At 71.7% G+C, this 57,671-nt stretch carries 2 protein-coding genes (both cut by a window edge); both read left to right on the top strand.

Annotation, left to right across the window (positions count from 1 at the left end):
• Nucleotides 1-41,112 carry the 3' portion of a type I polyketide synthase gene (locus Amac_RS56245; RefSeq protein ID WP_281356312.1) on the top strand. Its footprint begins 8,070 nt before the window's first position, so only the last 41,112 of its 49,182 coding nucleotides appear in the window; the start codon falls outside the window, past its left edge; its stop codon occupies nt 41,110-41,112.
• A gap of 40 nt (nt 41,113-41,152) precedes the next feature.
• Nucleotides 41,153-57,671: the 5' portion of a type I polyketide synthase gene (locus Amac_RS57355; RefSeq protein WP_218041159.1), read on the top strand. 6,500 nt of this gene lie beyond the right edge of the window; only the first 16,519 of its 23,019 coding nucleotides appear in the window; its start codon is at nt 41,153-41,155; its stop codon lies beyond the right edge, outside the window.

Raw genomic sequence — 57,671 nt, 5'->3', positions numbered from 1 at the left:
ATCTTCCCGGGTACCGGGTTGCTGGAGTTGGCGATCCGGGCCGGTGACCAGGTCGGCTGTGACCTGGTCGAGGAGCTGACCCTGACCGCTCCGCTGGTGCTGGGTGTGGACGACGCGGTAGCGGTGCAGGTGTGGGTGGGCGCCGCGCAGGAGACGGGCCACCGGAGCGTGAACGTGTACGCCCGGTCGGCGGAGGCCGCCGCCGATGTGCCGTGGGTACGGCATGCCACCGGCACTCTGACCGCCGGCACTCCCACCATGGCTGCCGCGTCCCCCGCTGCGCCGTTCGACGCGGCGGTGTGGCCCCCGCAGGGGGCGACCGCGATCGACCTCGACGGCCTCTACGAAGGGCTCTCCACCAGCGGGTTCGAATACGGCCCGGTGTTCCAGGGGCTGCGAGCGGCCTGGCGCGGCGCCGGCGGTGAGGTGTTCGCCGAGGTCGCACTGCCCGAGCAGACGCAGTCAAGCGCCGGCGGGTTCGGGTTGCACCCGGCGTTGCTGGATGCGGCGTTGCACGCGGTGGCTTTCGCCGGGCTGGACGATTCCGAGGGCGGCAGGCTGCCGTTCTCCTGGGGTGGGGTGAGCCTGCAGGCCGCAGGCGCGGCGATGCTGCGCGTGCGGCTGGTCCGGACCGCTGCCGACTCGGTCACGCTGACGGCGGTGGACGCCGCCGGGGAGCCGGTGCTGTCGGCGCGGTCGCTGGTGTTGCGGCCGTTCTCGCCGGATCAGCTCGCCGCCGCGGGTGGCGGCCAGGCGACGCTGGGGGAGGGGCTGTTCCGGCTGGAATGGACCGCGCTTTCCGACGCTCCGGTGGCCGACCCGGTGCCGGTGGTGGTGGTCGGTCTGGACACGCTGGGTCTTGCCAGGGATCAGGTCGAGGTTTATCCGGATCTGTCGGCGTTGGCCGAGGCGGGGCCGGTGCCGGGTGTGGTGCTGGCCGGGATCGTGACCGATCCGGCCGTGGACGCGGTGACCTGCGCGCATGAAGTGACCGCTGCGGTGCTGGGCCTGCTGCAGGGGTGGCTTGCCGACGAGCGGCTGGAGAGCTCGCGGCTGGTGTTCGTGACGCGGGGCGCGGTGGCGGCCGGTGCGGGTGAGGAGATCACCGATCTGGCTGCGGCGGCGGTGTGGGGTCTGGTGCGGTCGGCGCAGTCGGAGAATCCGGGGCGTTTCGTCCTGGTCGACGTGGACGGCCAGGAGTCCTCCCTGCCGGCGGTATTGGCCGCGCTCATGGCCTCGGGCGAGCCGCAGGCGGCGGTCCGGCACGGTGAGGTGCGAGTGCCGCGACTGGCGCCGCTGGCGTCGGGGGCGGGGCTGGTGCCTCCGGGTGGTGGGGTGCCGTGGCGGCTGGGCAGCCGGGCCAAGGGCAGCCTGGACGCGCTGGAGCTGCTCCCATTTCCGCAGGCGGCCGGGCCGTTGGAGGCCGGTCAGGTGCGCCTGGCGGTGCACGCGGCGGGGATGAACTTCCGTGACCTGCTGGACGGGTTGAACGCGCTGGGCTGGTTCCAGGACAAGGTCGGCCTGATGGGCGGCGAGGCCGCCGGCGTGGTGCTGGAGGTCGGTCCCGAGGTCGACGACCTGCGCCCGGGTGACCGGGTGGTCGGCATAACCGAGGGCGGCTTCGGCCCAGTGGTGGTCACCGGTGCCGGCGGGGTGACCAAGATCCCCGATGGAGTCTCCTTCGAGCAGGCGGCGACGATCCCGGTGTCGTTCCTGACGTCCTATTACGGGCTGATGGATCTGGCCGGGTTGCGGCCGGGCGAGTCGCTGCTGGTGCACGCGGGCACCGGGGGGACCGGTATGGCCGCGATCCAGCTGGCCCAGCGCCTGGGGGTGGAGGTGTTCGCCACGGCCAGCCCGGCCAAGTGGGACGTCCTCCGCTCGCTGGGCATCCCGGATGATCACATCGCTTCCTCCCGCACCCTGGAGTTCGAGGAGCGGTTCAGCGGGCGGGGGATCGATGTGGTCCTGAACTCGCTGACCGGCGACTTCATCGACGCTTCCGCGCGGTTGCTGCGCCCGGGCGGCCGGTTCATCGAGATGGGCAAACTGGACATCCGCGACCAGGACCAGTTCCCTGGGCTGACGTACCACTGGTTCGACATCCTGGACGCCGGACCCGAGCGGCTGCGCCAGATCCTGGCCGAGCTCATGGAACTGTTCGCGGCCGGTGAAGTGCGGCCGCTACCGGTCACGGCCTGGGATGTGCGGCGGGGCCGTGAGGCGTTCCGGTTCATGAGCCAGGCCCGGCACACCGGCAAGATCGTCCTGACGATGCCCCGGCGGTGGAACCCCGAGGGCACGGTGTTGATCACCGGTGGTACGGGCGGTCTGGGCGCGGTGTTCGCGCGGCATCTGGTGGCCGAGCACGACGTACGACACCTGCTGCTGGTCAGCCGAAGAGGCCCGGACGCGGCCGGCGCACGTGAGCTGGCGCGGGAACTGACCGCGCGAGGCGCGCACGTGACCATCGCCGCCTGCGACATGGCCGATCGGGACGCGGTGGCCGGCTTGCTGGCCGGGATCGGCGCCGAGCACCCGCTGACCGCGGTGATCCACGCGGCCGGAATCCTCGATGACGGAACCATCGCCTCGCTGACGCCGGAGCGGCTGGAGTCGGTGCTGCGGCCGAAGGTGGACGCCGCCTGGCACCTGCACGAGCTGACCCAGGACCTGGATCTGGCCGCGTTCGTGGTGTTCTCCTCGCTGGCCGGGCTGCTGGGCGGCGCCGGTCAGGGCAACTACGCGGCGGCCAACGCCTGGGTGGACGCGCTGATGGCCCAACGCCAGGCGCAAGGGTTGCCGGGCTTGTCACTTCCCTGGGGATTGTGGGCCCAGGCCACCGGAATGACCGGGGGCATGTCGCAGGCCGACGTCCAGCGGATGACCGCCGCCGGTCTGCCGCCCATCACCACCGAGCACGGACTGGCGCTGTTCGACACGGCCATCGGCTCGGATTCCCCGCTCGTGGTCCCCGTACGGCTGAACATGCCGGCGATGCCCGCTCAGCTGGTGCCGCCGCTGCTGCGCGGGCTGGTGAAGAGCACCCGCCGTACGGCGGCGTCGGCGCCCGCCGCCGGAGAAGGGGTGCTGCTGCGGCAGCTGGCCGGTCTGGCGCAGGCCGACCGCGCCCGGTTCGTCGTCGATCTGGTCCGGGCGCAGGCCGCCGCCGTCCTCGGGCATCCTTCGCTGGAGGCGGTGCAGGGGCGCCGTGAGTTCCGCGAGCTGGGCTTCGACTCGCTGACCGCGATCGAGTTGCGCAACCGGCTCAACGCCGCCACCGGGCTGCGCCTGTCCTCCACCGTCGTCTTCGACTACCCCACCCCCACCGTGCTCGGCGAGTACCTGTTGAGCGAGGTGCTCGGCGCGCACGGCGACGCCATCCTGCCGGTGGTCACGGCCTCGACGTCGGACGACCCCATCGTCGTCGTCTCGATGGCCTGCCGCTTCCCGGGCGGGGTGAACTCTCCGGAGGACCTGTGGCGGCTGGTCATCGAGGGCCAGGACGCCATCACCCCGCTCCCGACCGACCGTGGCTGGCAGAGCCACGGCGACCTGAAGGGCGGGTTCATCTTCGACGCGCCCGAGTTCGACGCGGAGTTCTTCCGGATCTCGCCGCGTGAGGCGCTGGCGATGGACCCGCAGCAGCGCCTGCTGCTGGAGACGACCTGGGAGGTCCTCGAGCGCGCGGGCGTCGACGCGGACTCGTTGCGGGGCAGCGACACCGGCGTCTTCATCGGTTCCGTCGGCTCGGGTTACCTGCCAGGGGAGGAGTCCCGCGGCCACATCATGACCGGCATGCTGGCCAGTGTGGCCTCCGGCCGGATCTCCTACACCTTCGGTCTTGAGGGCCCGGCGGTCACGGTGGACACCGCGTGCTCGTCGTCGCTGGTGACCATCCACATGGCGGCGCAGGCCCTGCGCAACGGGGAATGCTCGCTCGCGGTGGCGGGCGGCGTCACCGTCATCTCGACTCTCGCGGGGTACGGGGAGCTCGGGGAGCAGGGCGGGCTGGCGCCGGATGCCCGGTGCAAGGCGTTCTCCGACTCGGCGGACGGCATCGGGTGGTCCGAGGGTGTCGGCCTGGTGATGCTGGAGCGGCTGTCGGATGCTCAGCGCCACGGGCATCAGGTGCTGGCGATCGTGCGCGGGTCGGCGATCAACCAGGACGGCGCGTCCAACGGCCTGACGGCACCGAACGGCCCCTCGCAACGGCGGGTGATCCGGAAGGCTCTCGCCGTCGCGGGTCTGTCGCCGTCCGAGGTGGACGCGGTCGAGGCCCACGGTACGGGTACGGTGCTGGGTGACCCGATCGAGGCGCAGGCCCTGCTGGCCACCTATGGTCAGGATCGCGATCAGCCGCTGCTACTGGGGTCGGTCAAGTCGAACATCGGGCACACCCAGGCCGCCGCAGGCGTCGCAGGTGTGATCAAGATGGTCATGGCCATGCGGCATGGCGTGCTGCCCGAGACGCTGCACGTGGGCGCGCTGTCCTCGCACGTGGACTGGGACTCCGGCGCGGTCGAAGTGCTGACCGAGCAGCGGGAGTGGCCGCGGACCGATCACCCGCGCAGGGCCGCCGTGTCGTCGTTCGGCATCAGCGGCACCAACGCGCACATGATCCTGGAGCAGGGGCCGGAGGAGGTCGCCGAACCGGCGGTCGCCGAGCCTGCGGGGGTAGTGCCCTGGGTGATCTCGGGCCGTACGGGTAAGGCGTTGTCGGCGCAGGCGCGTCGGCTGAGCGCCCACCTCGACGCACACAGCGATCTCGATACGGCGTTCTCGCTGGTGGCGTCGCGGGCGTTGTTCGAGCACCGCGCGGTGGTGGTCGGACGCGACCGTCAGGAACTGCTGGCGGGCCTGTCCGCGGTCGAGGCCGGTGAGCCGACGGCTCGCGTGGTCGCGGGTGTGGCCGATGTCGACGGGAAGTCGGCGTGGGTGTTCCCAGGCCAAGGAGCCCAATGGGTCGGCATGGGCAGGCGTCTCCTTGAGGAGTCGCCGGTCTTCGCGGGGCGGATGGCGGAGTGCGCGGCGGCGTTGGAGCCGTTCGTGGACTGGTCGCTGCTGGACGTGGTTCGCCAGGCCGACGGGCTGGATCGGGTGGATGTGGTCCAGCCGGTGTCGTTCGCGGTGATGGTCTCTTTGGCGGCGGTGTGGGAGTCGCTGGGCGTCCGCCCCGACGCCGTGGTTGGCCACTCTCAAGGCGAGATCGCCGCCGCGGTGGTCGCAGGTGGCCTGTCTCTCCAGGACGGCGCCCGGGTGGTGGCCTTGCGCAGCCGCCTGATCGCCGATCGGCTGGCCGGGCGCGGGGTGATGCTGTCGGTGATGGCTCCGGCGGAGCAGGTTCGCGAGACATTGGCCGCCGCTGATCTGCTGGACCGGATCTCGATCGCGGCGGTCAACGGGCCCCGGGTGGTGACCGTGGCCGGTGACCCGGAGGCCATGCGGGTGCTGGAGCGCCGCTTGTCGGCCGACGGGGTGATGCGCTGGCAGCTGGCCGGAGCCGACTTCGCCGCGCACTCGCCGCAGGTCGACGCCCTCCGGGACGAACTGCTGGCGGAGCTGGCGGACGTGTCGCCCCGTACCGCGCGGATCCCGATGCTGTCGACGGCGACCGGCCAATGGCTGGACGGCACCGAACTGGACACCGGCTACTGGTACGAGAACGTGCGGCGCACCGTGGAGTTCGCGCCGGCGATCGAGCGGCTGCTGGAGGAGCGGTACCGGGCGTTCGTCGAGGTCGGCCCGCATCCGCTGCTGACGCTGGGGATCGAACAGGCGGTGGACCAGGCGGGCGTGACCGCGGTGGTCGCCGGGACCTTGCGCCGTGACGAGGACGGGCTGGACCGGGTCCTGCTCTCGGCGGCCGAGCTGTTCGTCCGCGGCGTGGCGGTGGACTGGCAGGCGGTACTACCCGGCGGACGCCGGATCGACCTGCCCACCTACGCCTTCCAGCACCACAGGTTCTGGCCGAGCGGGATGCGGATCGCCGACGCCCGCGGGCTCGGCCTCGCCGCGGCGGGGCATCCGCTGCTGGGCGCCGCCGTCGGGCTCGCCGACTCCGACGGCGCGCTGCTCACCGGCCTGATGTCGGTACGCACACACCCGTGGCTGGCCGATCACGCGGTGGCCGGCACGGCCCTGTTCGCCGGCACCGGGTTCCTCGAGCTGGCGATCCGGGCCGGTGACCAGGTCGGCTGCGACCGGGTGGAAGAGCTCACCCTGGCCGCCCCGCTGGTGCTCGGCACGGACGACGCCGTCGCCGTCCAGGTGGTGGTGAGCGCGTCCGACGAAACAGGCCGCAGGAACCTGGCCATCTACGCCCGACCGGCCGACACGCCGGACCAGCCCTGGGTGCGGCACGCGGCCGGCGTGCTGGCCGTCGGCGCGCGTACGGCACGGTTCGACACGACCGTGTGGCCGCCCGCGGGCGCGACGCCGATCGCGCTGGACGGGCTGTACGACGAGCTGGCCGAGGGCGGCGTGCGCTACGGGCCGACCTTCAAGGGACTGCGGGCGGCCTGGCAGCGGGACGGGGAGATCTTCGCCGAGGTCGCGGTGCCCGAGGAGGTCGGCGACGCCGGCTCGTTCGGCCTGCATCCCGCCCTCCTCGACGCGGCGTTGCAGCCGGCCTCGTTCCTGGACCTCGTGGAGCCGGGCCAGGGGCGGCTGCTGTTCTCCTGGGCCGGCGTGTGCCTGCACGCGGGCGGCGCATCGGCGTTGCGGGTACGGCTGGCCAGGACCGGGAGCGGTTCGGTGTCGCTGGCGGCGGTGGACGCCGAGGGCGCGCCGGTGCTGACGGCGGACTCGCTGGTGTTCCGCCCGGTGTCCGCCGACCAGATGCTCGTCTCCGGCGCTCAAGGGCTGGAGCGGGACGCGCTGTTCGCGCTGGAGTGGGCGGTCGCGCCGACGGTCGTCTCCCCGACGGACGCGATGGCCGGGCTGGACTGCGTCGAGCTGGACTGGTCCGAACTGAACCGGTCCGGACTGGACGAGCTGCGCTGGGCCGCGTCCGGCCTCTCCTCGCCGGACCGGGTGCCGGACGTCGTGGCCGTCGAGATCACCTCGCCCGTGATGGCGGTCGGCGCGGCGGCGGCACAAGAGGTCACCGGCCGGGTCCTGGAACTCCTGCGGCAGTGGCTGGCGGATGAGCGGTTCACCGAATCCAGGCTGGTGCTGGTCACCAGGGGCGCGGTCGCCGGCACGGAAGACGAGGCGGTCACGGATCCGGCGGCGGCGGCCGTCTGGGGTCTGGTCCGCGCCGCGCAGGCCGAGAACCCCGACCGCTTCCTGCTGGTCGATGTGGACGAGCGGGAGACCGCGCTGACGGCGCTGCCTGAGGCGCTGGCCTGCGGCGAGCCCCAGGTGGCGATTCGCGGCCACGTGGCCCGCGTGCCCCGGCTGGTCCGCCTGACGCCAGGGGGAGACGCCACACCGCGGCTGGATCTCGGCGGCACCGTGCTGATCACGGGTGGCACCGGCGGCCTGGGCAGCAGCCTGGCCCGGCATCTGGTGGCCGAGCACGGGGTCCGGCATCTGCTGCTGGCCGGCCGCAGGGGCATGGACGCCCCGGGCGCGGTGGAACTGGCGGCCGAACTGATCGCCCACGGCGCCGAGGTCACCATCGCCGCCTGCGACCTGGCCGATCGGGATCAGGTGGCGGAGCTGCTCGCCGGCGTGCCCGCGGAGCACCCGCTCACCGCGGTCGTCCACACCGCGGGCGTACGCGACGACGGCATGATCCCGTCGCTGGACGAGCGCCGGCTGGCCACCGTGTTCGGGCCCAAGGCCGATGGCGCCTGGCACCTCCACGAGCTGACGCGGGACCTCGACCTGGCCGCCTTCGTCCTGTACTCCTCAATGGCCGGGCTGGTCGGCGGCCCGGGGCTGGGCGGCTACGCGGCGGCCAACGCCTACCTGGACGCGCTGGCTCAGCACCGCCGCGCCCAGGGCATGCCGGGCCTGTCCCTGGTGTGGGGTCCGTGGGCGGCGGACGCCGGCATGGCCGGCGAGCTCAGCGAGACCGACCTCCGCCGGCTGGCGGCCGCGGGGTTCCACCTGTTCTCCTTCGCCGAGGGCCTGGCACTCTTCGACGCGGTCCTGGGCTGCGGCACGCCGGTGGTCGCGCCGGTCCGGCTCAACCTGCCGGCGTTGCAGGCGCTCGGTGAGGTCCCGCCGCTGCTCCGCTCGCTGGTGCGGAGCACCCGCCGTACGGCGGCGGCCCCGGTATCGGGCGCCGACCAGGTGCTGCTGCGGCAACTGGCTGGGCTGGCCCCCGCCGACCGGAGCCGCCTGGTGATCGACCTGGTCCGGGCCCAGGCGGCCACGGTGCTCGGGCACACCTCGCCGCAGATGCTGGAGGTGCGCCGGGAGTTCCGCGAACTGGGCTTCGACTCGCTCACCGCGGTGGAACTGCGCAACCGGCTGAACGCCGCGACCGGGCTGCGGCTGCCCGCCACCCTGGTGTTCGACTACCCGACCCCCGTGGTGCTGGCGGAGTTCCTGCTGGCCGAGCTGCTGGGCGAGCACGGCGATGTCATCGCCGCGACGCCGATCGCGTCGGTAGCCGACGATCCGATCGTGATCGTGGGCATGGCGTGCCGCTACCCCGGCGGAGTGCACTCTCCGGAGGATCTGTGGCAGCTCGTCACGGAGGGGCGCGACGCCGTCTCCCCGCTGCCGCTCGACCGGGGCTGGCAGGTGAACGGCGAGCTGGACTTCCAGGGCGGGTTCATGCCCGACGTCGCGGAGTTCGACGCCGGGTTCTTCGGGATCTCGCCGCGTGAGGCGCTCGCCATGGACCCGCAGCAGCGGGTGCTGCTGGAGACCACCTGGGAGGCGGTCGAGCGCGCCGGGATCGACCCGCTGTCGCTGCGCGGCAGCTCCACCGGGGTGTACGTCGGCGCCAGCGCGTCCGGCTACATCCCGTCAGATGAGGCCCGCGGCTTCATGGTGACGGGCCAGTCGGGGAGCGTGCTCTCGGGCCGGCTGTCCTACACCTTGGGGCTTGAGGGCCCGGCGGTGACGGTGGACACCGCGTGTTCGTCGTCGCTGGTGGCGATGCACCTGGCGGCGCAGGCGCTGCGCTCGGGTGAGTGCGCGCTGGCGCTGGCGGGCGGGGTGACCGTGGTCGCCTCGCCGATGGGGATCATGGAGTTCAGCGCCCAGGGCGGGCTGGCCGCCGATGGGCGGTGCAAGTCCTATTCGGATGCCGCCGACGGCACCAGTTGGTCCGAAGGTGTGGGCTTGGTGGTGCTGGAGCGGCTGTCGGACGCGCGGCGCAACGGTCACCAGGTGCTGGCCGTCATGCGCGGGTCGGCGGTCAACCAGGACGGCGCGTCGAACGGGCTGACCGCGCCGAACGGTCCTTCGCAGCAGCGGGTGATCCGCCAGGCGCTGGCCGGCGCGGGGCTGGCTCCCGCTGACGTCGACGTGGTGGAGGGCCACGGCACGGGCACGGCGCTGGGTGACCCGATCGAGGCGCAGGCGCTGTTGGCGACCTACGGGCAGGGCAGGCCGGAGGACCGTCCGCTGCTGCTGGGGTCGATCAAATCGAACATCGGGCACACCCAGGCCGCGGCGGGTGTGGCCGGTGTGATCAAGATGGTCATGGCCATGCGGCACGGGATGCTGCCCAGGACGCTGCACGTGGACGAGCCGTCCTCGCACGTGGACTGGGCCTCCGGTGCGGTGGAGCTGCTGACCGAGCCGGCCGAGTGGCCGAAGAACGGTCACCCTCGCCGTGCGGCGGTGTCGTCGTTCGGGATCAGCGGCACCAACGCACACCTGATCATCGAGCGGGTCGAAGCACCGGACGCCGAGCCCGGCGACCAGGAATCCGAGGACGGTCCGTCCGCGTCGGCCGGAGCCGTGCCTGTCCTGGTTTCCGGCCGGTCGGCGGAGGCGTTGCGCGCGCAGGCCGGGCGGCTGGCGTCGTACCTGGACGGTGAGCCTGACCTGCGGCTCGGCGATGTGGCGTGCTCGCAGGCCAGCACGCGCTCGGCGTTCGAGTATCGGGCGGCCGTGGTGGCCGCCGACCTCGCGGGCGCGGTCGCCGGCCTGCGGGCACTGGCCGAAGACCGCCCGAGCGCGGGTGTGCTGCACGGGCTGGCTGCGGCCGAGCCGAAGCCGGCGGTGTTGTTCACTGGTCAGGGGAGCCAGCGGGCGGGGATGGGCCGGGAGCTGTACGACCGCTTCCCGGTCTTCGCGCAGGCGCTGGACGAGGCGATCGCCGAGCTGGACCCGCTGCTCGATGGGTCGCTGCGGGAGGTGCTGTTCGCCGAGCCGGGTACGGAGGCGCTGGACCAGACCGGATGGGCGCAGCCGGCGCTGTTCGCGGTGGAGACCGCCCTGTTCCGGCTGGTGGAGTCGTGGGGTGTGCGACCGGACGTGCTGGCCGGGCACTCGATCGGGGAGATCACCGCGGCGCATGTGGCCGGGGTGCTGTCGCTTCGGGACGCGTGCGCGCTGGTCGCGGCCAGGGCACGGCTGATGCAGGCCCTTCCCGCCGATGGTGCGATGGTGGCGGTGCAGACCTCCGAGGAGGAGGTCGCCGAGCTCCTGGCCGGTCGTGAGAACGAGGTGTCGATCGCCGCCGTCAACGGTCCGGCCGCGGTGGTGATCTCCGGGGCTGAGCAGGCCGTACTCGAAGTCGCGGGCACGCTGGCGGAGCGGGGGCGCAAGACCCGGCGGCTGCGGGTATCGCACGCGTTCCATTCGCCGTTGATGGACCCGATGCTGGCGGACTTCCGCACGGTGGCCGGCAGGCTCACCTACAACCCGCCGCGTATCCCGATCGTGTCCACCCTGACCGGGGAGCAGGCCACGGCCGAGCAGCTGTGCTCGCCGGACTACTGGGTGGAGCAGGTGCGGGGCGCGGTGCGCTTCGCCGACGCCGTGCGGGTGCTGCACCGGCAGGGAGTGACCGCCTACCTGGAGCTCGGGCCGGACGGCGTACTGACCGCGATGGCCAAGGACATCCTGGCCCACAGCTCCGACGCCGATCCGGTGCTGGTGCCGGTCCTGCGCAAGGATCGGGACGAGCAGACCGCGATCATGGCGGCGCTTGCCCAGCTGCACGTGCGCGGCGTGCCGGTGGACTGGCAGGCGGTGCTCCAGGGCGGGCGCCGGATCGACATGCCGACGTACGCGTTCCAGCGGCAGCGTTTCTGGTCCGACGGCAGCGCTACCCAGGCGGGGAACGTGGCGGCCGCGGGGCTGGCCGCCGCAAGGCACCCACTGCTGGGTGTCGCGGTCGGGCTGGCCGACTCGGCGGGGGTGCTGCTGACCGGGCGGTTGTCGCTGCGGTCGCATCCGTGGCTGGCCGACCACGCGGTCGGCGGCACGGTCATCTTCCCGGGCACCGGGTTCCTCGAACTGGCGATCAGGGCGGGTGACCAGGTCGGCTGTGACCTGGTCGAGGAGCTGACCCTGACCACGCCCCTGGTGCTCGGCGAGCGGGACGCCGTCGCGGTGCAGGTGTGGGTGGCCTCGGCGGCCGAGTCCGGCCGCCGCAACCTGAGCATCTACGCCCGTCCGGCCGAAGCCGCCGACGAGGAACCATGGGTACGGCATGCCACCGGTGTGCTGGCCGCGGCCGGGCCCGGCGCCGCCGGCTTCGACACGGCGGTGTGGCCGCCGCAGGACGCCACACCCATCCAGATGGACGACTTGTACGACCGGTTCGCCGCGGGCGGCTTCCACTACGGGCCGGTGTTCCAGGGACTGCGGGCCGCCTGGCGAGGTGCTGACGGCGAGGTGTTCGCCGACGTCGTCCTGCCCGAGCAGGCGCAGTCGAGCGCGGCTTCGTTCGGAATGCATCCGGCGCTGCTGGACGCGGCGCTGCACGCCGTGACCTTCGCCGGTCTTGACGATGCCGACGGCCGGTTGCCGTTCTCCTGGGGTGAGGTGTGCCTGCACGCCGGTGGCGCGTCGGTGCTGCGGGTCCGGCTGGACAGGACCGGAGGCGACACGGTCTCGGTGATCGCGGTGGACGCCGCAGGGGAACCGGTGCTCTCCGCGCGGTCGCTGGTGCTGCGTCCGGTCACGGCCGACCAGGCTGCCTGGGGCAGTGGTCGCGACCCGCTCCGGGACTCGCTGTTCCAGCTGGCCTGGACGGCGTTGCCCGACGGGCCGGCGGCCGCCGCCGATCTCGATTCGGTCGAGCTGACCTTGACTCCGGCATCGGACCTGGCGGCGCTGGAGACGGTGCCGGAGGTGGTGACCGTTACGGTCGGCTCCGCGGCGCACGGCGACGTTGTCGCATCGGTTCACGAGTTGACCGCCGCGGCGCTGAACCTGCTGCGTGCCTGGCTGGCCGATGATCGCTGTCTCCGCTCCCGGCTGGTGTTCGTGACCACGGGTGCCGTCGCGGCGAGCGAGAGCGAAACCGTGACGGACCTGGCGGCCGCCGCTGTGTGGGGACTGGTGCGGTCCGCGCAGTGGGAGGAACCAGGCCGGTTCGTCCTGGTCGACGTGGCCGGGCAGTCGCTGCCGGCCCTGCCGGGAGTGCTGGCCGCCGCGTCGGCGTCGGGCGAGCCGCAGGTAGCGGTACGTGAGGATGGCGTACGGGTGCCGCGGCTGGCGCGGGTGACACGCGCCTCTGATCCTGGCGAGGGCGGTGCGCGCTCGTGGGATCCGGAGGGGACGGTGCTGATCACCGGCGGCACCGGTGGTCTTGGGGCGTTGTTCGCGCGGCATGTGGTGGCCGAGCGTGGGGTGCGGCGTCTGCTGCTGGCCAGTCGCCGTGGTTCGGACGCCGCGGGTGCGGTGGAGCTGCGGGCCGAGCTGATCGCGCACGGCGTCGACGTCGAGATCGCGGCGTGCGATGTGGCGGATCGGGATCAGGTGGTGGCGCTGCTGGCCGGTATCGATGCCGAGCATCCGCTGACCGCGGTCGTTCACACGGCGGGTGTGCTGGATGACGGGACGATTCCCGCGCTGACGGCGGAGCGGCTGGAGTCGGTGCTGCGGCCGAAGGTGGACGCCGCCTGGCACCTGCACGAGCTGACCCAGGGCCTGGACCTCGCGGCGTTCGTGCTGTTCTCCTCGCTGGCCGGGGTGATGGGCAACGCCGGGCAGGGCAACTACGCGGCGGCCAACGTCTTCCTGGACGCGCTGGCCCAGCAGCGGCGGGCGGCGGGACTGCCCGCGCTCTCGCTGGCCTGGGGCGCGTGGAGCCAGGACGCCGGGATGACCGGCACACTCGACGACGCCGAAATGCGCAGAATGGCACGGGCGGGCATGCCGCCGCTGTCGCCAGAACAGGGTCTGGCGTTGTTCGAGGCCGCCACCACGCTGGAGCACGCGCTGCTCATCCCGGTCCGGCTTGAGCCGTCGGCATTGCGGACGCAGGGCGAGATCCCGGCGCTGCTGCGCGGGCTGGTGCGGGGAGGGAGGCGGTCGGCGGCGTCCGGTTCTGTGGTGGCCGCGACGTTGCTGCAGCGGCTGGCTCCGCTGGGAGCGGCCGAGCGCGCCGAGGTCCTGCTGGATCTGGTGCGCACCGAGGTGGCCGTCGTGCTCGGGCACGTCTCCCCCGGCACGGTGGAGGTGCGGCGGGAGTTCCGCGAGCTGGGCTTCGACTCGCTCACGGCCGTGGAGCTGCGTAACCGGCTGAACGGCGCGACCGGCCTGCGGTTGCCTGCGACGCTGGTGTTCGACTACCCGACGCCGACGCTGCTCGCGGAGTTCCTGCTGGCCGAGCTGCTCGGTGAGGACGCCGACGCGGTCATCCCCACGGTCATCCTGCCGGTGGCGGACGACCCGATCGTGATCGTGGGCATGGCGTGCCGCTATCCGGGCGGGGTCAACTCTCCCGAGGACCTGTGGCGGCTGGTCACCGAGGGCGCGGACGCCATCTCCCCCTTCCCGACGACACGCGGCTGGCACCGTGACGCGCTCTCTCAAGCCGAGGGCCAAGCCGTCAAGTACGTCCAGGCGGGTGGCTTCCTGCACGAGGCCGGCGAGTTCGACCCTGGGTTCTTCGGGATCTCGCCGCGTGAGGCGCTGGCGATGGACCCGCAGCAGCGGCTGCTGCTTGAGGTGACCTGGGAGGCGATCGAGCGGACCGGGATCGACCCGGTCTCGCTGCGGGGCAGCCACACGGGCGTGTTCGCCGGTGTCATGTACCACGACTACGCGAACAGCACGGCCTTCCCCGCCGACGTGATGGGCTTCATGGGCACCGGCACCGCCGGCAGCGTCGCCACCGGCCGGCTCTCCTACACCCTGGGTCTGGAGGGCCCGGCGGTGACGGTGGACACCGCGTGCTCGTCGTCACTGGTGGCGATGCACCTCGCGGCGCAGGCGCTGCGCGGCGGTGACTGCTCGCTCGCGCTGGCCGGTGGTGTGACGGTGATGGCCACTCCTGGGCCGTTCATCGACTTCACGGGGCAGGGCGGCCTGGCCCCTGACGGCAGGTGCAAGTCCTACTCCGACGCGGCCGACGGCGCGGGCTGGTCCGAGGGCGTCGGCATGCTGGTGCTGGAGCGTCTGTCGGACGCGCGCCGCAACGGTCACCAGGTCCTGGCGATCGTCCGGGGTTCCGCGGTCAACCAGGACGGCGCGTCCAACGGTCTGACCGCTCCGAACGGTCCTTCGCAGCGGCGGGTGATCCGCAAGGCCCTGGCCGGGGCGGGGCTCGCGCCCGCTGATGTGGACGCGGTTGAAGGGCACGGCACCGGTACGACGCTGGGTGACCCGATCGAAGCGCAGGCGCTGCTGGCGACCTATGGCCGGGATCGGGACGAGGATCGTCCGTTGCTGCTGGGTTCGATCAAGTCGAACATCGGTCACACGCAGGCCGCCGCGGGCGTCGCCGGTGTGATCAAGATGGTGCTGGCCATGCGGCATGGGGTGCTGCCCAAGACGTTGCACGTCGATGCGCCGTCCTCGCATGTGGACTGGGCCTCTGGTGCGGTGGAGCTGCTGACCGAGCCGGTGGAGTGGCAGAAGAACGGTCACCCGCGCCGGGCCGGTGTCTCCTCCTTCGGGATCAGCGGCACCAACGCGCACGTGATCTTGGAGCAGGGGCCGGAGGCTTCAGTATCGGAGTCGGTGGAACAGGCGCCGGGTGCGGTGCCGTGGGTGGTCTCGGCGAAGACTCCGGAGGCGTTGCGTGGTCAGGCGCGTCGTCTGGCGGCGCAGGTGGAGGCCGGCGATCTGGACCCGGTGGACGTGGGGTCCTCGCTGGTGGTGTCGCGGTCGGTGTTCGAGCACCGTGCGGTGGTGGTCGGGCGTGATCGTGGCGGCCTGCTGTCGGGCCTGTCGGCGGTCGGTGCCGGTGAATTGGCGACGGGCGTGGTCTCGGGTGTGGCCGACATCGCCGGTAAGTCGGTGTGGGTGTTCCCTGGTCAGGGGGCGCAGTGGGTCGGTATGGGCGGGCGACTGCTGGAGGAGTCGCCGGTCTTCGCGGGCCGGATGGCGGAGTGCGCGGCGGCGCTTGAACCGTTCGTGGACTGGTCGCTGCTGGACGTGATCCGCCAGACCGAAGACGCCCCGTCGCTGGATCGGGTGGATGTGGTCCAGCCCGTGTCGTTCGCGATGATGGTTTCCCTGGCTGCGGTCTGGGAATCCCTGGGCGTCCGCCCCGACGCCGTGGTCGGTCACTCGCAGGGTGAGATCGCGGCTGCGGTGGTGGCGGGTGGTCTGTCGTTGCAGGACGGCGCGCGGGTGGTGGCGTTGCGTAGCCGCTTGATCGCCGACCGGCTGGCCGGGCTCGGGGCGATGGCGTCGGTGCCGTTGCCGGTCGAGCAGGTGCGTGAGCGACTGGCCGTCTGGGACGAGCGGATCTCGGTCGCGGCCATCAACGGCCCTCGCTCGGTGGTGGTGGCCGGTGAGGTCGCGGCCATTGAGGAAGTGGTCGAGCGACTGACCGCTGAGGAGGTGCGGGTCCGGCGTATCGCGGTGGACTACGCCTCGCACTCGGCCCAGGTCGATCTGATCGGTGCGGAGCTGGCCCAGGTCCTGGCGGAGGTGACTCCGCGTTCGGTACGGATGCCAATGCTGTCAACCGTGACCGGCCAGTGGCTGGAGGGACCGGAACTCGACGCGGCCTACTGGTGTGACAACCTGCGCAACACGGTGGCCTTCGCCCCGGCGATCAGGGAACTGCTGGAGCAGCGCCACCGCGTGTTCGTCGAGGTGAGCCCGCACCCGGTGCTGACGATCGGCATCGGGGAATGCGTGGACGAGGCCGCGGTGGACGCGGTCATCGCCGGGACGCTGCGCCGGGACGAGGGCGGGCTGGACCGTGTCCTGGTCTCGGCCGCCGAGCTGTTCGTGCGCGGTGTGACGGTGGACTGGCGGGCACTGCTGCCGGGTGGGCGCCGGGTCGATCTGCCGACCTATGCCTTCCAGCACCAGTGGTTCTGGCCTGACGGCAGTGCGAGCGCCGGTGCGGGGAACGTGACGGCGGCGGGCCTGGCGGCGACGAAGCATCCTCTCCTGGGCGCGGCGGTGGGCCTGGCCGACTCCGACGGAGTGGTGCTGACCGGCAGGTTGTCGCTCGCCACGCATCCCTGGCTGGCCGACCACACCGTGGCCGGGATGGTGTTCTTCCCCGGCACCGGGTTCCTTGAGCTGGCGATCCGGGCGGGTGACCAGGTCGGCTGTGACCTGGTCGAGGAGCTGACCCTGGCCGCGCCGCTGGTGCTGGCCGAGGACGAGGCGGTCGTGGTCCAGATCGCGGTGGGCGCGCCGGAGGAGACCGGCCGCAGGACCCTGAGCGTCTTCTCCCGGCCGGCCCAGGCCGGCGACGAGGCGCAGTGGGTACGGCACGCCACCGGGACGCTCGCCACGGACACTCGGGGCGTTGCGCACTTCGACACGGAGGTGTGGCCTCCGGCCGGCGCGACCGCGATCGAGCTGGATGGACTGTATGACGAACTGGCCTCCCGAGGGCTGGGCTACGGCCCGGCGTTCCGAGGACTGCGGGCGGCCTGGAGCGGCCCCGGCGGTGAGATCTTCGCCGAGGTCGCCCTTCCCGAGCAGGCGGCGTCGAACGCGGGCGCGTTCGGAGTGCATCCGGCGTTGCTGGACGCGGCGCTGCACGCGGTCAGCTTCGCCGGGTTGAATGTGGTGGAGGGTGGCCTGCTGCCCTTCTCCTGGCAAGAGGTGTGCCTGCACGCGAGTGGTGCCGCGCTGCTGCGCGTCCGGCTGGCCAAGTCCGGTGACGACTCCGTGTCGTTGTCGGCGGCCGATCGGGCCGGAGCGCCGGTCTTGTCGGCGCGCTCGTTGGTCGTGCGTCCGTTCACCCCCGAGCAGTTCGCCGATGCGGGCGGTGGCGGCGTAGCGCGCGATTCGCTGTTCGGGCTGGACTGGACCGCGCTGCCGGAGGCGGTGGGCACGGAGACCGTCCCGAGCGTGGTCGAGCTGACCGGAGAACTCGCCGCACTGGACTCGGCACCCGACGTGGTCATGGTCACCGTCGGGTCGGCCGACGCCGGGAACGTGGCGGAGGCGACGCACGAGCTGGTCGCCCACATCCTCGACCTGCTGCAGCAGTGGTTGGCCGACGAGCGGTTCAGGGCTTCGCGGCTGGTGTTCGTGACGCGGGGCGCGGTGGCCGCGAGTGAGAGTGAAGCGGTCACCGATCTGGCGGCTGCGGCGGTGTGGGGCCTGGTGCGTTCGGCGCAGTGGGAGGATCCGGGCCGGTTCGTACTGGTCGATGTCGACGCGGAGCTGTCCTCCTCGTCGCTGGCCGCGGTGCTGGCCTCCGGTGAGCCGCAGGCGGCGGTGCGTGAAGGCGCGGTACGGGTGCCTCGTCTGGCCCGGGTGACACCGGCCGAGGAGCCGGAACGGCCGTGGGATCCGGACGGGACAGTTCTGATCACTGGTGGCACCGGTGGTCTGGGGGGCAGCCTGGCCCGGCATCTGGTGACCGAGCGGGGCGTACGGCACCTGCTGCTGACCAGCCGCCGTGGCCTGGACGCGGCCGGGGCAGCCGAGCTGGAGCGGGAGCTGGCCGCGCACGGCGCGCACGTGACCATCGCCGCCTGCGACATGGCGGATCGGGACCAGGTGGCGGCCCTGCTGGCCGGTGTCGACGCCGCTCATCCGCTGACCGCGGTCGTGCACACCGCCGGTGTCCTGGAGGACGCGACGATCTCGTCGCTGACGCCGGAGCGGCTGGGCAGGGTGTTGCGTCCGAAGGTGGACGCGGCCTGGCATCTGCACGAGCTGACCAGGGGCGTGGACCTGGCGGCGTTCATCCTGTACTCGTCCTTGTCGGGTGTCATGGGAGCACCCGGGCAGGGCAACTACGCGGCGGCGAACACGTTCCTGAACGCCTTGGCCCAGTCGCGCCGGGCCGAAGGGCTGCCCGCGCTGTCCCTGGCCTGGGGTGCCTGGACCCAGGACACCGGCATGACCAGCGCGCTGAGCGAGGCCGACATGCGGCGGATCGCCCGGACGGGCATGCCGCCGCTGTCGGTGGAACAGGGCCTGGCGCTGTTCGACGCGGCCGGCCGGGTGACGCGGCCGGTGGTGATCCCGCTCCGGCTGGAGCTGGCGGTGCTGCGCGCCCAAGGCGAGGTCTCCCCGTTGTTGCGCGGGCTGGTGCGGAGTGGCCGGCGGTCGGCGGCGTCCGGTTCGGTGGTGGCGGCGACGCTGCTGCAGCGGCTGGCTCCGCTGGGGGCGGCCGAACGCGCCGAGGTTCTGCTGGATCTGGTGCGCACCGAGGTGGCCATGGTGCTGGGCCATGTCTCGCCCGAGACGGTGGAGGTCCGGCGCGAGTTCCGTGAGCTGGGCTTCGACAGCCTCACCGCGGTGGAGCTGCGGAACCGGCTGAACGGCGTGACGGGTTTGCGGTTGCCGGCGACGCTGGTGTTCGACTACCCGACGCCGACCGTGCTGGCGGAGTTCCTGCTGGCCGAGCTGCTCGGCGAGCACGCCGACGCGATCATTCCCGCGCCCGCCCTGCCGTTGAGCGACGACCCGATCGTGATCGTGGGTATGGCCTGCCATTTCCCGGGTGAAATCCATTCTCCGGAGGATCTGTGGCGGTTGGTGGCCGAGGGCGGGGACGGGATCAGTGAGTTCCCGACCACGCGCGGCTGGGATCTGGCGGCGTTGTTCAACCCGGATACCGAGCATCGGGGCACCAGCTACGTACGCGAGGGCGGCTTCCTGGAGAGCGCCGCGCAGTTCGATCCTGGCTTCTTCGGCATTTCGCCGCGTGAGGCGCTGGCGATGGATCCGCAGCAGCGGTTGCTGCTGGAGACCTCCTGGGAGGCGATCGAGCGGGCGGGCATGGACCCGACCTCACTGCGGGGCAGCCGTACCGGGGTGTTCGCCGGCATCTTCTACCACGACTACGGGATGAACGCCCAGTTCCCGCCGGAGGTGCTGGGCTTCGTCGGCACCGGTACCGCCGCGAGTGTCGCGACTGGCCGTATCTCGTACACGCTGGGGTTGGAGGGCCCGGCGGTGACGGTGGACACCGCGTGCTCGTCGTCGCTGGTGGCGATGCACATGGCGGCGCAGGCGCTGCGCTCGGGCGAATGCGATCTGGCACTGGCCGGTGGCGCGACCGTCATGGCCACCCCGCTGGCGTTCATCGACTTCAGCACCCAAGGAGGCCTGTCGCCCGATGGCCGGAGCAAGTCTTTCGCCGACGCGGCGGACGGCACCAGCTATTCCGAGGGCGTGGGCATGGTGCTGCTGGAGCGGCTGTCGGACGCCCGCCGCAACGGCCACCAGGTGCTCGCCATCGTGCGTGGGTCGGCGGTCAACCAGGACGGCGCGTCCAATGGGCTGACTGCGCCGAACGGTCCGTCGCAGCAGCGGGTGATCCGGCAGGCCCTGGCCGGCGCCGGGCTGTCTCCCGCTGGAGTGGACGCGGTCGAGGCGCACGGTACCGGGACGACGCTGGGTGACCCGATCGAGGCTCAGGCGCTGCTGGCGACTTACGGTCAGGACCGGCCGGAGGGCCAGCCGTTGCTGCTGGGTTCGATCAAGTCGAACCTCGGTCACACGCAGGCCGCCGCGGGCGTCGCCGGTGTGATCAAGATGGTCATGGCCATGCGGCACGGTGTCCTGCCCAAGACGCTGCACGTGGATGCGCCGTCCTCGCACGTGGACTGGGCCTCGGGCGCGGTGGAACTGCTGACCGAGCCGGTGGAGTGGCAGCAGAACGGCCACCCGCGCCGGGCCGGTGTGTCCTCGTTCGGGATCAGCGGCACCAACGCCCACGTGATCCTGGAGCAAGGACCGGAAGGTGTCACGCGGCCGGAGGTGGAAGAGCCTGCCGGTGGTGTGGTGCCGTGGGTGATCTCGGCGAAGACGCCGGAGGCGTTGCGTGGTCAGGCGCGTCGTCTGGCGGCGCAGGTGGAGGCCGACGCCTTGGACCCGGTGGACGTGGGGTCCTCGTTGGTGGTGTCGCGGTCGGTGTTCGAGCACCGTGCGGTGGTGGTCGGCGAGGATCGTGGCGAGCTGCTATCGGGCTTGTCGGCGGTCGAGGCCGGGGAGCCGGCGGCTCGGGTGGTCTCGGGCGTGGCCGATGTCGTCGGTAAGTCGGTGTGGGTGTTCCCTGGTCAGGGGGCGCAGTGGGCGGGGATGGGTGCTGCCCTGCTTGAGGAGTCGCCGGTTTTCGCGGGCCGGATGGCGGAGTGCGCGGCGGCGTTGGAGCCGTTGGTGGAGTGGTCGCTGCTGGATGTGATCCGCCAGGCCGAGGGTGCTCCGGGGCTGGATCGGGTGGATGTGGTCCAGCCGGTGTCGTTCGCGGTGATGGTGTCGCTGGCAGCGGTGTGGGAATCGCTCGGCCTGCGCCCGGACGCCGTGGTCGGCCACTCTCAGGGCGAGATCGCGGCCGCGGTGGTCGCGGGTGGTCTGTCGTTGCAGGACGGCGCGCGGGTGGTGGCGTTGCGTAGCCGTCTGATCGCCGACCGGCTGGCGGGGCTCGGGGCGATGGCCTCGGTGGCGTTGCCGGTCGAGCAGGTGCGTGAGTGGCTGTCGTCCTGGGACGGGCGGGTGTCGGTCGCGGCGATCAACGGCCCTCGCTCAGTGGTGGTGGCCGGTGAGGTCGCGGCCATTGAGGAACTGGTCGAGCGACTGGCCGGGGATGGGGTGCGGGTTCGCCGTATCGCGGTGGATTATGCGTCGCATTCGGCTCAGGTTGATCTGATCGGTGCGGAGCTGGTGCAGGTTCTGGCAGGGGTGGCTCCGCGTTCGGTGCGGGTGCCGATGTTGTCGACGGTGACCGGCCAGTGGGTGGAAGGGCCGGAACTCGACGCGGGGTACTGGTGTGACAACCTGCGCAACACGGTGGCCTTCGCCCCGGCGGTCGGGCAGCTGCTGGAGCAGCGGTACCGGGCGTTCGTGGAAGTGAGCCCGCACCCGGTGCTGACGATCGGCATCGGCGAATGCGTGGACGAGGCCACAGCAGATGCGGTGATCACCGGCACGCTGCGCCGGGACGAGGGCGGGCTGGACCGGGTCCTGGTCTCGGCCGCTGAGCTGTTCGTCCGCGGCATCGCGGTGGACTGGAAGAGCGTGCTGCCCGGCGGTCGCCAGGTCGAGCTGCCGACCTACGCCTTCCAGCACCAGCGGTACTGGCCGAACGCCAAGCAGAGCGGTGATGCCCGTGTTCTGGGCCTGTCCGCGACCAGGCACCCGCTGCTGGGGGCGGCCGTGGGCCTGGCCGATACCGATGGGATGGTGCTGACCGGCCGGTTGTCGGTGAGTACGCAGCCGTGGCTGGCCGATCACGTGGTGGCGGGCTCGGTCGTGGTGCCGGGCAGCGTGTTCGTGGAACTGGCGGTCCGGGCGGGTGACCAGGTCGGCTGCGATGTGGTCGAGGAGCTGACGCTGAACGCGCCGCTGGCTCTCGCCGAGCAGGACGCGGTAGTGGTGCAGGTGTCGGTGGGCGCACCACAGGAGGGCCGCCGGAGCCTGAGCGTGCACACGCGCCTGGCGGACGGCGACGACGATGGGCAGTGGGTGCTCCATGCCACGGGCACTCTCACCACGGGCCTCGCACCTGCCGTGCCGTTCGATGCGGCGGTGTGGCCTCCGGCCGGCGCGACCGCGATCGAGCTGGGCGGGCTGTACGAGGAACTGGCGGAGGAGGGCTTCGCCTACGGTCCGGCGTTCCAGGGTCTGCGGGCGGCCTGGCGGGGTTCCGACGGCGAGGTGTTCGCCGAGCTGAGCTTGCCGGAGCAGGTCAGCGGCGCAGGGGAGTTCGGGTTGCACCCGGCGCTGCTGGACGCGGCGTTGCACGCGGTGCCTTTCGCCGGGCTGGACACGGCGGGAAGCGGCTGGTCGCCGCTCTCCTGGGGCGAGGTGTGCCTGCACGCGGGCGGCGCGTCGATGCTGCGGCTGCGGCTGGCCGGGGCGGGCGGCGATGCGGTGTCGCTGAGCGCGGTCGACGCGACGGGTGCGCCGGTGCTGTCGGCCCGGTCGGTCGTGCTGCGGCCGGTCTCCACCGAGCAGCTTGCTCTTGACGGTCGTGGCTCTGGGCGGGACACGTTGTTCCGGGTGGAGTGGGCCGCCATCGCCGGTGCGCCGGAGGCCGCTTGGGCCCCGATGTCGGTGGGGCTGCTCGGCCGGGACACGCTGGGTGCCACGGCGGCGTTGCGGACCGCCGGGAACGACGCGGCCGGAGAGCCGGGCGGACTGCCGGTCCACGAGGATCTCTCGTCTCTGCTGGAGTCGGGTCCGGTCCCGGGCGTGGTGGTGACGGAGCTGGTCTCGGATCCGGCGGCCGGGGTGGTGGAGTCGGCGCATGCGCTGACCGCCCGGGTTCTGGATCTGCTCCAGCGGTGGCTGGCCGATGAGCGGTTCGCCGATTCGCGGCTGGTGTTCCTCACCCGGGGCGCGGTCGTGGCCGACGCTGGTGAGGCGGCGCCGGATCCCGTGGTGGCGGCGGCTCACGGTCTCGTCCGGAGTGCTCAGTCGGAGAATCCGGGCCGGTTCCTGCTGGCCGATGTCGATGGTGAGCTGCCTGACTCGGTGCTGGCCGGGGTGCTGGCGTCGGATGAGCCGCAGGTGGCGGTACGCGGAGGTGAGGTGCGGGTTCCGCGGCTGGCGCGGCTGGCGCCTGCGGAGACGGCGGAGCGGCCGTGGGATCCGGCTGGGACGGTGTTGATCACTGGTGGGACCGGTGGTCTGGGCGCGCTGTTCGCGCGGCATGTGGTGGCCGAGCGTGGCGTACGGCATCTGCTGCTGACCAGTCGCCGGGGCTTGGATGCTCCGGGTGCGGTGGAGCTGCAGGCGGAGCTGATCGCGCACGGCGTGGAGGTCACGATCGCGGCGTGCGACATGGCCGACCGGGACGCGGTGGCGGCCCTGCTGGCGCAAGTCGATGCCGGTCATCCGCTGACTGCGGTGATTCACACCGCCGGTGTGCTGGCCGACGGGACGATCCCGTCACTGACCTCCGAGCGGCTGGACAGCGTGTTGCGTCCGAAGGTGGACGCGGCCTGGCACCTGCACGAACTCACGCGGAGCAGCGACCTGGCCGGGTTCGTGGTGTTCTCCTCGATGGCCGGGGTGACGGGCAACGCCGGTCAGGGCAACTACGCGGCGGCCAACGCGTTCCTCGACGCGCTGGCCCAGCTGCGCCGGGCGCAGGGGCTGCCCGGGTTGTCGCTGGCGTGGGGTCTGTGGGCGCAGGAAACCGGGATGACCGGCGCTCTGGGCGCGATCGAGCTGCGCCGGATAGCGCGGGCGGGCATGCCGGCGCTGTCGGCCGAGCAAGGACTCGCGGCGTTCGACGCGGCTGCCACTTCGGGGCAGCCGGCGGTAGTCGCGGCACGGCTGGATCTCCCGGTCCTGCGGACGCTTGGCCACGTGCCGCAGCTCATGCGCGGCCTGGTCCGGGTGGGCCGCCGGTCGGCGGTCTCCACCCCGGTGGGCGGGGACGCGGAGCTGGTACGCAGGCTGGCCGGGCTGGGCGAGACCGAGCAGGTCCGGCTGGTGGTGGAGCTGGTGCGCGCTCAGGCCGCAGTGGTTCTGGGCCACCCGTCGCCGGAGACCGTCCAGGTACGGCGGGAGTTCCGCGAGCTGGGCTTCGACTCCCTCACCGCCGTGGAGTTGCGCAACCGGTTGAATATCGCGACCGGGTTGCGGTTGCCGGCCACGCTGGTGTTCGACTACCCGACGCCAGTCGTGCTGGCGGAGTTCCTGGTGTCGGAGCTGCTGGGCCGACAGGACCAGGGCGTGGCCTCCGGCGTGGTGGCCGAGCAGAAAGCCGGAGTGGCGGACGATCCGATCGCGATCGTGGGCATGAGCTGCCGATTCCCCGGCGGGGTGAACTCTCCGGAAGAGCTGTGGCGGCTGCTGTCCGAGGGCGAGGACGCGATCTCGCCGGTCCCGGCCGATCGGGGCTGGGATCTGGCGTCGGTGTCCGGGACGGGTCTTGATGTTCAGGGCGGGTTCCTGGCGGATGTGGCCGGGTTCGACGCGGGGTTCTTCGGGATCTCGCCGCGTGAGGCGCTGGCGATGGATCCGCAGCAGCGGCTGCTGCTGGAGGGGGTGTGGGAGGCGATCGAGCGGACCGGGATCGACCCGGTCTCGCTGAAGGGCAGCTCCACCGGCGTGTTCGTGGGCACCAACGGTCAGGACTACATGAGCCTGATGATGAACGCCGCGGCAGACGTGGAAGGCCATGCCATCACCGGTATGTCAGCCAGCGTGCTGTCCGGCCGCCTGTCCTACACCCTGGGTCTGGAGGGCCCGGCGGTGACGGTGGACACCGCCTGCTCATCGTCGCTGGTGGCGATGCACATGGCGGCGCAGGCGCTGCGCTCGGGCGAGTGCAGTCTGGCGCTGGCCGGGGGCGCCACGGTGATGACCACCCCGATTGGGTTCATCGGGTTCAGCGCGCAGGGCGGGTTGGCGCCTGATGGGCGGTGCAAGGCGTTCTCCGACACCGCCGACGGTACGACCTGGTCTGAGGGCATGGGCGTGCTGGTCCTGGAGCGGCTGTCGGACGCCCGCCGCAACGGGCATGAGGTGCTGGCGGTCCTGCGTGGGTCGGCGATCAACCAGGACGGCGCGTCCAATGGCCTGACCGCGCCGAACGGTCCGTCGCAGCAGCGGGTGATCCGCCAGGCGCTGGCCGTTTCCGGGTTGTCGCCGTCCGAGGTGGACGCGGTGGAGGCGCACGGCACCGGTACCACGCTGGGTGACCCGATCGAGGCCCAAGCGCTGCTGGCCACGTACGGCAAGGACCGGCCGGAGGGTCGTCCGCTGTTGCTGGGGGCGATCAAGTCGAACTTCGGTCACACCCAGGCCGCCGCGGGCGTCGCCGGTGTGATCAAGATGGTGCTGGCCCTCCGGCATGGCGTGCTGCCCAAAACGTTGCATGTCGATGCGCCGTCCTCACACGTGGACTGGGCCTCTGGCGCGGTGGAGCTGCTGACCGAGCCCGCCGAATGGCCACAGACTGGCCGTCCGCGCCGGGCGGGTGTCTCCTCCTTCGGGATCAGCGGCACCAACGCCCACGTCATCCTCGAGCAGGGGCCGACGACTCCGCGGATCGAGGCCGGAACGGTGGCGCGGGACGATGCGCCCGCCGCGGGTGCGCTGCCGGTGCTGGTGTCGGCCCGTACAGCAGAGGTATTGCGGGCGCAGGCCGAGCGGCTGGCTTCACATGTACAGGACCGCGGTGAGGTGGCGCTGGCCGATACGGCGTTCTCGCTGGCCACGACCCGTCCGGCGTTCGAGCATCGTGCGGTGGTGCTGGCCGGGGACCGTGATGGTCTGCTGGCCGGGCTGGCGGCGCTGGCCGAGGACCGGCCGGGTGCGGGTGTGGTGCGCGGGGTGGCGGCGGAGCCGAGGCTCGCGGTGTTGTTCACCGGCCAGGGCAGCCAGCGGGCGGGGATGGGCCGGGAGCTGTACGACCGCTTCCCGGTCTTCGCGCAGGCGTTGGATGAGGTGATCGCCGAGCTGGACCCGCTGCTCGACGGGTCGTTGCGTGAGGTGCTGTTCGCCGACCAAGCCGGGCTGCTGGATCAGACGGGGTGGGCGCAGCCGGCGTTGTTCGCGGTGGAGATGGCGCTGTTCCGGTTGGTGTCCTCGTGGGGGGTGCGGCCGGAGGTACTGGCCGGGCACTCGGTCGGGGAGATCACTGCGGCTCACGTGGCCGGGGTGCTGTCGCTGGCGGATGCGTGTGCGCTGGTGGCGGCCCGGGCGCGGCTGATGCAGGCCCTTCCCGCAGGTGGGGCGATGGTGGCGGTGCAGACCTCCGAGGAGGAGGTCGCCGAGGTGCTGGCCGGGCGCGAAGACCAGGTGTCGATCGCGGCGGTGAACGGCCCGGCCTCGATGGTGATCTCCGGGGTAGAGCAGCCGGTCCTTGAGGTCGCCGCCGCGCTGGCGAAGCGCGGGGTGCGCACCAAGCGGTTGCGGGTGTCGCACGCGTTCCATTCGCCGCTGATGGACCCGATGCTGGAGGACTTCCGCACGCTGGCGAGCAGGCTCACCTACAACCCGCCTCGAATCCCGATCGTCTCCACCCTGACCGGAGACGCGGCCACGGCCGAGCAGGTGTGCTCGGCGGATTACTGGGTGGACCAGGTCCGCGGCGCGGTCCGCTTCGCCGACGGCGTCCGCACGCTGGAGACTCAGGGCGTACGGGCCTATCTGGAGCTGGGCCCCGACGGTGTCCTGACCGCGATGGCCCAGGACACTCTTGCTGCGGAGATCGATAACGTGCTGGTGCCGGTGCTGCGCCGGGACCGGGATGAGCACGAGGTCGTCATCGAGGCGCTGGCTCAGCTGCACGTGCACGGCGTATCGGTGAACTGGCAGGCGGTGCTCCCTCGCGGTCGCCGGGTCGACCTGCCGACCTATGCCTTCCAGCACGAGCGGTACTGGCCCGGGGCGGCTTCCCGGGTGGGGAATGTGGCCGCGGCGGGGTTGGCGGTGACGGATCATCCGCTGCTGGGCGCCGCCGTGGGTCTGGCCGACTCCGACGGGGTGCTGCTGACCGGCCGTCTGTCGCTCTCGTCGCATCCGTGGCTGGCCGATCACGCGGTGGCCGGTACGGTGATCTTCCCGGGTACCGGATTCCTGGAACTGGCGATCCGTGCGGGTGATCAGGTCGGTTGTGATCTGGTGGAAGAGCTGACCCTGACCGCGCCGCTGGTGCTGACCGAGACCGATGCCGTCGCGGTGCAGGTGTGGGTGGGCGCCGCCCAGGACACCGGCCATCGGAGCGTGACCGTCTACGCCCGGTCGGCGCAAGCCGCCGACGATGTGCCGTGGACGCGGCACGCCACCGGCACGCTCGCGACCGGCGTGTCCACTGCCGTACCGTTCGACGCGGCGGTCTGGCCCCCGCAGGGGGCGACCGCGATCGAGCTGGACGGGCTGTACGAGGGACTGGCTTCGGGCGGGTTCGAATACGGCCCGGTGTTCCAGGGGCTGCGGGCGGCCTGGCGCGGCGCCGACGGTGCGGTGTTCGGCGAGGTCGTCCTGCCCGAGCAGGCGCAGTCGAGCGCGGGTTCGTTCGGGGTGCATCCGGCTCTGCTGGACGCGGCGTTGCACGCGGTGACCTTCGCCGGTCTTGACGATTCCGAAGGCGGCCGGTTGCCGTTCTCGTGGAGTGAGGTGAGCCTGCACGCCACCGGGGCGGCGATGCTGCGCGTGCGGCTGAGCCGGACCGCTGCCGACTCGGCCACGCTGACGGCGGTGGACGCCGCCGGGGAGCCGGTGCTGTCGGCGCGGTCGCTGGTGCTGCGCCCGTTCTCGCCCGGCCAGATCGCCGCTGTGGGCGATGGCCAGGCGGCCGAGCGCGACGGGCTGTTCCGGCTGGAGTGGACCGCGCTTTCCGATGTTCCGGTGGCCGATCCGGTGCCGGTGGCGATGGTCGGCTTCGCGGCGTTCGAGCTGGACGCGCTGGGTCTTGCGGGGACGTGGGATTCGGTCGCGGTTCATCGTGATCTTCCGGCGCTGGCCGAGGCGGGCCCGGTGCCAGGTGTGGTGCTGGCCGAGGTCGAGACCGCGTCAGGTGTGGACGCGGTGGCCTCGGCGCATCAGGTGACCCGTGGGGTGCTGGACCTGTTGCAGGGCTGGCTGGCCGAGGAGCGGTTCGCCGAGTCGCGACTGGTGTTCCTCACCCGGGGCGCGGTCGCGGCGGGCGACGACGAGGAGGTCACCGATCTGGCGGCCGCGGCGGCGTGGGGGATGGTGCGCAGCGCGCAGGCGGAGAACCCGGGCCGGTTCGTGCTGGTGGACGTGGATGAGGAGTCGGTGCGGCTCGGTGCGCTGGGCGGGTTGCTGGGTGGGGTGCTGGCTTCCGGCGAGCCGCAGGTGGCGGTGCGTGGCGGTGGGGTGCGGGCGCCGCGGTTGGCATCGCTGGCGTCGGGGGCGGGTCTGCTGCCTCCGTCCGGTACGGCGTGGAAGCTGGGGAGCAGGGCCAAGGGCAGCCTGGACGCGCTGGAGCTCATTGACTACCCGGGGACGGTCGAGCCGTTGGCGGCCGGGCAGGTGCGGGTGGCGGTGCACGCGGCCGGAGTCAACTTCCGTGACCTGCTGGACGCGCTGCACGCGCTGGGCTGGTTCCAGGACAAGGTCGGCCTGATGGGCGGCGAGGCCGCCGGCGTGGTGCTGGAGGTCGGCCCCGAGGTCGACGACCTGCGCCCGGGCGACCGGGTGGTCTGTCTGACCGAAGGCGCGTTCGGCCCGGTGGTCACCAGCGCCCCAGTCCTGTCCAAGATTCCCGACGGGATTTCGTTCGAGCAGGCGGCGACCATCCCGGTGACGTTCCTGACCGCCTATTACGGCCTGATGGATCTGGCCGGGCTGCAGCCGGGCGAGTCGCTCCTGGTGCACGCCGGCACGGGCGGTGTGGGCATGGCGGCGATCCAGCTGGCCCAGCGCCTGGGGGTCGAGGTGTTCGCGACGGCGAGTCCCGCCAAGTGGGACGTCCTGCGCTCGCTGGGCATCCCCGACGATCACATTGCCTCATCGCGGACCCTGGACTTCGAGGAGCAGTTCCGCGCGGTCCGCGGTGAGCGGGGAATCGATGTGGTGCTCAACTCGCTGACCGGGGAGCCCATCGACGCCTCGGCGCGACTGCTCCGTCCGGGCGGCCGGTTCATCGAGATGGGCAAGCTGGACATCCGCGACCAGGCGCAGTTCCCCGGGCTGACGTACCACTGGTTCGACATGCTGGACGCCGGTGCCGAGCGGCTGCAGCAGATCCTGGCCGAGTTGATGGAGCTGATCGCGGCCGGTGAGTTGCGGCCGTTGCCGTTCACGGCGTGGGATGTGCGCCGGGGCCGTGAGGCGTTCCGGTACATGAGCCAGGCCCGGCACACCGGCAAGATCGTGCTGACCATGCCGCGCCGGTGGAACCCGGAAAACACCGTGCTCGTCACCGGCGGCACCAGCGGCCTGGGTGCGGAGGTGGCCCGGCACCTGGTGGCCGCGCACGGGGTGCGGCATCTGCTGCTGGCCAGCCGCCGAGGCCCCGACGCCCCCGGTGTGACAGAGCTTCACCAGGAGCTGAGCGATCAGGGCGCCCGGGTCACCATCAGCGCCTGCGACATGGCCGACCGGGACGCGGTGGCCGGCCTGCTGGCCGGGGTCGACGCCGAGCATCCGCTGACCGCGGTGATTCACGCGGCTGGAATCGTGGATGACGGGACGATCCCCTCGCTGACACCGGAGCGAGTGGACGCGGTGCTGCGGCCGAAGGTCGACGCGGCCTGGCATCTGCACGAGCTGACCCAGGACATGGACCTGGCCGAGTTCGTGGTGTTCTCCTCGCTGGCCGGGCTGATAGGCAACGCGGGGCAGGGCAACTACGCGGCGGCCAACGCCTGGCTGGACGGGTTGATGGCGCAGCGCCGGGTACAGGGGCTGCCGGGGCTCTCGCTCACCTGGGGACTGTGGGCACAGGCCACCGGGATGACCGGGGGCATGTCGCAGGCCAGCGTGCAGCGGATGGCCACCGCCGGGATTCCACCGATCAGCACCGAGCAGGGGCTGGCGCTATTCGACGCGGCCATCGGCTCGGATTCACCGCTCGTGGTCCCGGTGCGGCTGAACCTGTCGGCGATGCCCGCTCAGCTGGTGCCGCCATTGCTGCGCGGGCTGGTCCGGGGCACTCGCCGTACGGCCGCCGCGCTGTCGGCGGCCGGAGGCGGCGGCGCGGGCGAGGCGCTGTCCCGGCAGCTGGCCGGTCTGGCCCACCCCCAGCGGATCCACCTGCTGGTCGACCTGGTCCGGGCGCAGGCCGCCGCCGTCCTCGGGCATTCCTCCGTGGAGGGGGTGGATGTCCGGCGGGAGTTCCGTGAGCTGGGCTTCGACTCGCTGACCGCGCTCGAGCTGCGCAACCGGCTCAACGACGCCACCGGGCTGCGCCTGCCCTCCACCCTTGTCTTCGACTACCCCACCCCCACCGCACTCGGCGAGTACCTGCTCAGCGAACTGCTCGGCGTGCACGGCGACGCGATTCTCCCGGTGGTCGCCACCTCGGTGGCGGACGACCCGATCGCCATCGTCTCGATGGCCTGCCGTTTCCCCGGCGGGGTGAGCTCTCCGGAGGATCTGTGGCGGCTGGTCGCCGAGGGCAAGGACGCCATCTCCCCGGTGCCCCGGGACCGGGGCTGGCAGGTGCAGGGCGAACTGGACTTCTACGGCGGGTTCCTCTCGGACGCGGCCGAATTCGATCCGGGATTCTTCGGCATTTCGCCGCGTGAGGCGCTGGCGATGGATCCGCAGCAGCGGATCCTGCTGGAGGCGTCCTGGGAGGCGATCGAGCGGGCGGGGATCGACCCGGTCTCGTTGCGGGGCAGCCGTACCGGTGTGTACGCCGGGGCGATCTTCCACGACTACGGGATGAGCGGTGAGTTCTCGCCGGATGTGATGGCCTTCGTCAGCACCGGTAGCGCCGGGAGCATCCTCACCGGCCGTGTCGCGTACGCGCTGGGTCTTGAGGGTCCGGCGGTGACGGTGGACACCGCGTGTTCGTCGTCGCTGGTGGCGATGCACATGGCGGCGCAGGCGCTGCGCTCGGGCGAGTGCGATCTGGCGCTGGCCGGCGGCGTGACCGTGATGGCCACGCCGGGGGTGTTCATCGACTTCAGCGCGCAGGGCGGGCTGGCCGGCGATGGGCGGTGCAAGGCGTTCTCCGACACCGCGGACGGCACCGGCTGGTCCGAGGGCGTGGGTTTGGTGGTGCTGGAGCGGCTGTCGGACGCCCGCCGCAACGGTCACCAGGTGCTCGCGGTCGTGCGCGGCTCCGCCGTCAACCAGGACGGCGCGTCCAACGGGCTGACCGCGCCGAACGGTCCGTCGCAGCAGCGGGTGATCCGCCAGGCCCTGGCTGTCGCGGGGCTGTCCGCTGCCGAGGTGGACGCGGTCGAGGCGCATGGCACCGGGACGACGCTGGGTGACCCGATCGAGGCGCAGGCCCTGCTGGCGACCTACGGCCAGAACCGGCCGGAGGACCGACCTGTGCTGCTGGGCTCGATCAAGTCGAACATCGGTCACACGCAGGCCGCCGCGGGCGTCGCCGGTGTGATCAAGATGGTCATGGCCATGCGCCACGGAATGCTGCCGAAGACGCTGCACGTGGACGCGCCTTCGTCGCACGTGGACTGGGCCGATGGCGCGATCGAGCTGCTGACCGAGCCGGTGGAGTGGCAGCAGAACGGCCACCCGCGCCGGGCCGGTGTGTCCTCCTTCGGGATCAGCGGCACCAACTCCCACGTGATCTTGGAGCAGGGGCCGGAGGCTGAGCAGGCCGGGTCGGATGCGGAGGACTGGGCTCCGGCTGCGGATGTGGTGCCGTGGGTGGTTTCGGCGAAGACCGAGGAGTCGTTGCGTGGTCAGGCGCGTCGTCTGGCGGCGCACGTGGAGGCCGGCGATCTGAATTCGGTCGATACGGCGTTCTCGCTGGTGGTGTCGCGGTCGGCGTTCGAGCACCGCGCGGTGGTGGTCGGACGCGACCGTCAGGAGCTGCTGGCTGGCCTGTCCGCGGTCGAGGTCGGCGGGTCGGCGGCTCGCGTGGTCGAGGGTGTGGCCGACGTCGATGGGAAGTCGGCGTGGGTGTTCCCGGGCCAGGGAGCCCAGTGGGTCGGTATGGGCAGGCGGCTGCTTGAGGAGTCGCCGGTCTTCGCTGGCCGGATGGCCGAGTGCGCGGCGGCGTTGGAGCCATTCGTGGACTGGTCGCTGCTGGACGTGATCCGCCAGGCGGAGGGTGCTCCGTCGCTGGATCGGGTCGATGTCGTCCAGCCCGTGTCGTTCGCGGTGATGGTCTCCTTGGCGGCGGTGTGGGAGTCGCTGGAAGTCCGTCCCGACGCCGTGGTCGGCCACTCTCAGGGCGAGATCGCGGCCGCGGTGGTGGCGGGTGGTCTGTCGTTGCAGGACGGCGCGCGAGTGGTGGCGCTGCGTAGCCGCCTGATCGCCGACCGGCTGGCCGGGCTCGGCGCGATGGCCTCGGTGGCGTTGCCGGTCGAGCAGGTGCGTGAGCGCTTGGCCGTCTGGGACGGGCGGGTCTCGGTCGCGGCCGTCAACGGCCCTCGCTCGGTGGTGGTGGCCGGTGAGGTCGCCGCAGTGGAGGAACTGGTCGAGCACCTCGCTGCTGAGGAGGTGCGGGTCCGGCGGATCGCGGTCGACTATGCCTCGCATTCGGCTCAGGTCGATCTGATCGGTGCGGAACTGGCCCAGGTCCTGGCGGAAGTGGCTCCGCGTCCGGTGCGGGTGCCGATGCTGTCGACCGTGACCGGCCAGTGGCTGGAAGGGCCGGAACTCGACGCGGCGTACTGGTGTGACAACCTGCGCAACACAGTGGCCTTCGCCCCGGCCATCGGGGAACTGCTGGAGCAGCGGTATCGGGCGTTCGTCGAGGTGAGCCCGCACCCGGTACTGACCATCGGCATCGGCGAATGCGCCGACGAGGCCGCAGTGGACGCGGTCATCGCCGGGACGCTGCGCCGTGACGAGGGCGGGCTGGACCGAGTGCTGGTCTCGGCGGCCGAGCTGTTCGTCCGCGGCGTGGCGGTGGACTGGCAGGCGGTACTGACCGGTGGACGCCGGGTCGACCTGCCGACCTACGCCTTCCAACACCAGCGGTTCTGGCCGAACGCCAAGCAGAGCGGTGATGCTCGCGTGCTGGGCCTTTCCGCGACCAGGCACCCGCTGCTGGGCGCGGCGATGCCGCTGGCCAACTCCGACGGGGTGGTGCTGACCGGGAGGTTGTCGCTGAGCGCCCAGCCGTGGCTCGCCGATTACGTGGTGGCGGGTTCCGCGGTGGTGCCGGGCAGCGTGTTCGTGGAGCTGGCGATCAGGGCGGGTGACCAGGTCGGCTGCGATGTGGTGGAGGAGCTGACGCTGGTCGCGCCGCTGGCGCTGGGCGAGGGCGAGGCCGTCGCAGTCCAGGTATGGGCCGACGCCACGCAGGAGCAGGGCCGCCGAAGCCTGAGTGTTTACGCCCGGTCGGCGGACGCGGCCGATGATACGCCGTGGGTGCGGCACGCCACCGGCACGCTCGCGACCGGTACTCCGGAATCCGCGCCGTTCGATACGGCGATGTGGCCCCCAGCCGGGACGACCGCCATCGAACTGGATGGCCTTTACGATGAGCTGGCCACCCGAGGGCTGGCATACGGTCCGGCGTTCCAGGGTCTGCGGGCGGCCTGGCAGGGTGCTGACGGTGAGATCTTCGCCGAGCTGAGCCTGCCGGAGCACGTCGGCGGAGCGGATTCGTTCGGGTTGCACCCGGCGTTGCTGGACGCGGTCCTGCAGGTGACGCCGATCGCCGATGCCGAGGCTGTCCAGGAACCGTTCTCCTGGGGTCAGGTGTGCCTGCACGCGGGCGGCGCCTCGATGCTGCGGGTACGACTGGCTCGGACAGGGGACGACGCGTTCTCCCTGTTCGCGGTGGATGCGGCCGGGGAGCCGGTGGTGTCGGCCCGGTCGGTGGTCCTGCGACCGATCTCCACCGAGCAGCTCGCACTCGATGGCCGTGACGCCGGCCGGGACACGCTGTTCCGGGTGGAGTGGGCCCCCATGGCCGGTACGCCGGAGGCCGCTGGGGCGCCGGCAACGGTGGGGCTGCTCGGCCGGGACACGCTGGGCGCCGCAGCGGCGTTGCGGGCAGCCGGCGACAACGCGGCCGGAGAGTCGAGCGGACTTTCGGTCCACGAGGATCTCTCGTCCCTGCTGGAGTCGGGTCCGGTCCCGGGCATGGTGTTGACGGAGCTGGTCTCGGATCCGGTCGCCGGAGTGGTGGAGTCGGCGCATGCGCTGACCACCCGCGTTCTGGATCTGGTGCAGCGGTGGCTGACCGATGAGCGGTTGGCCGACTCGCGTCTGGTGTTCCTTACTCGGGGCGCGGTCGCGACCGAGGGCGAAGCGGCGCCGGATCCGGTGGTGGCCGCGGCTCGAGGTCTGGTCCGTAGCGCCCAGTCGGAGAATCCGGGCCGGTTCGTACTGGTCGATGTGGACGATCAGGAGATCTCCGTACCGCTGCTGGCCGGAGTGCTGGCGTCAGACGAGCCGCAGGTGGCGGTGCGCGGTGATGAGGTGCGGGTGGCCCGGCTCGCGCGGGTGGTGCCCGGCCCCGAGGTCGAACGGCCGTGGGATCCGGACGGCACGGTGTTGATCACTGGTGGGACCGGTGGTCTGGGCGCGCTGTTCGCCCGGCATCTGGTGGCCGAGCGCGGGGTGCGGCATCTGCTGCTGACCAGTCGCCGGGGCCTGGAGGCTCCGGGTGCGGTGGAGTTGCAGGCCGAGCTGATCGCGCACGGCGTCGAGGTCACGATCGCGTCCTGCGATGTGGCCGACCGGGACCACGTGGCTGCCCTGCTGGAGCAGGTGCCGGCCGGGCATCCGCTGACCGCGGTCATTCACACCGCCGGTGTGCTGGATGACGGCACGATTCCCTCGCTGACGCCGGAGCGGCTGGACGCGGTGCTGCGTCCCAAGGTGGACGCCGCCTGGCACCTGCACGAGCTCACCAAGGACCTGGACCTCGCGGCGTTCGTGGTCTTCTCCTCCCTCGCGGGGGTGATGGGCAACGCCGGTCAGGGCAACTACGCGGCGGCCAACGCGTTCCTCGACTCGCTGGTCCAGCTGCGCCGGGCGCAGGGGCTGCCCGGGTTGTCGCTGGCCTGGAGCTTGTGGGCGCAGGAGACCGGAATGACCGGCGGCCTCGGCGCGATCGAGCTGCGCCGGATAGCGCGGGCGGGCATGCCGCCGCTGTCGGCCGAGCAAGGACTCGCGGCGTTCGAGTCGGCTGCCACGTCGGGCCAGGCAGCGGTGGTGCCGGTGCGGCTGGATCTGCCGGTGCTGCGCACGTTCCCTGAGGTGCCGCATCTGATGCGGGGCCTGGTGCGCGTAGGCCGCCGATCGGCGGTCTCCACCTCGGTGGCCGGAGACGCGGAGCTGGTACGGCGGCTGGTCGGGCTGGGCGAGAACGAGCAGGTGCGGCTGGTGGTCGAGCTGGTGCGCGCTCAGGCCGCGGTGGTGCTGGGGCACGCGTCGGCGGACGCGGTCCAGGCGCGGCGGGAGTTCCGCGAGCTGGGCTTCGACTCCCTCACCGCGGTGGAGTTGCGTAACCGGTTGAACACGGCGACAGGGCTGCGGCTGCCGGCCACGCTGGTGTTCGACTACCCGACGCCGGCCGTGCTGGCCCGATTCCTGGTGTCGGAGTTGCTGGGTCGCCAGGACCAGGCCGTGGCCTCGGGTGTGGTGGCCGCGCAGAAGGCGGGAGTCGCGGGCGATCCCATCGTGATTGTGGGTATGAGCTGCCGGTTCCCCGGCGAGGTGAACTCGCCGGAAGAGCTGTGGCGGCTGCTGTCCGAAGGCGAGGACGCGATCACCCCCTTCCCCACCGATCGCGGCTGGGACATGGAGATGCTGTTCGGGTCGGACGGCCGGGGCAGCAGCGCGACCGATCAGGGCGGGTTCTTGCCTGATGTGGCCGGGTTCGACGCCGGGTTCTTCGGGATTTCGCCGCGTGAGGCGCTGGCGATGGACCCGCAGCAGCGGTTGCTGCTGGAAGGGGTCTGGGAGGCCGTCGAGCGGGCCGGGATCGACCCGGTCTCGCTGAAGGGCAGCTCCACCGGGGTGTTCGTCGGCACCAACGGCCAGGACTACGCAAGCTTGATCGTGAGCGCTCAGGCGGATGTCCAAGGCCATGGCGTCACCGGTCTGTCGGCCAGCGTGTTGTCCGGCCGTCTCTCGTACACGCTGGGTCTTGAGGGCCCTGCGGTGACGGTGGACACCGCGTGTTCTTCGTCGCTGGTGGCGATGCACCTCGGGGTGCAGGCGCTGCGCTCGGGCGAGTGCGATCTGGCGCTGACCGGTGGCGCGACGGTGATGGCCTCGCCGCTGGGGATCATCGGTTTCAGCGCCCAGGGCGGGCTGGCGCAGGACGGCCGGTGCAAGGCCTTCGCCGACACGGCGGACGGCACCAGCTATTCCGAGGGCGTGGGCATGCTGGTCCTGGAGCGGCTGTCGGACGCCCGCCGCAACGGGCACCAGGTCCTGGCGATCGTCCGTGGTTCGGCGATCAACCAGGACGGCGCGTCCAACGGCCTGACCGCGCCGAACGGCCCTTCGCAGCAGCGGGTGATCCGGCAGGCGCTGGCCAATGCCGGAGTGTCGCCGTCCGAGGTGGACGCGGTCGAGGCACACGGCACGGGAACCGCGCTGGGCGACCCGATCGAGGCCCAGGCGCTGCTGGAGACCTACGGCAAGGACAGGCAGGAGGACCGCCCGCTGCTGTTGGGCGCGATCAAGTCGAACATCGGTCACACGCAGGCGGCGGCGGGTGTCGCCGGTGTGATCAAGATGGTGCTGGCCCTCCGGCATGGCGTGCTGCCCAAGACGCTGCACGTGGACGCGCCGTCCTCGCACGTGGACTGGACCTCGGGCGCGGTGGAGCTGCTGACCGAGCCCGCCGAATGGCCGCGGACCGGCCGTCCGCGCCGGGCGGGTGTCTCCTCCTTCGGGATCAGCGGCACCAACGCCCATGTGATCTTGGAGGAGGGGCCGGAGGTTCCGGCCGGTCCGGACGTGGAGGATCAGGCGCCGCCCGCTGGTGTGGTGCCGGTGCTGGTCTCGGCCAAGACGGATCAGGCGTTGCGGGCGCAGGCCGAGCGGCTGGTCTCGCAGGTGCGGGAGCGCGGTGAGGTTGCGCTGGCCGATACGGCGTTCGCGCTGGCCACGACGCGGTCGGCGTTCGAGCATCGCGCGGTGGTGCTGGCGAGCGACCGCGAGAGTGCGCTGGCCGGTTTGGGCGCGCTGGCCGAGGACCTGCCGGGTGCGGGCGTGGTGCGCGCGGTGGCCGGGGCGGAGCCGCAGCTGGCGGTGCTGTTCACCGGCCAGGGCAGTCAGCGGGCAGGGATGGGCCGCGAGCTGTATGACCGGTTCCCGGTGTTCGCCGAGGCGCTGGACGAGGTGATCGCCGAGCTGGAACCCTCGCTCGAGCAGGGTCGTTCGTTGCGCGAGGTCCTGTTCGCCGAGCCGGGCACGCCCGAAGCGGCGGCGCTGGACCAGACCGGGTGGGCGCAGCCGGCGCTGTTCGCGCTGGAGACGGCATTGTTCCGGCTGGTGGAGTCGTGGGGTGTGCGGCCGGATGTGCTGGCCGGTCATTCGATCGGGGAGATCACGGCGGCGCACGTGGCCGGGGTGCTGTCCCTGAGTGATGCGTGTGCGCTGGTGGCGGCTCGGGCGCGGTTGATGCAGGCGCTGCCCGCGGGTGGGGCGATGGTCGCGGTTCAAGCGTCCGAGGATCAGGTTGCCGATCTGCTGGCCGGGCGTTCGGGTGAGGTGTCGATCGCGGCGGTCAACGGTCCTGCCTCGCTGGTGCTCTCCGGTGTCGAGGAGGCGGTGCTTGAGGTCGCCGCCGCGCTGGAATCCCAGAAGGTCAAGACGCGGCGGCTGCGAGTGTCGCATGCGTTCCATTCGCCGTTGATGGATCCGATGCTGGAAGACTTCCGCACGCTGGCGAGCAGGCTCACCTACAACCCGCCGCGTATCCCCATCGTGTCGACCCTGACCGGCCAGGCGGCCACGACCGAGCAGGTGTGCTCGCCGGGCTACTGGGTGGATCAGGTCCGTGGCGCGGTCCGCTTCGCCGATGGCGTCCGCACGCTGGAGACTCAGGGCGTACGGGCGTATCTGGAGCTGGGCCCCGATGGTGTCCTGACCGCGATGGCCCAGGACACCCTTGCCGCGGAGTTCGACAACGTGCTCGTGCCGGTGCTGCGCAAGGATCGAGACGAGCACACGGCGGTGATGACGGCGCTGGCCCGGCTGCACGTGCACGGGGTGCCGGTGGACTGGCGGGCGGTGCTCCCGAGGGGAGGCCGGGTCGATCTGCCCACCTACGCCTTCGAGCACCGCAGGTACTGGCCCGACAGCGCCGGTTCCGGCGGAGGGAACGTGGCGGCGGCGGGCCTGGCCGCCGCGGATCACCCGCTGCTGAGCGCGGCGGTCGGGTTGGCCGACTCCGATGGGATGGTGCTGACGGGACGTATCTCGCTGCGAACGCATCCGTGGCTGGCCGATCACGCGGTGGCCGGGACGGTGGTCTTCCCCGGCACCGGATTCCTTGAGCTGGCGGTCCGGGCGGGTGACCAGGTCGGCTGCGATGTGGTCGAGGAGCTGACGCTGGTCGCGCCGCTGGTGCTGGGCGAGGGCGAGGCGGTCGCGGTGCAGGTGTCGGTGGCCGCGCCGGAGGAGTCGGGCCACCGGAGCGTGAACGTCTACGCCCGCTCGGCGCAGGCCGGGGAGGATGTGCCGTGGGTGCGGCACGCCACCGGCACGCTCGCGACCGGTTCTCCGGCAGCAGGGTCGTTCGATGCGGCGGTTTGGCCGCCGACCGGCGCGACCGCCGTCGAACTGGACGGCTTCTATGACGAGCTGGCAGACCAAGGACTGGAATACGGTCCGGTGTTCCAGGGGCTGCGGGCGGCCTGGCAGCGCGATGGTGAGATCTTCGCCGAGGTGGCGCTGCCCGAGCAGGCGCAGTCGGAGGCGGGGACGTTCGGTTTGCATCCGGCTTTGCTGGACGCCGCGCTGCACGCGGTGATCTTCGCCGGGCTGGACGATTCCGAGGGTGGCCTAGTGCCGTTCTCGTGGGCCGGGGTGTCCCTGGAGGCCGGCGGAGCGTCGGTGTTGCGGGTCCGGCTGGCCCGCACCGCTGACGACTCGGTGGAGCTGGCGGCGGTCGACGCGGCGGGTGCGCCGGTGGTGTCGGCGCGGTCGGTGGGGCTGCGGCCGGTCTCCGCCGGAGAACTGGCCGTGTCGGACCGCGGCATCGGCTGGGAATCGCTGTTCGGGGTCGAGTGGAAGGCCGTGGCGGGTACGCCGGAGACCGGGGAGACCGGCGACGTGGCGGTGTTCGGATTGGACGGCTTGGGAGCGGCCACTGCGGATGCGGTACCGCCCGTGGTGGTGCTGGAGGTGGCCGCGGATCCGGCGGCTGGAGCGGTGGAGTCGGCGCACATGCTGACCACCCAGGTGCTGGGGGTCGTGCAGCAGTGGCTGGCCGATGAGCGGTTCGCCGATTCGCGGCTGGTGTTCCTCACCCGGGGTGCGATCGCCGCGGGTGACGGTGAGACGGTCACGGATCTGCCGGCTTCCGCGGTGTGGGGTCTGGTCCGTAGCGCCCAGTCGGAGAACCCGGACCAGTTCGTGCTGGTCGATGCGGACGAGCACGAGATCTCCGCACCGGTGCTGGCCGGGGTCCTGGCGTCGGGCGAGCCGCAGGTGGCGGTGCGCGAGGGTGAGATGCTGGTGCCGCGGCTGGCGCGGGTACTGCCCGATAGCCCTGACATCTCCGATATCGACTCGGTTGAGGACGGTGCCCGTCCGTGGGCTCCGGACGGCACAGTGTTGATCACTGGCGGGACCGGTGGCCTGGGTGCGCTGTTCGCCCGGCATGTGGTGGTTGAACGCGGTGTTCGGCACCTGTTGCTGGTCAGCCGGAGGGGCCTGGATGCTCCGGGCGCGGTGGACCTGCGGGCTGAGCTGATCGCGCACGGCGCCGAGGTCGAGATCGCCACCTGTGACCTGGCCGACCGGGACCAGGTCGCGGACCTGCTGGCCGGGATCGATGCCGGACATCCGCTGACCGCGATCATTCACACCGCCGGTGTGCTGGCCGATGGGACGATCCCGTCGCTGTCGGCCGAGCGGCTGGACAGTGTGCTGCGGCCGAAGGTGGACGCGGCCTGGCACCTGCACGAGCTCACCCAGGACATGGACCTGGCCGGGTTCGTGGTCTTCTCCGCGCTCGCGGGTGTCGTCGGTGCGCCTGGTCAGGGCAACTACGCGGCGGCGAACGCGTTCCTGGACGCCCTGGCCCAGCTGCGCCGCGCGCGGGGGCTGGCCGGGTTGTCGCTGGCCTGGGGTTCGTGGGCTCAGGACAGCGGCATGACCGGCACGTTGAGCGGCACCGAGCTGCGGCGGGTCACCCGCCCGGGCATGCCGCCGCTGTCGGCCGAGCACGGTCTTGCCGCGTTCGAAGCTGCCACCGCCTCGGCCCGGGCGATGGTGGTACCAGTGCGGCTGGACCTGCCGGTGCTGCGAGCGATGGGCGAGGTCCCGCACTTGATGCGCGGCTTGGTCCGCGTCGGCCGCCGCTCCGCGGTCTCCACCTCCGCAGGGGGCGGGGAAGAACTGGTCCGCCGCCTGGCGGAACTGGACGAGGCCGAGCAGGTGCGGCTGGTGACGGAGCTGGTGCGCACGCAGGCGGCACTGGTCCTGGCACACGAGTCGGCAGAGGCGATCCAGCCGGGACGGGAGTTCCGCGAACTGGGCTTCGATTCCCTCACCACGGTGGAGCTGCGCAACCGGCTGAACGCGGTGACGGGACTGCGGCTGCAGGCCACCGTCATCTTCGACTACCCGACCCCCGCGAGCCTCGCCGAACATCTCCTGGCGGAAATCGCGCCCGGGGAGAACAAGGCCACGGAACTGTCCTTGCTGGCCGATCTCAACCGCTTCGAGATGGCGCTTTCCGGCCACGCGCTGAACGAGGTCGCGAGAAACGGCATCGTCACCCGGCTGCGCCACCTGCTGGCGACGGTGAGTGAGACCGGCACGGAGACTAGTGAAATTACAGTCGCCGAAGTGCTCGAATCGGCGAGTACCAAGGACATTCTCGGCTTCATCGAAAGCGAGCTGGGCCGCCTCAAGGATCTGTGATCTTCCGGCTCATGCGCGGATACTCTGGAGGGCTTCGCCCATGTCGGAAGACCTGAAGCTCGTTGACTACCTCAAGTCGATCGCCGCCGATCTGCACGAGACCCGTCGGCGGCTCGAAGAGGTGGAGTCGGGTAAGCGCGAGCCGATCGCCATCGTGTCGATGGCGTGCCGCTTTCCGGCCGGGGTCAGTTCTCCTGAGGGTTTGTGGCGGTTACTGATCGAGGGTGAGGACGCGATCTCGCCGTCCCCGGCCGATCGGGGCTGGGATCTGGAGGGGACGGCAGGGCTGGGTGGCGCGATCGACCAGGGTGGGTTCCTGGCGGACGCGGCGGAGTTCGACGCCGGGTTCTTCGGCATTTCGCCGCGTGAGGCGCTGGCGATGGATCCGCAGCAGCGGGTGCTGCTGGAGACGTCCTGGGAGGCGATCGAGCGGGCCGGGATCGACCCGGTCTCGCTGAAGGGCAGCCACACCGGCGTGTTCGTGGGCACCAACGGCCAGGACTACATGAGTCTGGTCATGCACGCTCAGGCGGATCTCCAAGGCCATGGTGTCACCGGTCTGGCCGCCAGTGTGTTGTCCGGCCGTCTCTCGTACACGCTGGGGTTGGAGGGCCCGGCGGTGACGGTGGACACCGCCTGCTCGTCGTCCCTGGTCACGATGCACATGGCGGCGCAGGCGCTGCGGTCGGGCGAGTGCAGCCTGGCGCTGGCCGGTGGGGTGACGGTGATGACGTCGCCCATGGTCTTCGTTGGTTTCAGCGCGCAGGGCGGAATGGCGCCCGACGGCCGGTCCAAGGCGTTCTCCGACACCGCGGACGGCACCAGCTGGTCCGAGGGCGTGGGCATGCTGGTGCTGGAGCGGTTGTCGGACGCGCGGCGCAACGGTCACCCGGTATTGGCGGTGATGCGTAGTTCGGCGATTAACCAGGACGGCGCTTCCAACGGGTTGACCGCTCCGAACGGTCCTTCGCAGCAGCGGGTGATCCGGCAGGCGCTCGCCGGTGCCGGGCTCTCGCCGTCCGAGGTGGACGCGGTCGAAGGCCACGGTACGGGGACGACGCTGGGTGACCCGATCGAGGCGCAGGCGCTGCTGGCGACCTATGGCCAGGATCGGGAGGAGGGTCGGCCGCTGCTTCTTGGGTCGATCAAGTCGAATCTCGGCCACACGCAGGCGGCTGCGGGCGTGGCCGGTGTGATCAAGATGGTCCTGGCCCTCCAGCATGGTGTGCTGCCCAAGACGCTTCACGTGACGGAACCGTCCTCGCACGTGGACTGGTCGGCCGGTGCGGTGGAACTGCTGACCGAGCCGGTGGAGTGGAAGCAGAACGGTCACCCGCGCCGGGCGGGTGTGTCCTCGTTCGGGATCAGCGGCACCAACGCGCACATCATCCTCGAACAAGCACCGGAAACACCAGAAGGGGAGGAGACTCCGCAGGACCGGGCGCCGGGTGTGGTGCCGTGGGTGCTGTCGGCGAAGACTCCGGAGGCGTTGCGTGGTCAGGCGCGTCGTCTGGCGGCGCATGTGGAGGCGGCCGACCTGGACCCGGTGGATGTGGGGTCCTCGCTGGTGGTGTCGCGGTCGGTGTTCGAGCACCGTGCGGTGGTGGTCGGCGGCGATCGTGGCGAGCTGGTGGCGGGCTTGGGCGCGGTTGCCTCGGGTGAGCCCGCGGCTGGCGGCGTGGTCGAGGGCGTGGCCGATGTCGTCGGGAAGTCGGTGTGGGTGTTCCCGGGTCAGGGGGCGCAGTGGGTCGGTATGGGCGGGCGGCTGCTTGAGGAGTCGCCGGTCTTCGCGGGTCGGATGGCGGAGTGTGCGGCGGCGTTGGAGCCGTTCGTGGAGTGGTCGCTGCTGGATGTGATCCGGCAGACCGAGGGTGCTCCGGGGCTGGATCGGGTGGATGTGGTCCAGCCGGTGTCGTTCGCGGTGATGGTGTCGCTGGCGGCGGTGTGGGAGTCGCTGGGCGTTCGCCCCGGCGCGGTGGTGGGTCATTCGCAGGGTGAGATCGCGGCTGCGGTGGTGGCGGGTGGTCTGTCGTTGGATGACGGTGCCCGGGTGGTGGCGTTGCGCAGCCGTCTGATCGGGGAGCGGTTGGCCGGGCTTGGCGCGATGGCGTCGGTGGCGTTGCCGGTCGAGCAGGTGCGTGAGCGGCTGTCGTCCTGGGACGGCCGGGTGTCGGTCGCGGCGATCAACGGCCCTCGCTCGGTGGTGGTGGCCGGTGAAGTGCAGGCCGTTGAAGACTTGGCGGAGCGATGGTCGGGTGAGGGGGTGCGGGTTCGCCGTATCGCGGTGGACTATGCGTCGCATTCGGCTCAGGTCGATCTGATCGGTGCGGAACTGGCCCAGGTCCTGACCGGGGTGGTGCCGCAGCCGGCGCGGGTGCCGATGCTGTCGACCGTGACCGGTCAGTGGCTGAAGGGGCCGGAACTCGACGCGGGGTACTGGTGTGACAACCTGCGCAACACGGTGGCCTTCGCCCCGGCGATCGGGGCACTGCTGGAGCAGCGCCACCGCGTGTTCGTCGAGGTGAGCCCGCACCCGGTGCTGACGATCGGCATCGGGGAATGCGTAGACGAGGCCGCGGTGGACGCCGTGATCGCTGGGACTTTGCGCCGAGAAGAGGGCGGGCTGGACCGGGTGCTGGTCTCGGCGGCCGAGCTGTTCGTCCGCGGCGTGGCGGTGGACTGGCGGGCACTGCTGCCGGGCGGTCGCCGGGTCGATCTGCCGACCTACGCCTTCCAGCACCAGCGGTTCTGGCCGAGCGCCCAGCAGAGCGGTGACGCCCGTGTGCTGGGCCTGTCCGCGACCAGGCACCCGCTGCTGGGTGCCGCTGTGAGTCTGGCCGACTCGGACGGCGTGCTGCTGACCGGCCGCCTGTCGGTGAAGTCGCATCCTTGGCTGGCCGATCACCTGGTGGCGGGGATGGTGTTCTTCCCCGGCACCGGATTCCTTGAGCTGGCGGTCCGGGCGGGTGACCAGGTCGGCTGCGATGTGGTCGAGGAGCTGACCCTGGTCGCGCCGCTGGTGCTGGGCGAGAACGACGCGGTCGCGGTCCAGATCGCGGTGGGCGCGCCAGAGGAGACCGGCAGGCGGAGCGTGAACATCTACGCCCGGCCCGCCGACGCGGACGACGAGGTGAAGTGGGTACGGCACGCCACCGGCACGCTGGCCACCGGACCCCGGACGACCACCGCCTCCCCAGCCGTGCCGTTCGATGCGGCGGTGTGGCCGCCGGCCGGCGCGACCGCGATCGAGCTGGACGGCTTCTACCAGCGGATGGCCGAGAGTTCGCTCGTCTACGGCCCGGTGTTCCAGGGGTTGCAGGCGGCCTGGTGGGGCGCGGGCGGCGAGGTGTTCGCCGAGGTCGCACTGCCCGAGCAGGCGCAATCGGACGCGGGTGCGTTCGGGGTGCATCCGGCTTTGCTGGACGCGGCGTTGCACGCGTCGACCTTCGCCGGGCTGGACGTCGCGGCGGGTACGCGGTTGCCGTTCTCCTGGCAGGAGGTGAGCCTGTACGCCACCGGAGCGGCGCTGTTGCGCGTCCGGCTGGCCAAGGTGGGCGAAGACACGGTGTCGCTGAGCGCGGTGGACGCCGCCGGAGAGCCAGTGCTGTCCGTGAGCTCGCTGGTGCTCCGTGCGTTCTCACCTGATCAGGTCGCCGCGGGTGGGGCACCGGCGACGCGGGACGGGCTGTTCCGGTTGGACTGGACTCCGCTGCCGGAGGTCCCCGAAGCCGTTCCGGTGTCGATGGCGGTGGCCGGGTTCGCCGGATCTGAGCCGGACGTGCTGGGTCTTGCGGGGACGTGGGAGTCGGTCGCTCTTCACCGTGATCTGCCGGCGCTGGCCGAGGCGGGTCCGGCGCCGGAAGCGGTGCTGGTCGAGGTCGTCACCGAGCCGATGGCGGACGCGGTGGCGGCGGCGCATGAGGCGACCGCTGAAGTGCTGAGCCTGCTGCAGGGCTGGCTGGCCGAGGAGCGGTTCGGCGATTCGCGGTTGGTGTTCGTGACGCGGAACGCGGTGTCGGCGGGTGAGGGTGAGGCGGTCGCCGATCTGGCGGCCGCGGCGGTGTGGGGTCTTGTCCGCAGTGCGCAGTCGGAGAATCCGGGCCGGTTCGTCCTGGTCGATGTGGATGGTGAGGAGTCCTCGCTCGCGGCTTTGCGCGACGTGCTGCTCGCGGTTCTGTCCTCGGACGAGTCGCAGGCGGTGGTGCGTGCAGGTGAGGCGCGGGTGTCGCGGTTGGCGTCGCTGGTGTCGGGGGCGGGTTTGGTGCCTCCGGCCGGGGTGCCGTGGCGGCTGGGCAGCCAGGCCAAGGGCAGCCTGGACGCGCTGGAACTGCTTCCCTTCCCGAAGGTGGCGGAACCGCTGGGGGCCAGGCAGGTGCGCGTCGCGGTGCACGCCGCGGGAATCAACTTCCGGGACCTGCTGGATGGGTTGAACGCGCTGGGCTGGTTCCAGGACATGGTCAGCCTGATGGGCAGCGAGGCCGCCGGCGTGGTGCTGGAGGCCGGCTCCGAGGTCGAGGACCTGCGCCCGGGCGACCGGGTGATGGGCCTGGCCGAGGGCGCCTTCGGCCCAATGGTCGTCGCCGAGGCCACGGCTCTGGTGAAGATCCCCGGCGGGATCTCCTTCGAGCAGGCGGCGACGATTCCGGTGGCGTTCCTGACGTCCTATTACGGGCTGATGGATCTGGCCGGGTTGCGGCCGGGCGAGACGCTGCTGGTGCACGCGGGTGCCGGAGGCACCGGTATGGCGGCGATTCAGCTGGCTCAGCGGCTGGGGGCGGAGGTGTTCGCCACGGCGAGCCCGGCCAAGTGGGACGTGCTGCGCTCGCTGGGCATCCCGGACGATCACATCGCGTCCTCGCGGACCCTGGAGTTCGAGGAGCGGTTCCGTGACCGGGGGATCGATGTGGTCCTCAACTCGCTGACCGGCGAGTTCATCGACGCTTCCGCGCGGTTGCTGCGCCCGGGCGGCAGGTTCATCGAGCTGGGCAAGCTGGACATCCGCCAGCAGGACCAGTTCCCCGAACTGGTCTATCAGTGGTTCGACGTGACAGATGCCGGACAGGAGCGGTTGCACGAGATCCTGATCGAGCTGGCGGGGTTGTTCGCGGCCGGTGAGCTGCGGCCGTTGCCGGTGACGGCGTGGGATGTGCGACGGGGTCGTGAGGCGTTCCGGTTCATGAGCCAGGCCCGGCACACCGGCAAGATCGTCCTGACCATGCCCCGGCGCTGGAACCCGGAAGGCACCGTGCTGATCACCGGTGGGACCGGCGTTCTGGGTGCGGAACTGGCCCGGCATCTGGTGGCCGAGCACGGCGTACGGCACCTGCTGCTGGTCAGCAGGAGGGGCCTGGAAGCGGCCGGCGCACGCGAGCTGGAGCAGGAACTGACCGCGCGAGGCGCGCAGGTGACCATCGCCGCCTGCGATGTGGCCGACCGGGAAGCGACGGCCGGTCTGCTGGCCGGGATCGGCGCCGAGCATCCGCTGACCGCTGTGATCCATACGGCGGGGGTGCTGGCGGACGGGACCATCACGTCGCTGACGCCGGAGCGGCTGGACGCGGTGCTGCGGCCGAAGGTGGACGCCGCCTGGAACCTGCACGAACTCACCGCAGATCTTGATCTGGCCGACTTCGTCGTGTTCTCCTCACTGGCCGGTGTGATGGGCAACGCCGGTCAGGGCAACTACGCGGCGGCCAACGTGTGGCTGGACGCGCTGATGGCCACCCGCAGGACCCAAGGACTGCCGGGCCTGTCCCTGGCGTGGGGGCTGTGGGCGGAGGCCACCGGGATGACCGGGGGCATGACGCAGGCAGACGTGCAGCGGATGACCACCACGGGGCTACTGCTGATCACGCCCGAGCAGGGGATGGCGTTGTTCGACACGTCACTGGGGTCGGATTCGCCGCTGGTGCTCCCGGTCCCGATGAACCTGCCGGCGATGCCCGCCCAACTGGTCCCGCCGCTGCTGCGCGGGCTCGTGCGGAGCACCCGCCGTACGGCGGCGTCGGCGCCCGCCGACGGAGAAGGGGTGCTGCTGCGGCAGCTGGCCGGTCTGGCGCAGGCCGACCGCGTCCGGTTCGTCGTCGATCTGGTCCGGGCGCAGGCCGCCGCCGTCCTCGGACACTCCGATCCTGCGGCGGTGGACGTCCGGCGGGAGTTCCGCGAGCTGGGCTTCGACTCGCTGACCGCGATCGAGCTGCGCAACCGGCTCAACCTGGCCACCGGCCTGCGCCTGCCTTCCACTCTCGTCTTCGACTACCCCACCCCCGCCGCGCTGGGAGAGCACCTCCTGAGCGAGGTGCTCGGCGCGCACGGCGACGCCATCCTGCCGGTGGCCGCGGTCTCGACCGGGGACGACCCGATCGCCATCGTCTCGATGGCCTGCCGTTATCCCGGCGGGGTGAACTCCCCGGAGGACCTGTGGCAGCTGGTCCTCGGAGGACAGGACGCCATCACGACGATCCCGAGCGACCGCGGCTGGGAGAGCTTCACCGATCTGGGCCTGAAGGGCGGGTTCATCTTCGACGCGCCCCAGTTCGACGCGGAGTTCTTCCGGATCTCGCCGCGTGAGGCGCTGGCGATGGACCCGCAGCAGCGCCTGCTGCTGGAGACCGCCTGGGAGGTCTTCGAGCGGGCCGGCATCGATCCGCACTCGTTGCGGGGCAGCGACACCGGCGTCTACATCGGTGCCGTCGCCTCAAGCTACATGCTCGGCGAGGAGTCTCTCGGTCACATCATGACCGGCCAGCTGGCCAGTGTGGCCTCCGGCCGGATCTCCTACACCTTCGGTCTTGAGGGCCCGGCGGTGACGGTGGACACCGCGTGCTCGTCGTCGCTGGTGACCATCCACCTGGCGGCGCAGGCCATGCGCAACGGGGAGTGCTCACGCGCACTCGCCGGAGGCGTGACGGTGATGGCCACCCTCGCGGCGTTCGCGGAGTTCGACGAGCAGGGCGGGCTGGCGCCGGACGCCCGGTGCAAGGCGTTCTCCGACTCGGCGGACGGCATCGGGTGGTCCGAAGGCGTCGGCCTGGTGATGCTGGAGCGGCTGTCGGAGGCTCAGCGCCACGGGCACCAGGTGCTGGCGATCGTGCGTGGTTCGGCGATCAACCAGGACGGCGCGTCCAACGGCCTGACGGCGCCGAACGGTCCTTCCCAGCGCCGGGTGATCCGTCAGGCGCTGGCCAACGCCGGAGTGTCGCCGTCGGAGGTGGACGCGGTCGAGGCCCACGGTACGGGTACGGTGCTGGGCGACCCGATCGAGGCGCAGGCCCTGCTGGCGACCTACGGCCAGGACCGGTCGGACGACCGCCCGTTGCTGCTGGGCTCGATCAAGTCGAACATCGGCCACGCGCAGGCGGCGGCGGGTGTGGCCAGTGTGATCAAGATGGTCATGGCCATGCGGCACGGCGTGCTGCCCAAGACGCTGCACGTGGACGCGCCGTCCTCGCACGTGGACTGGGACTCCGGCTCGGTGGAAGTGCTGACCGAGCAGCGGGAGTGGCCGGAGACGGGTCGTCCACGGCGGGTGGGCGTGTCGTCGTTCGGGGTCAGCGGCACCAACGCACACATGATCTTGGAAGCGGGGCCGGAAGCACCGCAGGCCGAGCCGGGCGTGACAGACCCCACGCCGATGGCGGGTGCGGTGCCGTGGGTGGTCTCGGGCAAGACCGGCCAGGCGCTGCACGATCAGGCGGGTCGCCTGAGCGCGTACGTGGCGACGCACAGCGATCTGCGTCCGGTGGACACGGCGTTTTCGCTGGTGACGTCACGGTCGGTGTTCGAGCACCGTGCGGTGGTGGTCGGGACCGGCCATGCGGAGTTGCTGGCGGGCCTTGCCGCGGTCGAGGCCGGCGAGTCGGCGACGGGTGTGGTCCGGGGTGTGTCCGATGTGGACGGCCGGATGGTGTGGGTGTTCCCGGGCCAGGGAGCCCAGTGGGTCGGCATGGGCAGGCGTCTCCTTGAGGAGTCGCCGGTCTTCGCGGGTCGGATGGCGGAGTGCGCGGCGGCGTTGGAGCCGTTCGTGGAGTGGTCGCTGCTGGATGTGATCCGCCAGGCCGACGGGCTGGATCGGGTGGATGTGGTCCAGCCGGTGTCGTTCGCGGTGATGGTCTCCTTGGCCGCCGTCTGGGAGTCGCTGGGGGTCCGCCCCGACGCCGTGGTCGGCCACTCTCAGGGCGAGATCGCCGCCGCGGTGGTCGCAGGTGGCCTGTCCCTACAGGACGGCGCCCGGGTGGTGGCGTTGCGCAGCCGCCTGATCGCCGACCGGCTGGCCGGGCTGGGGGCGATGGCGTCGGTGGCGTTGCCGGCCGAGCAGGTGTGGGAGCGGCTGTCGTCCTGGGATGGGCGGGTCTCGGTCGCGGCGGTCAACGGCCCGAATTCGGTGGTGGTGGCCGGTGAGGTGCAAGCCGTCGAGGAGCTGGTGGAGCGTCTGACCGAGGATGGGGTGCGGGTCCGGCGGATCGCGGTGGACTATGCCTCGCATTCGGCTCAGGTCGATCTGATCGGTGAGGAACTGGCGCAAGTCCTGGCGGGGGTGGCTGGGCGTGCGGTGCGGGTGCCGATGCTGTCGACGGTGACCGGCCTGTGGTTGGAGGGGACGGAACTCGACGCGGCGTATTGGTGTGACAACCTGCGCAACATGGTGGCCTTCGCCCCGGCGATCGGCCAGTTGCTGGAGCAGCGGTATCGGGCGTTCGTGGAGGTGAGCCCGCATCCGGTGCTGACGATCGGCATCGGCGAATGCGTGGACGAGGCCGCAGCAGATGCGGTAATCGCCGGGACGCTGCGCCGCGACGAGGGCGGGCTGGACCAGGTGCTGGTCTCGGCCGCTGAGCTGTTCGTCCGCGGCGTGACGGTGGACTGGCAGGCGGTACTGACCGGTGGACGCCAGGTGGACCTGCCCACCTACGCCTTCCAGCACCACCGGTACTGGTCCGCTGGTGTCGGTATGGGCGTGGGGAATGTAGCCGCGGCGGGACTGGCGGCGGTGCGCCATCCGCTGCTGGGCGCCACCATGGGCCTGGCCGATTCCGGCGGGGTCGTGCTGGCCGGGCGGTTGTCGCTGTCGTCGCATCCGTGGCTGGCCGACCACAAGGTGGCCGGGATGGTGTTCTTCCCCGGCACCGGATTCCTTGAGCTGGCGATCCAGGCGGGCGACCAGGTCGGCTGCGACCTGGTCGAGGAACTGACGCTGGCGGCTCCACTGGTTCTCAGCGAGGGCGGCGCGGTCGCGGTGCAGATCGCGGTGGGCGCCCCGGAGGAGACCGGCCGCCGGAGCGTGAGCGTCTTCTCCCGTCCGGCGGAGGCCGGTGACGATGTCCCCTGGGTACGGCATGCCACCGGCACGCTCGCCACCCAAGCTCGGACCGCCGCACCGTTCGACGCGGCGGTGTGGCCGCCGGTCGGCGCGACCGCGATCCCGCTGGACGGCTTCTACGACCTGCTGGCCGACAGCCCGCTCGGCTACGGCGAGGTGTTCCAGGGCCTGCGGGCGGCCTGGCAGGGCGCCGGCGGTGAGGTCTTCGCCGAGGTCGCTTTGCCGGAGCAGGCGCAGCTGGACGCCGGTGCGTTCGGGGTGCATCCGGCGCTGCTGGACGCTGCCCTGCACGCGGTCACCTTCGCCGGGCTGGACACTACGGCGGGTACGCGGCTGCCGTTCTCCTGGCAGGAGGTGAGCCTGTACGCCACCGGAGCGGCACTGCTGCGGGTGCACCTGGCCAAGGTGGGCGACGACGCCGTGTCGGTGAGCGTGGTGGACGCCGATGGGCAGCCGGTGCTGTCGGCACGGTCACTGGTGCTGCGGCCGGTCTCGGCCGACCAGCTCGCCGCCGCCGGCAGTGGCCCGGAGACCGGGCGGGACTCCATGTTCGGGCTGGACTGGATCTCGCTCTCGGAGGCGCCGGTCCCGGCGGCCGACGCGAGTGTGGTCGAGCTGACCGGGGAGCTCGCCTCGCTGGATCCGGCGCTGGACGTGGTCATGGTCACCGTCGGGTCGGCCGACGCCGGGAACGTGGTGGAGTCGACACACGAGCTGGTCGCTCACGTCCTCGGTCTGCTCCAGCAGTGCTTGGCCGATGAGCGGTTCGAGGCTTCGCGGCTGGTGTTCGTCACTCGGGGCGCGGTCGAGGCGCGGGAGGGCGAGGTGGTCGCCGATCTGGCGGCTGCTGCGGTGTGGGGTCTGGTGCGGTCGGCGCAGTGGGAGAACCCGGGCCGGTTCGTGCTGGTCGACACCGATGCGGAACTGTCCTCAGCGTCGCTGGCCGCGGTGCTGGCCTCCGGTGAACCGCAGGCGGCGGTGCGTGAGAGTACGGTGCGGGTCCCGCGCCTGACCCGCATGGCACCGGCGCAGGAGGCGGCGGAACAGCCATGGAATCCGGACGGAACAGTCCTGATCACCGGTGGCACCGGTGGTCTGGGCGGTCATCTGGCCCGGCATCTGGTGGCCGAGCGCGGGGTGCGGCATCTGCTGCTGACCAGTCGCCGGGGTTTGGAGGCTCCGGGTGCGGTGGAGTTGCAGGCCGAGCTGATCGCGCACGGTGTCGAGGTCACGGTCGCGGTGTGTGACATGGCCGACCGGGATCAGGTGGCGGCTCTGCTGGCCGGTGTGGACGAGGAGCATCCGCTGACCGCGGTCATTCACACCGCCGGTGTGCTGGATGACGGCACGATTCCCTCGCTGACACCGGAGCGCCTGGACGCGGTGCTGCGTCCCAAGGTGGACGCCGCCTGGCACCTGCACGAGCTCACCCAGGGCCTGGACCTCGCGGCGTTCATCCTGTACTCCTCGCTGTCGGGTGTCCTGGGTTCGCCCGGTCAGGCCAACTACGCGGCCTCGAACACGTTCTTGGACGCCCTCGCCCAGTCACGCCGGACCGAGGGCTTGGCCGCCCTGTCGCTGGTGTGGGGTCCCTGGACCCAGGACACCGGCTTGACCGGCACGCTGAGCGATGTCGACATGCGGCGGATCACCCGGACGGGCATGCCGCCGCTTTCCGTCGAGCAAGGCATGGCGCTGTTCGATGTCGCCACCGCACTCGGGTCCCTTGGGCACGCGGTGCTGGTTCCCGTCCGGATGGATCTGCCCGCGATGCGTGCTTTCGGCGAGGTCCCCGCGTTGCTGCGAGGTCTCGTCCGGGCCGGTCGGCGGTCGGCGGCGTCCGGTTCGGTGGTGGCGGCGACGTTGCTGAATCGGCTGGCTCCGCTGGGGGCGGCCGAGCGCGCCGAGGCCATGGTGGACCTGGTGCGCACCGAGGCGGCCATGGTGCTCGGGCACGCCTCGCCGGAGACGGTGGAGGTGCGCCGGGAGTTTCGTGAGCTGGGTTTCGACTCGCTCACCGCGGTGGAGTTGCGTAACCGGTTGAACGCCGCGACCGGGTTGCGGCTGCCGTCCACGCTGGTGTTCGACTACCCGACTCCGGTGGCGCTGGCGGAGTTTCTCCTGAACGAGTTGTCCGGCACCACCGCCGATGTGGTGGTGCCCACGGCGATGGCGCCGGTGACGAACGATCCGATCGTGATCGTGGGCATGTCGTGCCGCTTCCCGGGCGAAATCCATTCTCCGGAGGATCTGTGGCGGCTGGTTTCCGAGGGCGGGGACGGGATCGGCGAGTTCCCGACCACACGCGGCTGGGATCTCGGGGCGTTGTACAGCCCGGATCCGGATAACCCGGGCACCAGCTATGTGCTTGAGGGCGGCTTCCTGGAGAGCGCCACGCAGTTCGATCCGGGGTTCTTCGGGATCTCGCCCCATGAGGCGCTGGCGATGGACCCGCAGCAGCGGCTGCTGCTGGAGGCGTCCTGGGAGGCGGTCGAGCGGGCCGGGATCGACCCGGCCTCGCTGAGGGGCAGTCGCACGGGTGTTTTCGCCGGTGTGATGTATCACGACTACGGGATGGCCGCGGAACTCCCGCCGGAGGCGATGGGCTTCATCAGCACCGGTACCGCGGGAAGCGTCGTGACCGGTCGAATCTCGTACACGCTGGGGTTGGAGGGTCCGGCGGTGACGGTGGACACGGCGTGTTCATCGTCGCTGGTGGCGATGCACCTGGCCGCGCAGGCGCTGCGGTCGGGTGAGTGCTCGCTGGCGCTGGCCGGTGGTGTCACGGTGATGGCCACGCCGGGGGTGTTCGTCGGCTTCAGCGCGCAGGGCGGGCTGGCCCCCGACGGCCGGAGTAAGTCTTTCGCCGACGCGGCGGACGGAACCAGCTATTCCGAAGGCGTGGGCATGCTGGTGCTGGAGCGGCTGTCGGACGCCCGCCGCAACGGGCACGAGATCCTCGCCATCGTGCGTGGGTCGGCGGTCAACCAGGACGGCGCGTCGAACGGGCTGACCGCGCCGAATGGTCCTTCGCAGCAGCGGGTGATCCGCCAGGCCCTGGCTGTCGCTGGGCTGTCTCCTGCCGAGGTGGACGCGGTCGAGGCGCACGGTACGGGCACGACCCTGGGTGACCCGATCGAGGCGCAGGCGCTGATGGCGACCTACGGTCAGGATCGGCCGGAGGACCGGCCGCTGCTTCTTGGGTCGATCAAGTCGAACATCGGTCACACGCAGGCCGCTGCCGGCGTGGCCGGTGTGATCAAGATGGTCCTGGCTCTCCGGCATGGCGTGCTGCCCAAGACACTGCACGTCGATACGCCGTCCTCGCATGTGGACTGGGCTTCTGGCGCGGTGGAGCTGCTGACCGAGCGGGTGGAGTGGCAGCGGAACGGTCATCCGCGCCGGGCGGGTGTGTCGTCGTTCGGGATCAGCGGCACCAACGCGCACGTGATCTTGGAGCAGGGGCCGGAGACTCCTGCGGTGGAGCCGGAGGAGCAGGCGCCGGGTGTCGTGCCGTGGGTGCTGTCGGCGAAGACAGGTCAGGCGTTGCGGGCACAGGCCGGGCGTCTCGCGTCCTACCTGAACGGTGAGCCCGCTCTGGGGCTGGCCGACACCGCGTTCTCGCTGGCGACGACACGGTCGGCGTTCGAGCACCGTGCGGTGGTGGTCGGCGAGGATCGTGGTGCCCTGCTGTCGGGCCTGTCGGCGGTCGGCGCCGGTGAGTCGGCGACGGATGTGGTCCGAGGCGTGGCCGACGTCGTCGGGAAGTCGGTGTGGGTGTTCCCGGGTCAGGGAGCCCAGTGGATAGGTATGGGTGCCGCCCTGCTTGAGGAGTCGCCGGTCTTCGCCGGTCGGATGGCCGAGTGCGCGGCGGCGCTGGAACCGTTCGTGGACTGGTCGCTGCTGGACGTGATCCGCCAGGCCGAGGACGCTCCGTCGCTGGATCGGGTGGATGTGGTCCAGCCGGTGTCCTTCGCGGTGATGGTGTCGCTGGCTGCACTCTGGGAGTCACTGGGGGTTCGGCCCCACGCCGTGGTCGGTCACTCTCAGGGCGAGATCGCTGCTGCGGTGGTCGCGGGTGGCCTGTCGTTGCAGGACGGCGCGCGGGTGGTGGCGTTGCGCAGTCGCCTGATCGCCGACCGGCTGGCTGGGCTTGGCGCGATGGCGTCGGTGGCGTTGCCGGTCGAGCAGGTACGTGAGCGGCTGGCCGTCTGGGATGGCCGGGTATCGGTCGCGGCCGTCAACGGCCCTCGCTCGGTGGTGGTGGCCGGTGAACTGCGAGCCGTCGATGAGCTGGTGGAGCGTCTGACCGAGGATGGGGTGCGGGTCCGGCGGATCGCGGTGGACTATGCGTCGCATTCGGCTCAGGTTGATCTGATCGGTGCGGAACTGGTCCAGGTCCTGGCGGAGGTGGCGCCACAGTCGGTGCGGGTGCCGATGCTGTCGACCGTGACCGGCCAGTGGGTGGAAGGGCCGGAACTCGACGCGGCCTACTGGTGTGACAACCTGCGCAAAACGGTCAACTTCGCCCCAGCCGTCGGGGAACTGCTGGAGCAGCGGTACCGGGCGTTCGTGGAGGTGAGCCCGCACCCGGTGCTGACGATCGGCATCGCCGAATGCGTGGACGAGGCCGCGGTGGACGCCGTGATCACTGGGACCTTGCGGCGTGACGAGGGCGGGCTGGACCGGGTGCTGATCTCGGCCGCCGAACTGTTCGTCCGCGGCATCGAGGTGGACTGGAAGAGCGTGCTGCCAGGTGGACGCCGGGTCGAGCTGCCGACCTACGCCTTCCAGCACCAGCGGTACTGGCCCAACGCCCAGCAGAGCGGTGATGTCCGTGTTCTGGGTCTGGACGCGACGAGGCATCCGCTGCTGGGTGCGGTGCTGCCCCGGGCCGATTCCGATGGGGTGGTGCTGACCGGGCGGTTGTCGCTCTCGTCGCATCCGTGGCTGGCCGACCACGTGGTGGCCGGGACGGTGCTGGTGCCGGGCAGCGTGTTCGTGGAGTTCGCCGTCCTGGCGGGTGACCAGGTCGGCTGCGACGTGGTCGAGGAGCTGACGCTGACCACGCCCCTGGTGCTGGTCGAGGGTGACGCGGTCGCGGTGCAGGTGTGGGTCGAGGCGGCGGAGCAGCCGGGCCGTCGCCCGGTGATCGTCTACGCGCGTTCGGCGGACGCGGCCGAGGACGTGCCGTGGGTGCGGCACGCCACCGGTGTGCTGGCCACCGGTGCGGTGGATGCCGAGTCGTTCGATGCGGCGGTGTGGCCTCCGGCCGGCGCGACCGCGATCGAACTGGACGGGTTCTACGCGGAACTGGCGGAGGAGGGGCTGGCGTACGGTCCGGCGTTCCAGGGTCTGCGGGCGGCCTGGCGGGGGTCTGACGGTGAGATCTTCGCCGAGCTGAGCCTGCCGGAGCACGTCGGCGGAGCGGATTCCTTCGGGCTGCACCCGGCCTTGCTGGACGCGGCCTTGCACACGGTGCCGTTCGCCGGGCTGGACGAGGCCGAGCGAGGCCGGTTGCCGTTCTCGTGGGGGACGGTGCGCCTGCACGCGAGTGGGGCGTCGGTGCTCCGCGTGCGGCTGGCCAGGGCCGATGGCGATTCGGTGGCGCTGATGGCCGTGGACAGGTCGGGCGCGCCGGTGGTGTCGGCGCGGCCGGTGGTGCTGCGGCCGATGTCCGATGAGCGGCTCGCCGTCTCCGCTGGCCGTGGGGCCGGGCGGGACGAACTGTTCCGGGTGGACTGGTCCGTGGTCGGCGGTCTGCCGGAAGCCGACCCGGCGCCGGTGCCGGTGCTTGACCTGGACTCGCTGGATCTCTCGTCCCTGGTGGGGTCGGGTGTGGTGCTGACGGAGGTCGCCTCTGACGGTGAGACGGTGGCGGCGGCGCACGCGCTGACCGCGCGCGTTCTCACTTTGCTGCAGGGGTGGCTGGCTGACGACCGGTTCGCTGATTCGCGTCTGGTGGTGGTCACTCGGGGTGCGGTGGCGACGGGCGACGGTGAGACGGTCACCGATCTGCCGGCCGCGGCGGTGTGGGGCCTGGTGCGGTCGGCGCAGTCGGAGAACCCGGGCCGGTTCGTGCTGGCCGATGTCGATGGTGAGCTGTCTGACTCGGTGCTGGCCGGGGTGCTGGCCTGCGGCGAGCCGCAGGTGGCGGTACGCGGGGACGAGGTGCGGGTGGCCCGCTTGGCGCGGGTGGTGCCCGGTTCTGCCCCCGGCGAGGACGGTGTCCGCGCGTGGGATCCAGCGGGCACGGTGTTGATCACCGGTGGGACCGGTGGTCTGGGCGCGCTGTTCGCGCGGCATGTGGTGGCCGAGCGTGGCGTACGGCGTCTGCTGCTGACCAGCCGCCGGGGGCCGGCGGCTCCTGGCGCGCTGGAGCTGCGGGCGGAGCTGATCGCGCATGGCGCCGAGGTCGAGATCGTCGCCTGTGACGCGGCCGACCGTGATCAGGTCGCGGCGTTGCTGGCCGGGATCGACGCGGGTCATCCCCTGACGGCGGTCGTGCACACCGCTGGTGTGCTGGCCGACGGGACGATTCCGTCGTTGACGGCGGAGGGTCTGGACACGGTCCTGCGGCCGAAGGTGGACGCCGCCTGGCACCTGCACGAGCTGACCGAGGGCCTGGATCTGGCCGCGTTCGTGCTGTTCTCCTCTTTCGCCGGGGTGCTGGGCAACGCCGGTCAGGGCAACTACGCGGCGGCGAACGCGTTTCTGGACGCGCTGGCCGAGTCGCGCCGGGCCCGGGGCTTGGCGGGACTGTCGCTGGCCTGGGGCCTGTGGGCGCAGGAGACCGGGCTGACCGGCGGTCTTGGCGCGATCGAGCTGCGCCGGATGGCGCGGGCGGGCATGCCGGCGTTGTCGGCGGAGCAGGGCCTGGCGGCCTTCGAGACGGCCGCCACGACAGTTCACGCGGCGGTGGTGGCGACGCGGCTGCAACTCGCGGTTCTGCGTACGTTCCCCGAGGTGCCGCAGCTGCTGCGGGGCCTCGTCCGGACGGGTCGCCGGTCGGCGGTCTCCGTACCGGTGGACGGCGACGGGGAGCTGCTGCGGCGGCTGGCCGGGTTGGCGAAGGCCGAGCAGGTCCGGGTGCTGGCGGAGCTGGTTCGCGCGCAGGCGGCGGTGGTGCTGGGGCACACGTCGGCGGAGGCGGTCCAGGCGCGGCGGGAGTTCCGTGAGCTGGGCTTCGACTCCCTCACCGCGGTCGAGCTGCGGAACCGGCTGAACATCGCGACCGGGC

This window comes from Acrocarpospora macrocephala, assembly GCF_009687865.1.
In the GTDB taxonomy this organism is placed as follows: domain Bacteria; phylum Actinomycetota; class Actinomycetes; order Streptosporangiales; family Streptosporangiaceae; genus Acrocarpospora; species Acrocarpospora macrocephala.
This window is presented reverse-complemented; position numbering and strand designations above follow the sequence as displayed.